General features: G+C 64.0%; 44 protein-coding genes (2 of these 44 only partly in view). 25 read left to right on the top strand and 19 right to left on the bottom strand.

Annotation, left to right across the window (positions count from 1 at the left end; genetic code table 11):
- From C7411_RS23180 to pdxR, 3 genes are all read right to left on the bottom strand, one after another.
- Nucleotides 1-1389, bottom strand: the 5' portion of a protein-coding gene (locus C7411_RS23180) for an AAA family ATPase (protein WP_110386383.1). 528 nt of this gene lie to the left of the window's left edge; 1389 of the gene's 1917 nt are visible here — the first part of the coding sequence; the start codon lies at nt 1387-1389; the stop codon falls past the left edge of the window.
- Between the two features lie 360 nt (nt 1390-1749).
- Nucleotides 1750-3048: a TAXI family TRAP transporter solute-binding subunit gene (locus C7411_RS23175; protein WP_110386382.1), complete on the bottom strand. Its 1299-nt coding sequence runs from the start codon at nt 3046-3048 to the stop codon at nt 1750-1752.
- A gap of 97 nt (nt 3049-3145) precedes the next feature.
- Entirely contained in the window at nt 3146-4678 is a 1533-nt protein-coding gene (gene pdxR, locus C7411_RS23170; RefSeq protein WP_110386381.1) for a MocR-like pyridoxine biosynthesis transcription factor PdxR, read from the bottom strand.
- Between the two features lie 190 nt (nt 4679-4868).
- On the opposite strand from pdxR, the gene C7411_RS23165 reads away from it, so the two are divergent.
- Nucleotides 4869-5612 carry an SDR family oxidoreductase gene (locus tag C7411_RS23165; RefSeq protein WP_110386380.1) on the top strand — a complete coding sequence of 248 codons (744 nt, stop codon included), beginning with the start codon at nt 4869-4871 and terminating at the stop codon, nt 5610-5612.
- Nucleotides 5613-5962: 350 nt separating this feature from the next.
- Nucleotides 5963-7537: a methyl-accepting chemotaxis protein gene (locus C7411_RS23160; protein WP_110386379.1), complete on the top strand. Its 1575-nt coding sequence runs from the start codon at nt 5963-5965 to the stop codon at nt 7535-7537.
- A 12-nt stretch (nt 7538-7549) separates the two neighbouring features.
- Here the strand turns inward: C7411_RS23160 and C7411_RS37110 are convergent, their stop codons facing one another.
- A complete protein-coding gene (locus C7411_RS37110; RefSeq protein WP_133253695.1) occupies nt 7550-7996 on the bottom strand; it encodes a hypothetical protein in 447 nt (148 codons plus the stop codon).
- An 84-nt stretch (nt 7997-8080) separates the two neighbouring features.
- Complete coding sequence (locus C7411_RS23150; protein WP_165822871.1) at nt 8081-9655, bottom strand: ATP-binding protein; 1575 nt, start codon at nt 9653-9655, stop codon at nt 8081-8083.
- A 414-nt stretch (nt 9656-10069) separates the two neighbouring features.
- Here C7411_RS23150 and C7411_RS23145 point away from each other — a divergent pair, with 414 nt between their 5' ends.
- From C7411_RS23145 to C7411_RS23120, 6 genes are all read left to right on the top strand, one after another.
- On the top strand, nt 10070-10750 hold the full coding sequence (locus C7411_RS23145; protein ID WP_110386376.1) for a response regulator transcription factor: 681 nt from the start codon (nt 10070-10072) through the stop codon (nt 10748-10750).
- Between the two features lie 42 nt (nt 10751-10792).
- A complete protein-coding gene (locus C7411_RS23140; protein ID WP_110386375.1) occupies nt 10793-15796 on the top strand; it encodes an AAA family ATPase in 5004 nt (1667 codons plus the stop codon).
- A 19-nt stretch (nt 15797-15815) separates the two neighbouring features.
- Nucleotides 15816-18443 (top strand): PAS domain S-box protein, encoded by a 2628-nt coding sequence (locus tag C7411_RS23135; RefSeq protein ID WP_165822870.1) that lies wholly within the window; start codon nt 15816-15818, stop codon nt 18441-18443.
- Entirely contained in the window at nt 18440-19585 is a 1146-nt protein-coding gene (locus C7411_RS23130) for a hybrid sensor histidine kinase/response regulator (protein ID WP_110386373.1), read from the top strand. The genes C7411_RS23135 and C7411_RS23130 overlap by 4 nt, the downstream gene beginning before the upstream one ends.
- Before the next feature lie 227 nt (nt 19586-19812).
- The gene (locus C7411_RS23125; protein WP_110386372.1) at nt 19813-20730 is read left to right on the top strand and encodes a LysR family transcriptional regulator; all 918 of its coding nucleotides are present in this window, start codon (nt 19813-19815) and stop codon (nt 20728-20730) included.
- A gap of 148 nt (nt 20731-20878) precedes the next feature.
- The gene (locus tag C7411_RS23120; protein WP_110386371.1) at nt 20879-21580 is read left to right on the top strand and encodes a helix-turn-helix domain-containing protein; all 702 of its coding nucleotides are present in this window, start codon (nt 20879-20881) and stop codon (nt 21578-21580) included.
- On the opposite strand, the gene C7411_RS23115 is transcribed toward C7411_RS23120, so the two are convergent.
- Entirely contained in the window at nt 21566-22840 is a 1275-nt protein-coding gene (locus C7411_RS23115) for an ATP-binding protein (protein WP_165822869.1), read from the bottom strand. The two genes, C7411_RS23120 and C7411_RS23115, sit on opposite strands and share 15 nt — an antisense overlap.
- Here C7411_RS23115 and C7411_RS23110 point away from each other — a divergent pair.
- Nucleotides 22839-23972 carry a helix-turn-helix transcriptional regulator gene (locus C7411_RS23110; protein WP_165822868.1) on the top strand — a complete coding sequence of 378 codons (1134 nt, stop codon included), beginning with the start codon at nt 22839-22841 and terminating at the stop codon, nt 23970-23972. The two genes, C7411_RS23115 and C7411_RS23110, sit on opposite strands and share 2 nt — an antisense overlap.
- 12 nt (nt 23973-23984) lie before the next feature.
- On the opposite strand, the gene C7411_RS23105 is transcribed toward C7411_RS23110, so the two are convergent.
- The 5 genes from C7411_RS23105 to C7411_RS23085 all read right to left on the bottom strand — a co-directional run bounded on the left by C7411_RS23105 (nt 23985) and on the right by C7411_RS23085 (nt 31666).
- Nucleotides 23985-27044 carry an ATP-binding protein gene (locus C7411_RS23105; RefSeq protein WP_110386369.1) on the bottom strand — a complete coding sequence of 1020 codons (3060 nt, stop codon included), beginning with the start codon at nt 27042-27044 and terminating at the stop codon, nt 23985-23987.
- A gap of 485 nt (nt 27045-27529) precedes the next feature.
- Nucleotides 27530-28432 (bottom strand): LysR family transcriptional regulator, encoded by a 903-nt coding sequence (locus tag C7411_RS23100; RefSeq protein ID WP_110386368.1) that lies wholly within the window; start codon nt 28430-28432, stop codon nt 27530-27532.
- A gap of 44 nt (nt 28433-28476) precedes the next feature.
- On the bottom strand, nt 28477-29049 hold the full coding sequence (locus tag C7411_RS23095; protein WP_165822867.1) for a DUF3331 domain-containing protein: 573 nt from the start codon (nt 29047-29049) through the stop codon (nt 28477-28479).
- Nucleotides 29050-29309: 260 nt separating this feature from the next.
- On the bottom strand, nt 29310-30434 hold the full coding sequence (locus tag C7411_RS23090) for an alkene reductase (RefSeq protein ID WP_110386366.1): 1125 nt from the start codon (nt 30432-30434) through the stop codon (nt 29310-29312).
- Nucleotides 30435-30760: 326 nt separating this feature from the next.
- Nucleotides 30761-31666 (bottom strand): helix-turn-helix domain-containing protein, encoded by a 906-nt coding sequence (locus tag C7411_RS23085; RefSeq protein ID WP_110386365.1) that lies wholly within the window; start codon nt 31664-31666, stop codon nt 30761-30763.
- 337 nt (nt 31667-32003) lie between these two features.
- Here C7411_RS23085 and C7411_RS23080 point away from each other — a divergent pair, with 337 nt between their 5' ends.
- The 3 genes from C7411_RS23080 to C7411_RS23070 are packed head-to-tail and all read left to right on the top strand — an operon-like array spanning nt 32004 to nt 34134.
- Nucleotides 32004-32987, top strand: coding sequence for an alpha/beta fold hydrolase (locus C7411_RS23080; protein WP_110386364.1), 984 nt, complete (start codon nt 32004-32006; stop codon nt 32985-32987).
- A 56-nt stretch (nt 32988-33043) separates the two neighbouring features.
- Nucleotides 33044-33733 (top strand): HD domain-containing protein, encoded by a 690-nt coding sequence (locus tag C7411_RS23075; protein ID WP_110386363.1) that lies wholly within the window; start codon nt 33044-33046, stop codon nt 33731-33733.
- A gap of 5 nt (nt 33734-33738) precedes the next feature.
- On the top strand, nt 33739-34134 hold the full coding sequence (locus C7411_RS23070) for a BON domain-containing protein (RefSeq protein ID WP_110386362.1): 396 nt from the start codon (nt 33739-33741) through the stop codon (nt 34132-34134).
- A 78-nt stretch (nt 34135-34212) separates the two neighbouring features.
- Here the strand turns inward: C7411_RS23070 and C7411_RS23065 are convergent, their stop codons facing one another.
- The 4 genes from C7411_RS23065 to C7411_RS23050 all read right to left on the bottom strand — a co-directional run bounded on the left by C7411_RS23065 (nt 34213) and on the right by C7411_RS23050 (nt 39697).
- A complete protein-coding gene (locus C7411_RS23065; protein WP_110386361.1) occupies nt 34213-36492 on the bottom strand; it encodes a xanthine dehydrogenase family protein molybdopterin-binding subunit in 2280 nt (759 codons plus the stop codon).
- Entirely contained in the window at nt 36489-37001 is a 513-nt protein-coding gene (locus C7411_RS23060) for a (2Fe-2S)-binding protein (protein ID WP_110386360.1), read from the bottom strand. Before C7411_RS23060 ends, C7411_RS23065 begins: the two co-directional genes overlap by 4 nt.
- The gene (locus tag C7411_RS23055; RefSeq protein WP_110386359.1) at nt 36998-38281 is read right to left on the bottom strand and encodes a c-type cytochrome; all 1284 of its coding nucleotides are present in this window, start codon (nt 38279-38281) and stop codon (nt 36998-37000) included. Before C7411_RS23055 ends, C7411_RS23060 begins: the two co-directional genes overlap by 4 nt.
- A 192-nt stretch (nt 38282-38473) precedes the next feature.
- Complete coding sequence (locus C7411_RS23050) at nt 38474-39697, bottom strand: MFS transporter (protein WP_110386358.1); 1224 nt, start codon at nt 39695-39697, stop codon at nt 38474-38476.
- 415 nt (nt 39698-40112) lie between these two features.
- On the opposite strand from C7411_RS23050, the gene C7411_RS23045 reads away from it, so the two are divergent.
- Together C7411_RS23045 and C7411_RS23040 are read left to right on the top strand one after the other, a co-directional pair.
- A complete protein-coding gene (locus tag C7411_RS23045; RefSeq protein ID WP_110386400.1) occupies nt 40113-41030 on the top strand; it encodes a LysR family transcriptional regulator in 918 nt (305 codons plus the stop codon).
- Between the two features lie 167 nt (nt 41031-41197).
- Nucleotides 41198-42928: an FAD-dependent oxidoreductase gene (locus tag C7411_RS23040; RefSeq protein WP_110386399.1), complete on the top strand. Its 1731-nt coding sequence runs from the start codon at nt 41198-41200 to the stop codon at nt 42926-42928.
- Nucleotides 42929-42978: 50 nt separating this feature from the next.
- On the opposite strand, the gene C7411_RS23035 is transcribed toward C7411_RS23040, so the two are convergent.
- Together C7411_RS23035 and C7411_RS23030 are read right to left on the bottom strand one after the other, a co-directional pair.
- Nucleotides 42979-44559, bottom strand: coding sequence for a cation:proton antiporter (locus C7411_RS23035; RefSeq protein ID WP_110386357.1), 1581 nt, complete (start codon nt 44557-44559; stop codon nt 42979-42981).
- A gap of 49 nt (nt 44560-44608) precedes the next feature.
- Entirely contained in the window at nt 44609-44884 is a 276-nt protein-coding gene (locus C7411_RS23030; protein ID WP_110386356.1) for a XapX domain-containing protein, read from the bottom strand.
- A gap of 282 nt (nt 44885-45166) precedes the next feature.
- On the opposite strand from C7411_RS23030, the gene C7411_RS23025 reads away from it, so the two are divergent.
- A complete protein-coding gene (locus tag C7411_RS23025) occupies nt 45167-45853 on the top strand; it encodes a hydrolase (protein WP_110386355.1) in 687 nt (228 codons plus the stop codon).
- 85 nt (nt 45854-45938) lie between these two features.
- Here the strand turns inward: C7411_RS23025 and C7411_RS23020 are convergent, their stop codons facing one another.
- Complete coding sequence (locus C7411_RS23020) at nt 45939-46862, bottom strand: LysR family transcriptional regulator (RefSeq protein ID WP_110386354.1); 924 nt, start codon at nt 46860-46862, stop codon at nt 45939-45941.
- A gap of 145 nt (nt 46863-47007) precedes the next feature.
- On the opposite strand from C7411_RS23020, the gene C7411_RS23015 reads away from it, so the two are divergent.
- Genes C7411_RS23015 through C7411_RS22990 form a run of 6 tightly spaced genes read left to right on the top strand, consistent with a single transcriptional unit; the run spans nt 47008 to nt 52687 of the window.
- On the top strand, nt 47008-47175 hold the full coding sequence (locus C7411_RS23015) for a DUF1427 family protein (protein ID WP_110386353.1): 168 nt from the start codon (nt 47008-47010) through the stop codon (nt 47173-47175).
- Between the two features lie 28 nt (nt 47176-47203).
- Nucleotides 47204-49093: an amidohydrolase gene (locus C7411_RS23010; protein WP_110386352.1), complete on the top strand. Its 1890-nt coding sequence runs from the start codon at nt 47204-47206 to the stop codon at nt 49091-49093.
- A gap of 1 nt (nt 49094) precedes the next feature.
- Nucleotides 49095-49541 (top strand): DoxX family protein, encoded by a 447-nt coding sequence (locus tag C7411_RS23005; protein ID WP_110386351.1) that lies wholly within the window; start codon nt 49095-49097, stop codon nt 49539-49541.
- Nucleotides 49542-49577: 36 nt separating this feature from the next.
- Nucleotides 49578-50492 carry a glyoxalase gene (locus C7411_RS23000; protein ID WP_110386350.1) on the top strand — a complete coding sequence of 305 codons (915 nt, stop codon included), beginning with the start codon at nt 49578-49580 and terminating at the stop codon, nt 50490-50492.
- The gene (locus tag C7411_RS22995) at nt 50489-51184 is read left to right on the top strand and encodes a YoaK family protein (protein WP_110386349.1); all 696 of its coding nucleotides are present in this window, start codon (nt 50489-50491) and stop codon (nt 51182-51184) included. Before C7411_RS23000 ends, C7411_RS22995 begins: the two co-directional genes overlap by 4 nt.
- Before the next feature lie 57 nt (nt 51185-51241).
- Entirely contained in the window at nt 51242-52687 is a 1446-nt protein-coding gene (locus tag C7411_RS22990; protein WP_110386348.1) for an alginate export family protein, read from the top strand.
- A gap of 105 nt (nt 52688-52792) precedes the next feature.
- Here the strand turns inward: C7411_RS22990 and C7411_RS22985 are convergent, their stop codons facing one another.
- Nucleotides 52793-54184, bottom strand: a complete 1392-nt coding sequence (locus C7411_RS22985; RefSeq protein ID WP_110386347.1) for an aminotransferase-like domain-containing protein — start codon at nt 54182-54184, stop codon at nt 52793-52795.
- 369 nt (nt 54185-54553) lie between these two features.
- Here C7411_RS22985 and C7411_RS22980 point away from each other — a divergent pair, with 369 nt between their 5' ends.
- The 4 genes in view from C7411_RS22980 to C7411_RS22965 are tightly spaced (at most 18 nt apart) and all read left to right on the top strand, a layout consistent with a single transcriptional unit that may run on beyond the window.
- Nucleotides 54554-55036 carry an MSMEG_0572/Sll0783 family nitrogen starvation response protein gene (locus tag C7411_RS22980; protein ID WP_042263177.1) on the top strand — a complete coding sequence of 161 codons (483 nt, stop codon included), beginning with the start codon at nt 54554-54556 and terminating at the stop codon, nt 55034-55036.
- 18 nt (nt 55037-55054) lie between these two features.
- On the top strand, nt 55055-56080 hold the full coding sequence (locus tag C7411_RS22975; RefSeq protein ID WP_110386346.1) for a Nit6803 family nitrilase: 1026 nt from the start codon (nt 55055-55057) through the stop codon (nt 56078-56080).
- On the top strand, nt 56031-57152 hold the full coding sequence (locus tag C7411_RS22970; RefSeq protein WP_110386345.1) for an MSMEG_0568 family radical SAM protein: 1122 nt from the start codon (nt 56031-56033) through the stop codon (nt 57150-57152). The genes C7411_RS22975 and C7411_RS22970 overlap by 50 nt, the downstream gene beginning before the upstream one ends.
- Nucleotides 57149-57671: the 5' portion of an MSMEG_0567/Sll0786 family nitrogen starvation N-acetyltransferase gene (locus C7411_RS22965; protein WP_243413297.1), read on the top strand. Its footprint extends 23 nt past the window's final position; the window shows 523 of its 546 coding nt (coding positions 1-523); the start codon lies at nt 57149-57151; the stop codon falls past the right edge of the window. The genes C7411_RS22970 and C7411_RS22965 overlap by 4 nt, the downstream gene beginning before the upstream one ends.

Raw genomic sequence — 57671 nt, 5'->3', positions numbered from 1 at the left:
GGCGACGAGACCATGCCCCGCTTCATGGATCGCAATGCGCGTGCGTTCGTCGTCCGAAAGCGCGCGCTCCGCGCCGTTGACGTCGCCGATGCGCGCAATCTTGATCGCCTCGAGAAAATGCACTGCGGCCACTTCCTGCTTACCGGCCTTGCGCGCGACGAGACCCGCCTGATTCACGATCATCGAAAGCGTGGCCGGCGAAAGGCCCGTGGTCAGCCGCGCGAGCTGGTTGAAATCGAGGCCGTCGGCTTTCGTTTTCAGATTGCCGGCGTAAAAGCGCAGAATTTCCGCGCGATCCTCCAGGTCGGGCAAACGCACCTGCACCGTGCGGTCGAAACGGCCTGGGCGGCGCAGCGCTTCGTCGAGATTGTCCGGGTGATTGGTCGCGGCGACGATGATCACACCTTCATTCGATTCGAACCCATCCATCTCCGCGAGCAACTGGTTGATGATGCGGTTGCTTTCCGCCTCGACCGGGCCGCCGCCCGTATCGGTGCGCTTGCCGAGACCGTCTGCTTCGTCGATGAAGATGACCGTGGGCGCGTTCTTGCGCGCGAGTTCGAACAGGCGCTTGACCTTCTGAATGCCCACGCCGTAATACTTCGCGCTGAAATAGCTGCCCGTGATGGCGATGAAATTCGCGCCGCATTCGCCTGCGAGCGCCTGCGCGAGGCGCGTCTTGCCGACGCCTGGGCCGCCCGTCATCAGCACGCCGCATGGCGCGCGCACGCCCATGGCGGTGAACTGCGCCGGCTCGATGAGCCACGCACGCACGTCGGCGAGCGCGGCTTTCGCTTCGCCTGCGCCGATCACGTCGTCGAAGCGCAAAGCTGGCGATTCGCCGAGCAATTGCGCGCCGCCGCCCATTTCCCGGCGCATGAACCACAGCAAGCCTCCTAGCATCAGCACGGGGAGCACCAGACTGAGCGCGTCGCGCACGCGGTCGAGGGCTTCTGTCCAACGCTCGGCGCCGACGCGCACATCGGCGTGAGGCAACCAGACGAGTTGCCAGGGAGGCGTCGCGCCCGGCTTCAGGTCGCCGAGCAGCAGGGCGTTCGCGAACGCGCCATTGTGATCGGCCACATAATACCTTTCGCCCTTGATCGTCGAGACGAGAATCGCTTCGCGGCTCACGCCGATTGCGGCGACATCGCGATCGCGAATATCGCGCAGCAATTCCGAGGCATCTTTCTCGCGCTTCGTCCATGGCGATGCGTCATGCCGCATTTCGCTGGCCACACCCGTCAGCGCAGCCGGCTGGGACTGCGCAAGATTCGCTGCATGTCGCCAGTAGAAGAAGCCAGCCGTCGCCGCGAGCGCGACCGCGCCTACCCACAACGCCGCATATCGGCCAAAGCGTGACCACCGCGAATTCCTTGCCGGTTTCATGAATCCATTCCTGCCTGGCGCCGCCATAACGGTGCCAGATAATCGATCGTGGGACTGGAGGCGCTCGAACGTCTCGCCTTGCGTAGTCCATGGATAGTCAGGAATACGAAAACGACCCTTTTAATCGCGCTGCTCCTTTGGAATTATGCCTGCGTTGGGCGGCGAGCGAAAAAAGGGATTGGCGGATAGCCGCCGCTGGTGCCAATCGCCTCGTTCCTGCTCGTCGGCCATTCGATTTTCCGCGCCTTCAATAAGGGTGCGCTGGGCATGCTCAGGGTCGATGGTCCAGCCGTGCCAGCGATCTATTCGTCTTCTGCAACTGCGAGATAGTGGGGTGTCGGCTGCGAAGCCGACGCGCCGCTATTCCTTCGTTCGCTGCGCAACATGGGCTATCCGGTCCCGCACGACGCCGATCGCCTGCTTGAGCGCGTAGACATCCTGAAAATAGCGATACGGAATACGTATCCGGCTCGCATTCGCGTCGATGTTTTCGATTTCTTCGCTCCATTGCGCGATCTGCGAACGGGTCGGCTCGCTGTTGCTCCACACTTCGTCTTCGAGTGCCTTGATTTCGCGGTACCAAACCACGAGCCGCTTTTTCATCCGCGCTTCGAGCAGGCGCGGCAACGCCTGAAGCAAGCCAATCAGGAGCGCCGCGAATGGCACGAGGATCAACAGCCGTCGTTCGATCACACTCGCAAGCCAGAACGGCAGAGAGCGGTACAGGAACGGCTGACCGGATTTGAAGTAGCGGACGCTTTCGTCGGAGACCGGAAATTCTTCCGTCTTCAGGTTAGGGAACGTACCGAGCGGGGTGAAGTAATCCTCGCCGCCGTGAACGGCGTGAGCCGCGTCGAGCAGCAGATAAACGAGCGCCGGATGCAGCGTGTCTTTCGAAACCAGCAGTGCCGTTGCCGCGAGCAGCGTAACGTCGGTGCGCGGCAGATCATCCACGACACTCGTCGACGCGCGCGGCAAGACGATCTTTGAAAGCGACGGGAACTTCTGAACCAGCGCGTCTGCCTGCGCGAAACTCATCAGTTTGAGATTGCTGTTCAGCAGCGTCTTCTGCATCTCGGCGTCGGGCCTGCCGATGAAGAACGCCGCGTCGATCCGGCCGCTTTCGAGCCCTTGATAAGCTGCCGGTGCATCCATTTGCAGCAGGGTGGAGTTCTGGCTCGTGATGCCGCTGTAGCCGAGCAACACCTGCGCAACGTTAAGCAGGCCGCTGCCGGGCACGCCCGTCGAAATCTTCTTGCCACGTAGTTGCGACAGCCGGTCGACCGTCGTGTCGCCGCGATAGAACACCCAGATCGGCTCATACGACACGGCGGCAATCGTCTGCAGACCGTCGGTCTCCTTCGGGCTGGTGGTACCCGACTGGATGAACCCGGCTTCGTAGGCGCTGTTCGGGTCTCTCAACCGCTCATAATTTTCCACCGAGCCGGAAGAACTGCGGATATCGAGTTTGATGCCCGCGCGCTTCAGGATGGGCGCATAGCGATCCGCAAAGCCGCGATAGATGCCGTTGTCCGCGCCGCTGGTCATGACGATGGTGCGCTGGAACGCGGGTGCGGCGACGATCGCCACCACCCAGCCAAACGCAGCCAACAGAACGATTACGCCGGCGATCAGGAAGCGCCGCTTCGCCCTGGTCATGGGGGCTTTCTGGCTGCGATGCAGTGCCGGATTGTGTCGGGGCATCGTTATTTGCGCCTCCAGGATTTAGCGCAGCAAGGTCTTTATTGTAGCGGCGTCATCTGCGCCGCTCCTCGAGACACCCACGCAACGTTCGCGCAAGCCGGGTGGCCTCACCCGCATCCGCAACGTTCGCGAACCCCATCACAAGGCCGCGCGGCGTGTGCTGCGTGCCGCCATTCGCGTACCAGCTCGAAAGCGGCAGCACGGCGAGCCCTGCTTTGCGGGCGCGCCCGGCAACGGCGACGTCGTCGACCGGACCATCAGGGCCTTCGCCGAACCGCACCGCGAACTGGATTCCCGCCGGCGGCAATTCGACAATCAGCCGTTCGCCGAAGGCCTGTTCGAGTGCATGCACGATCAGCACGCGCCGCTGGGCATATAACGCACGCATGCGCTTCAGATGCCGCGCAAAATGCCCCCGCTCGATGAAATCCGCCAACGCCGCTTGCAACAGCGTCGGCGATCCGGCATTCATGCTGTACGCCACCCGGGCGACGCGCTCGACGGCCCGCTCGGGCACCACCGTATACGCGAGCCGCAAACCGGGAAACATCACCTTGCTGAACGTGCCGCAGTAGATCACACGATCGTGCCGGTCGAGGCTCTTCAGCGCCGGCAAAGGACGGCCGAGATAACGGAACTCGCTGTCGTAATCGTCTTCGACGATCCAGCTCGACGCTTGCTCTGCCCAGTCCAGCAGCGCCATGCGTCTCGCGAGAGACAGCGTGCGTCCGAGGGGGCTCTGATGCGACGGCGTGACCAGCGCGAAGCGCGCCTGCGCATCGAGGCGTTTGCCGCGTTCGACATCGATACCCTCATCATCCGCCGGTACCGCCACGAGCTGGACGCCGGTCTCGGCCAGAAAACCGCGCGCGAGCAGATAGCCCGGATCTTCGAACCATACGCGATCGTTCGGGCGGGCGAGACTGCGCAACACGAGTTCGAGCGTCGCTCGATAGCCGCCGGTCACGAACACCTGCTCCGGCACACAGGTCACCCCGCGCGACAACCCTAGATAGGTGGCGATGTGTTCGCGCAGGGGCCGGTAGCCTGCCGGATCGGGGTACGCGAACATCGCGCGCTCGCCGCTGCGCGCGCGGTGCGAAACGAGACGATTCCACACCTTGATGGGAAACGCGTCGAGTGCCGGCAGCCCGGGCTGCAGCGGCCGCGGCTCGCCGCTCATGGCGGCGGCAATGGCAAGCTGACGCGGCGCCACATGCGCGCCAGGCAAGTCGCCCGGTGCTTCCGGCGTGGCCTTTTCCCTGGCGTTTTGCCTGCTGTTCGAATCCCTCGCGATCTGCGATGGGCGCGTGACCGACGCCGGCAGCGAGGGAGACACGTAGGTGCCTGCCGCGCCGCGCATCTGCAGGTAGCCCTCGTCGACCAGGATCGTATAGGCCAGTTCAACCGTGCCGCGCGCCGTATTCAGCTGTGTGGCGAGGCTGCGCAGGGCGGGCACGCGATCGCCGGGCCGCAGATGGCCAGCAGCGATCGCCGTTCTGATGCGCTCGCAGATCTGCAGGTAGATCGGCGAGTGCTGCTGGCGATCGATATCGATGGTGAATGTGGCGGGCGGCGCGGGCATGACTGTTTTGCTGGCAAGGTGTGCGGAAGTCACTTGGCCTGGTCGAAACGACAATTCTTGGCACTTCTCGGTAGTTCATGATCTTCCCACAATAGCCTCACGCGATGCGACGGCGGCGAAATCGTTCAGTCGATGCGACGCCCGCCAGGCGCTTTTGCGCGTTCACTGCCTCTCATCTGGAGAATCTGTCATGAAGATTGTCGTAATCGGCGGTTCCGGCCTGATCGGGTCGCGTCTCGTGAAGCTGCTTGGCGACGCGGGTCATGAGGCGCTTGCCGCGTCGCCGCGTAACGGCGTGAACGCCGTGACAGGGGAGGGCCTGAGCAATGCGCTAGCGGGCGCCGACGTGGTCGTGGATGTGGCGAACGCGCCCTCGTGGGAGCCCCAGGCGGTGCTCGACTTCTTCCGCAACTCGGCGCGCAACCTCGGCAAAGCGGAAGTGGCCACTGGGGTACGCCATCACGTCGCCCTGTCCATCGTCGGCTGCGAGCGCACGCCGGAGAACGCGTATTTCGTTGCCAAGGTTGCGCAGGAAGAAGCGATCGAGGCGGCGGGCGTGCCATACACGATCGTGCGCGCGACCCAGTTCATGGAATTCATCGGCGCAATCGCCGATTACGGCACCGAAGGCGGTACGGTGCGCGTTGGCGACGGACTGTTTCAGCCGATAGCCGCAGACGACGTCGCGGCAATCCTCGCGCAGGTCGCACTCGCCGCGCCGCTGAACGGCACGGTCGACATCGCCGGCCCCGACCGCCTGCCGTTCGCGGAGATCGTCTCGCGTTATCTGAAATCGGTGGGCGATGCCCGCCCGGTGGTGACGGATCGCGATGCGCTCTACTATGGCGGTCGCGTCGAGGAACAATCGCTTGTCCCGCTCGGCGAAGCGCGGATCGGCCGCATCAGTCTCGACGAGTGGCTGGCGCAAGCATGAGCAAATTGGTGGTCGGAGGGCCGGTCGCCAAGCTTTCGCAGGCATCGCGCGCCGGTGTCCATTTGTCTTGCGCGACTACGCCAGGAGGGAATGGGTAGGTATTTATACCAATGCCGAAATAGGTATCGAGGACAGCGAATTTTTCATTAGAAGGTTATCGGGCTTCTTCATAGACTGTGATCCCTCCGCTCCGGACATACGAGGTTGACGGGCCGCGGGCGACGTCTGGATCGTGCGAAGGACCGGAAAGACGCCCAGGCTCGTTCCGGCGCGGCCGCCGGGAAGCGTTGGAGTCTTTCCATATTAATAAAAAGTCGTCACGGCCCGTGTGAGAGGTCGATGTGACACTCATGAGTCGGGGGAGAAATATGCTAAAGAGGTTCAGCATAAAAAGCGGGCTGACTTGCGTAATTTCGGTGTTTGTCGTCATCCTCGCTGTGACGAGTTCCGCGGGAATCCTGGCGCTGAAGCTGAACAACGACGCGCTGCGAGCCATGCATGAAGTCGATACCAGTTCGTTGGTCGCCCTGAAGACCAGCGATGCGTTGCTTCAGCGTGCACGCGTTTCGCTCGATAGTTACCTTTCGCTATATGGTCTGGGTGACCCGGAGCCCGTCTTGCTTTCGGGCGCACGACAGGATCTGAAGGATTCCGAACTCGAATTCTCGAAGTATCTTTCACTGCAGCCGGGGACGGATTCGGAAGCGGTGAAGCGGCTAACAGGGCGCCGCCGGTCTGTCCTCGACAAGGCAGTCCTGCCGGCGGCCGACGCGCTCGGCCAAATGGATTTCGGCCGCTTCAAGGAACTCCAGGGGAAGGCAACACAGGATGCGGTGGCCTCTTATCAGAGCGCGATGAAGGAACGGGAGATCGCGGTCGTCGACTCGCAGCGGGAACGTTTTGCGCAGGCGCAGTCGCGCTTTCATTGGATGGTGGCCATGCTTGCCGGAACGGCGATAGCCGCACTTGCCGTGGGCATCCTCGCGAGGCTGATCCTCGTCGGAATCGTCGTGCGCCCTGTCGCTGAAATCAAGACCCATCTCGCGCGCATTGCCTCAGGCAATCTTCAGGGCGATGTGCTCGCCGAATATCGGAACGAGATGGGAATGCTCATGGCGGACGTCAGGACAATGCAGGACGCGCTGGTGCGAACTGTCCGCAGCGTTCGCGGCGGAACGGAAACCATCAACGTCGGCGCACAGGAGATTGCCTCCGGAAGCGCAGATCTTTCGCGGCGAACCGAGCAACAGGCAGCGTCGCTTGAACTTGCAGCCGCGAACATGGCGCAGTTGACGCGGGCCGTCAAGAAAAACGCGGAGACGGCCGATACCGTGAGTCGACAGGCATTGGTCGCTTCACAAACAGCATCGGCGGGCGGCGAGGTCGTTCACGAAGTCGTCCGGACGATGCAAGGCATATCGGTGCATTCCAGCAAGGTTGCCGAAATCGTGGGCCTGATTGAAAGCATCGCCTTCCAGACCAACATTCTGGCGCTGAATGCCGCCGTCGAGGCGGCACGGGCTGGAGAACTCGGGCGCGGTTTTGCGGTCGTCGCAAGCGAAGTCCGAAGTCTTGCTCAGCGAAGTGCCCAGGCGGCAAAGGAGATCAAGCATTTGATCGACGCTACCGTCGGGAAGATCGACGAAGGTTCGCTGCTCGCGCAAAGGGCGGGCGCGATCATGACTGAGGTCGTGTCGTCAGTTGCAGCGGTAAGCGGCTTGATGGCCGAGTTGCACCGGGCTACGCAGGAACAGAGCCACGACATTGAACAGGTGAGTGGAGCTGTCCTGCAAATGGACACAACAACTCAGCAAAATGCAGCACTCGTTGAGCAGGCTGCAGCCGCAGCCCAGTCGCTCAAGGAGCAGGCAGCGCTGCTCGACGATGTCGTTTCGGAATTCAAGATTGCATCGGTTACGTCGTAATTCTTCGGTCAGTCAGACGGTATCGTTCACCAGACCCGTGGTGTTGCCGCTCGCGAGCATTAACTGTGCGAGTTCCGCGGTCGCCGTTTGCAGCGCCGATTCGATGGCTGCGACCTGGCCGCTCGGGCTCGTGGCGGTGCTGGCCGCAACGCCGCTCGCGTCCTGACTGGCCAGAACCCGTTCGTGGGCAATGGCTTCCTGTGTTTTAGCAAGTTGCGCACGCAACGAGTTGATGAGCGCTTTCAACTGTTGGATAGCGACACTATTCGTACTGGCGCCCGACAAAACACCCGCGGCTGAACGGGTACTCGCGCTCGCGCTTGCGCCGCCTGACGATGCCGCGGAACCAGCGCTGGTGGAATCTGTGGTCGTGGACGACGAACCTGTGTCGGTAGAACTGGCGACGGTTCCGGTTTGCGGAACTTGGGGGGTTATATTGGCATTGACCTGCATGTTCATTTCCCGCTCTCGAATGGTTCTGCTCGCAAATATCGGCGTGCAGCCCGCTTTCTTTAGCCTTTCACATGATGAATGCGGAGGGAACTAGCTCCCCGGGGCCCGAGATAACGAAGGATGATCTTCATGCCACCGTCGCGCGTCGATTTTTTTAAGCGCCCGGGACGGGTTCGATGCGCCGGATTCGATTGAAATCGCGGGAAGGTGCCCGCTGGCAAAGAGCGCGTGCCGCTCGAAAATCGTGCAGATCTCGCCTGCGGCAAGCAGTTTTTCAAGCCCGTAGGCGCGAGCCGGCGCTAATAGATGGTATTTCACATTCGCACCTTCGAATTGAATCTCAATGAGTGATTTGTCAACCAGTTCGCCGATACAGTCCATCACGGTTTCATTGGATAGCGTGGCGTCGCGGGCGATCTGCGACGCGGCCTGCACCGTGAAGGCGCGGTTGAAGACGCTCAGGCGCCTGAACACCGTTTGCTCGGCGGCATCGAGCATGTCGAAGCACCAGTCGAATGCGGCGCGCAGAGACTGATGTCGGGGCTGGGCGGTGCGATAGCCGCCGGCAAGATAGAGCAGGGGTTCGTCCAGCCCTTCGCGGATGCCTTCCAGTCCAAGTATGGAAGCGCGTCTGGCCGCCAGTTCGAGCGCGAGCGGTATGCCTTCGAGGCGGCGGCAAATTTCCTCGACCATCCGGAGCCGTTCATCGCTCATCTCGGCGTTCACGCCATTCGAAAGCAGCCGCCGCAAGAAGAGACCGATCGCGGGGGAGCGGAGCACGGCATCGCGGCCGTCGCCTGCGCTCGGGAGCGCGAGCGGGCCGACACGATAGACCACTTCGAGCGACACGCGCAGGCGGAACCGGCTGGTGGCGAGAATCGTAACCCGGGGATTGGCACGGCTGGTCAGGTCGACGATTTCGGCCACGTGCTCCACAACATGTTCGGCATTGTCGATGACGAGCAGGCCGGGCAAGCCGGCCAGCACATTCGCCACGGTGCGCAAATCGGGGCCGTTTCCGTCGAATGGCGCGTCGCAGACGTCCGCGAACGCCTGGACGACCGCCGCGCGCGTGACGTGCGCGGCCAGTTCGACGAAGCGCACGTCGACCTCCTGCTCCGTGGCGAGCCGGTGCGCGATCTCGCGGGCAATCCTGGTCTTTCCGATGCCCCCCGCGCCGACGAGCGTCACGATGCGCGCCGAGGACATCATCGAGCGAATTTCGGCGATTGCGGCGTCCCGCCCGAGCAATGGTTCGCCCGCGCGCAGTTCGTTGGGCTCACGCGCCGGTCCGGCTTCATGACGAGGCAACGGCATGATTCGCGCGTCGGGGGCCGCCGCCAGTTGGTAGCCGCGCCCCGGCACCGTCAGGATCAGCTTGCGGTCCGTGCCCAGCGCCTTGCGGATCGCCGAAAGCTGCACATGGATATTGTTCTCTTCGACGATCGTATCGGGCCAGACCGCCTCCATGAGTTCGTCCTTGGAGACAATGCGTCCTGCTGCCAGAGCGATGGTGGCGAGCACATCGAACGCACGGGACCCGAGGTCCACCGCCTTGCCGCCGCGGCGCAGCGCCCGCAAACCGAGATCCAGCTCGCATTCGCCGACCTGAATGACCGGCGCGTGTGGAGCGAACGATGGAGAGACTGCTGTCGCGTGATTCATGTCTTTTCTGCTCGGCATGGCTATGGCAAGGGACTGGGCGTGCGGCAACCCGCCTGGCTTATGGCACTCCGATATCGTGAGCGGATTGATTGCGCGCGGACCGTATCGAGATGGATGATAGGCGACACGTCTTTTCCTCACTGTTATCCACAAATTAACTTTTGTTAATCTGGCGTTGCCGCAATAGCGGCGCAAAGCAATGTGCTCACTGGGGGAGCGGTGTCGCGGAGCGCCGGCGCCAGGTGCTGGACAGAACATTAACTAAATTTAATGACACGCCGAAAATCGAAATATCGGCGCTGGACCGATAATTGGAGGTAAGGTGGCAGAAGCAGGGAAGAGCGGGCTTTGCACGAGTAGCGGCGTGGCGCCGCGGCCGTGTACGGTGGCTACCCGGAACCGCGAGTGGCTGGAATGAAGATCTTGTTAGTGGAAGACAATCTGCAGGTAGCCGGTTTTCTGAGGAAGGGGCTCGAGGAGGCGGGGCACGTGGTCGACTTCGCCGACAACGGCCGGGACGGCACGTTTCTCGCCATGGGTGGCGCATACGACGCGATCATTCTGGATCGCATGTTGCCGGGCGGCGTGGACGGGCTCGGCATCGTCGCGGCGCTGCGGGCAACGGGCAGCAAGGTGCCGGTGCTGATCCTGAGCGCGCTCGATGCTGTGGACGAGCGCATTCGCGGGCTGAAGGCGGGTGGCGACGATTACGTGGTCAAGCCCTTCGCGTTCGGAGAGGTGCTGGCGAGGCTCGAGGTGCTCATACGCCGCTCGCAGAGCGACGTGCTCGAAACGACGCTCAGGGTGGGCGACCTTTGCGTCGATCTGCTTTCGCGAAGAGTCACGCGGGCGGGCAAGGCGATCAGTCTGAAGCCCCGCGAATTCAAGCTGCTCGAATACATGATGCGGCACGCCAATCAGGTCGTGACGCGCACCATGCTGCTGGAGAATATCTGGGAATATCACTTCGATCCGCAGACCAACGTGATTGATGTGCACGTCAGCAAGCTTCGGCAAAAGATCGATGCGGGATTCGAGAGTTCGCTTCTGCGCACCGTGCGAAATTCCGGGTACATGCTTTCGGCCGACACATGAAATCGAGCTCCCTGTGAAGCCGCGAACCCATGCGGCAGCGTCATGAATCGAGAAGACCAGGTCGTTCAAACGTTGTGTGATGACGGTGCGCTCGTTCTGTCACGCGTCAAAACGCGGGGCGCGGCGCGAACGCGGCTCGCCTTGCGGCCGTCGAGCAGCCAGCCTTCGGCGGAAGTCCTGTCGTTGCTGGAGAACGCCTATGGACTGCGCACGCGGCTCGACGGTCCGCGCTTCACCCAGCCGCACGCGCTGTTACGGGAGAGCCGGCGCACTACACTCTTTCTCGAGGATCCGGGCGGCAGCGTTCTCGCTTCCATGCAGCCGCACCTCATGTCGCCCGGCCAGGTTCTTGCGATAGCGTCGAACGCGGCGGCCGCGCTCGACGCATTGCATGCGCGCGGGCTCATCCATCACGACATCCGGCCCGCCCATCTGCTAGTCAACGCAAAAACCGGCGGGGTTGCGCTCACCGGGTTCGGGTTGTCTTCCGATGCCGACGCCGAAGGCAAGGATGTCCCGCAGCCGCTCCTGTTCGCGGACGCGCTCCCGTACGTTGCGCCGGAGCGCACCGGACTCGTCAACCGGCGGCCCGATACGCGTTCCGACCTCTATTCGCTGGGGGTCGTCATCTACTGGATGTTCACCGGCCGATTCCCTTTTCTGGCCCAATCGGGCGCTGAGTGGCTGCATTGCCATACGGCGAGAAAGCCTGTCTCGCTCAAGGAATACGCGCCGCAGGTGTCCGATTCCGCCGCCGCCATCGTCGAGCGACTGCTCGCAAAAGCCGCTGAAGACCGATACCAGACCGCGAGAGGCCTGGAGCACGACTTGCGGCTCTGCGCCGTGCAGTGCCGGCGCGGAGCGCACGCCGAGCCGTTCGCATTGGGCGCTGCCGACTCGGACGACCGCTTGTTTATTCCCGGGCGCCTGTATGGGCGGGAAGCGGACGCGGGGGCGCTGGTTGCGGCCTTCGACCGTGTCGCTCGGGACGGTTCGCCGGAATGCGTTCTGGTGTCCGGCTACTCGGGAATCGGGAAGTCGTCGTTGGTCGACGAATTCCATCAGGTGATGTCGGGTTCGGGCAGCCTGTTCGCTTCAGGAAAATTCGACCAGTACAAGCGGGATATTCCGTACGCAACGATTGCGCAGTGCATGGCGGCGCTCGTGCAGCAGATTCTCGACGAGGACGAAGCGGAGATCGGCACATGGCGGCAGCGCATACAGGACGCGCTGGGTTCTCACGGCCAACTGATAGTCGATCTGATTCCCGCGCTCGAACAGTTGGTCGGCCCGCAGCCGCAGGTTACCGAACTCCCGCCGCTGGATGCCCAGACACGGTTCGTCGCGACGCTCACGCGATTCATTCGGGCCTTCGCCTTTCCCGGGCGGCCACTGGTGCTCTTTCTGGACGATCTCCAGTGGCTGGACGCCGGCACGATCTCGGTACTCGAGGCGTTGGGCAAAGGCCTGGACGTCGGCGATCTGCTGCTCATCGGCGCGTTTCGCGACAACGAAGTCGGGCCCACGCACCCGCTGACCCAGGTAGTCGATGCGATGCGCGCGGGGCAGGTTCGCGTTCATGACCTGTTGCTGGCTCCGCTCGGCGTGGACGACGTGGGCCGTCTCGTGCGCGATGCGATGCACGGCAATAAGCAAGGCACGGAGACGGTCGCGCGGGTGATGTTCGACAAGACAGGCGGGAATCCTTTTTTTGCAGTGCAGTTCCTGCAGGCGCTGGCGGACGAAGGCTTTCTCACGTTTGACAAGGCGCGTCGCGAGTGGGCGTGCAACGCGGATCGGATTGCGCACAGAAGTTTTCCCGACAGCGTCGTGGATCTGATGGTCGACAAGCTTGGCCGTCTGCCAGATGCGACTCGCAGCGTGCTGGTGGATTTCGCGTGCCTTGGCGCGAGTGTTTCGTCTGCGGTTCTCGCGCGCGTAAGCGGTCAGTCGAGCGAAGCGATCGATGCGGCGCTCGCGGAAGCTGTCGCTCAGGGCGTCGTGTATCGGCAGGCCGATGGCTACGCGTTCGTTCACGACCGGATTCAGGAGGCCGCGTACGCATTGATGGCCGAGGCGGATCGCGCATCTGCGCATCTGCGCATCGGAACCATGCTGGACAGCGAGGATGACGATCAGGATGTCGAGCTAAATATCTTCGAGATCGTCAACCAGTACAACCGCGCGATTCATGTGGTCGAGGACTTCGGGGTGCGCGCACGCGTGGCCGGTCTGAACTTGCGCGCCGGCCGGCGCGCGAGGGGCTCTGCGGCCTATGGCTCTGCGCTCGCGTATCTGACGCTCGGAAGCGAGATTCTCGGCAGTGACGCGTGGCGGACGCACTACCACGAGAAATTCTCGTTCGAACTGCTGCGCGCCGAATGTGAATTCCTCACGGGCAGCGCCGCGCTGGCCGAGGAACGCCTGCGCGAGCTGGCAGCCGCAGCCAGGAACGTGCCGCACAAGGCCGCCGTCGCGTTTCTTCGCGTGACGCTCCACACGGCGCTCGATCAGATGCAGGCCGCTGTCGAAATCTGTCTCGGCTATCTGCGCGAGGTTGGCATCGACTGGGTTGCGCATCCCGACCGCGCGGCCGCCGTTGCGGAGTACGCGGCGCTGCGCGAGCGGATTGGACAACGAACGATCGCCTCCCTCATCGACCTGCCGCTGCTCCAGGACGAAACGCTGGAGGCCACGCTCAATGTGCTGACCGCGGTGCTTCCGCCGGCCTTCTTCACGGACGAGAACCTGGTGTGTCTGGTGTTGTCGCGCATGGCGAACCTGAGCATCCGGCATGGTAATACCGACGCGTCCTCGCTGGGTTTCGCCTACCTGGGCATGGTGGCCGGCCCGATTTTTGGCGACTACCGCGCGGGTTTCGAGTTCGGCAGGCTTGGCCTGGCACTCGTGGACGAGCGGGGGCTGGGGCGGTTCCGGGCGCGCGTGTATATGTGTTTCGCCTATCACGTGATGCCATGGACGCAGCCCATGCGCGCGGGGCTGCCGCTATTGCGGCGGGCGTTCGAAGCGGCAACGCAGAGCGGCGACCTCACCTACATTGGTTTCAGCAGTTGCTGTCTGGTCACGAGCCTGCTTGCGGCGGGCCATCCGCTTGCAGACGTCGAGGACGAAGGAGTCGAGCGTTTGCGTATCGTTCGCGCCGCGGGGTTCGGGCTGATTGTCGACATCATGACCGCGCAGTTGTCGCTGATTCGCGGACTGCGGGGGCTGGCGCCCTGGCTCGGGTCTGCCAATGCGGACCATGCGGATGAGGCTTCTCTGGAGCGGCACCTGGAAGGCAATCCCGCACTCGCTATCGCGGCATGCTGGTACTGGATTCGGCAGTTGCAGGCGCGTTTTTTCGCTGGCGACATTGGCGGCGCACTAGAGGCGGAAAAGCGCGCGGCGCCGTTGTTGTGGACCACCTCGGGCCACTTCGAGCTCGCGGAATATCACTTCTTCGGTGCGCTGGCGCGCCTGCAGTGGCATGACAGTCTTGCACCTGCAGACCAGGCCGACAACCAGGCCGACAACCAGGCCGCGCTGGCGGACCACGTAGAGAAGCTGCGCGGCTGGGCCCGGCACTCGCCCGCGAACTTCGCCTCGCGCGCCGCGCTGGTCGAGGCCGAACTCGCGCGCGTGCAAAAGCGCGAGTTTGAAGCAATGCGCCACTACGAGCACGCAATCGGCCAGGCACGCGAGCAGCGTCTGTTGCATGTCGAGGGCCTCGCCAATGAGATCGCCGGCCGGTTCTATGCGGACAACGGGTTTGCGGCTATCAGCGTCGTGTACCTGCGCAACGCGCGGCTCGCCTATCTGAACTGGGGGGCGATGGCGAAAGTCAGGGCGCTCGACGCGCGCCACCCGGGCCTCGTGCCGGAAGAGACTTCGAGCGTGTCGGGCGGGCCGGTGGCGAATCAACTGGCGATGGAGACGGTCGTCAAGGCGTCGCAGGCGATCTCCAGCGAGCGAGTGCTGGAGCGGCTCATGCACACGCTGATGACCATCGTGCTCGAGCACGCTGGCGCCCGGCGCGCGCTATTGATCCTGCCGCACGCGGAGCAGCTCTGGATCGAGGCGGACGCCAGCGCGCTGCGCGAAGGCAACACGGTCCACGTAGGCCGGCGCGCGGCTTCGTCCGATGCCGTGCCGCTCTCGATGCTCCACCACAGTCTTCGCACGCACGAGCCGGTGCTGGTGGATGATGCTTCGATGGAGAATCCCTTCGACGCCGACGAATACTTCAACGGTGGCACCGCACGCTCTGTGTTGTCGTTGCCGCTCGTCAAGCAGGACCGGGTGATCGGCGCCCTGTATCTCGAGAACGAACTTGCACCGGGCGTTTTCACGCTCTCGCGGCTGGCGGTGCTCAGGCTGCTCGCATCGCAGGCCGCGATATCGATCGAGAACGCGAGCCTGGAAGAGGTCGAGGCGCTTCTCGAGGAAAAAGACGCCTTGCTGCATGAGGTGCACCACCGGGTCAAAAACAACCTGCAGTTGATCAGCAGCCTTCTCAACCTCCAGGCGGCACGCGCCGAAGACAGGTCGACGGCGGAACGCTTCCTGGACAGCAGAAATCGGGTGCGCTCGATGGCGATGGTTCACGAGAATCTGTATCGCGCGGGGAATTTCGCGCGCATCGACATGGCGTCTCACATCCGCAATCTATGCGCGCACCTTTCCCGCGTTTATGAATTGAGCCAACTGAACGTGTCCCTCGACGTGCTGGTGGACGACGTGCAACTCGACATGAACCGGGCGGTGGCTTGCGGCATGATCGTAAACGAACTCGTCTCGAACGCGCTCAAACATGCGTTTCCGCAGGGGCGGCGCGGGAATCTGCGTGTCCAGCTGATGTCCGACGACGAGCGTCGGTGCAGGCTGAGTGTATCCGACGACGGCATTGGATTGCCGGCCGATTTTTCCGTCGAGGAGGCAGATTCTCTCGGCCTGCAACTCGTTTCCGACCTGGCCCACCAGCTGCATGCCTCGGTCCGACGGGACAACGGCGCGGGGACGAGCTTTGTCATTCACTTCACACTCTAAGGACTCGACGGGCTTCATCATGGCATCCGCGCGCATACTCATCGTGGAAGACGATCGTGTGGTGGCACGCGATATCGCTCAGCAGTTGGTGCGCTGCGGGCATGCAATCGCGGGCAGTGTCGCGAGCGGCGAGGAGGCGATCGCCGTGGCGGCGCAGGCGCCGCTGGACCTCGTGCTCATGGATGTGCGTCTGGAAGGCGATCTGGATGGCATCGATACGGCGAGGCGGCTACGCGAGGCGCATGGCCTGCCTGTCGTATTTCTCACCGCCTATGCGGACGAGGAGACGGTCCAGCGCGCGACCGTCACCGAACCGTTCGGCTATGTGCTGAAGCCCTTCGAAGACCAGCAACTGCGCACCGTCGTGGAGATGGCGCTGTACAAGCATGGTGCGGAGCGCCGGCTGCGCGACAGCGAGCATCGCTATGCAGTCACGCTTGCCAGTATTGGCGACGGCGTGATCGCAACCGACTGCGAATCGCGCATCACGCTGATCAATCCCGTGGCCGAGGCGTTGACCGGATGGTCGCGCGAGGAGGCCGCCGGTCGGCCGCTCGCAGAGGTGCTCGTGCTGATCGACGAGGACACGAACGTGCCGCTGGGCGACATGGGCACCGCGGTTCTGGGCAGGCAGGCCCCGGTCGACTTGCCGCTCAAGACCAGGCTGGTCGGCAGGCATGGACGCGAAGTTCCGGTCGAAGCCCGAGGCACGCCGATTATCGATGATGTGGAGCAGGTCGTCGGCGCGGTGCTCGCCATTCGCGACGTGACGCAAACGCGGCGCGCGGCGCAGGCGGAGATACTGCGCGCAACCAACGAGCGACTGGACGCTGCCATGCAGGGGTCGAACGTCGGCGTATGGGATCTCGAACTCGATGGCGAAGACGAGCGCCATTGGGTGCTGCGCTGCTGGAACGCACACGAGTGGCTTGGCTATGGCGAGCATGCCGGCGCTCCCAGCTTCGACCGATTTTTGGAACTCGTCCATCCCGACGACCTCAACCGCTTTGGCGAGGCGTTCAGGAACCAGGCCAAAAGCGGCGGAGCGTTGGCGATCGAGCACCGCCTGTTGCACCGCGACGGCTCGTACCGATGGGTTCTCACGCGCGGCGCGCCGCGCAGGCATGCCGGTAGCGCGGTTGTCTGCCTGACCGGCACGTCGATCGACATTACCGCACTCAAGCGCGCTGAACAGGCGGTGCGCGCCAGTGAGGAACGCTTTCGGGGCACGTTCGAAAACGCCGCGGTCGGCATCGCGCACTGCGCTTCGGACGGACGCTTCCTGCGCGTCAATCAACGCTACTGCGAGATCGTCGGCTACACCCGTGACGAGTTGCTCGATATGACGTTCAAGGACGTCACGGACGCATCGTATCTGCCTGCCAGCGTCTCCCGCTTCGAACTGCTATTCGAAAAGAAAATCTCTCACTACGCCGAAGACAAGCTTCTCATTCGGGGCGACGGGTCGCGCGTTTGGGTCAATGATTGTGTCGCGTTGCAATGGGAACCCGGCGAGCAGATCCATCATACGATCGCGGTCCTGCAGGACATTTCCGAACGTAAAGCGCTCGAAGCAACGGTGCGCGTGGCGCGAGACGAGGCGGAGGCCGCAAATAAAGCCAAAGATGAATTCCTCGCCAATATCAGCCACGAGTTGCGCACTCCGCTGAACGGCATCCTCGGCTATGCACAGGTCCTGCGCCACGACGACACGCTCGCGCCCCGCCACAGGTCGCACGTCGCGGTCATCGAGCAAAGCGGAACGCATCTGTTGACGCTGATAAACGACCTGCTCGAGTTTGCGCGTATCGGCGCGGGCCAGACCGAACTGCAACTGGCCGATGTGCTGCTCGCGCCGTTCCTGGAAATGCTTGCGGACATGGTCGGTGTGCGGGCGAGGGAAAAAGGCCTGACGCAGACCCGCGTGATCGCGCGCTGTCTGCCGGCCGTGATTCGGGTCGACGAAAAGCGCCTGCGCCAGGTGTTGCTTAACCTGCTTTCGAATGCCGTGAAATTCACGGACGAAGGCGAGGTCACATTCGCGGTAAGACAGATCAGCCCCGGCCTCCTGCGGTTCGAGGTGTCGGACACGGGCGTGGGGATCACGCGCGACCAGCTGGAGCGCGTGTTCAGGCCGTTCGAGCAGGCGGGCGATACCGAGCGGCGCAGCGCGGGTGTGGGTCTTGGCCTGTCCATCAGTCAACAGCTTGTGTGGCTCATGGGCAGCGAGATTCATGTGGAGAGCGAACCCGGTCGAGGGAGCCGCTTCTGGTTCGATCTCGCGGTGCAGGTTCCGGGCGATTCGGTATGTGCAGCGTACGGCGCGGATGGCGCGGCGATTCAGGACATCGACTCAGCGGCATACGAGCCGGCGGCTGGCGCTTCCATGCCTGTGCTGTCCGTTCCGGGGGGCCTCGGCACGGGTGCGCCGCTGGCCGTCCCCTTGCACGAGGACATGGAAATTTTGCATCGTCTGGCGTTGCGAGGGCAGATGCGCGATGTCATGCGTCACGCCAATGCGCTACTGGAATGCGACGGACGTTACCGGGCATTCGTGCTTCAGGTACGTCGGCTCGCGGAGAATTTCGAATCGAGAGAGTTGCTCGCGTTCATCGAGCGGCATTGGAATAGAAGAGAGCCGGCATGACAGAGAAACTCGACAGCATTGCGCCGCTTGTTCTGGTTGTCGACGATACGGCGTCGAATCTGGGCCTGGTGGTCGACTTTCTCGAAGGCAATGACCTGCGTGTGTCGATTGCCCGCGACGGTGAAGAAGCGCTCAGTCGCGCGGATCTCGTGCGGCCGGACCTGATATTGCTCGACGTGATGATGCCCGGGCTGGATGGTTTCGAGGTGTGCCGCAGGCTCAAGGAGAACCCGCGCACCCATGCGATCCCCGTCATTTTCATGACCTCGCTTTCGCAGACGGAAGACAAGACGGCCGGCTTTCACGTCGGGGCAGTCGACTACGTGACCAAGCCGCTGCAAATGGAGGAACTGCTCGCGCGGGTCAAGACGCATCTTAAGCTGGGACGCCTGCAGAAAGCCTTGAAAGAGCAGAACGCACGGCTTCAGGAAGAGGTGCGCTGCCGCGAGGCCGCGCAGGAGGCGTTGATCGAAATGATCAACAGCGTGCGCAATACATCGAATGCCATCGCTCACGATCTGCGAACCCCGCTGACTGAACTCCGCTTCAGAATGGAGGCAATGATCCTCGACCTCAAGAAGAAGGTCGACGGCGATACGCTCGAACGGCTGGAAGGCGCGTTGGGCGACATCGACCGCGTCATCGGTATTTTCAACGCGCTGCTGCGGCTCGCGGAAATCGATGCGGGCGTACGCAAGTCGGGATTCGTGCAAAGCGATGTCGCTCACATCGTTGGCGAAGCGGTGGAGTTCTATCAGCCGCTGGCGGAGCTGCGCGGCCTCGCGCTCACCCCGAGCGGCCCGGACAGCTTGCCTGCGCGGGTCGATCCCCTGTTGCTCGCCCAGGCGATCGGCAATCTCATCGACAATGCGCTGAAGTTTGCGAGCACGCACGTGGATGTTCGCCTGAGCCATGCCGGCAGTTCGATTGAAGTCGCGGTGGCCGACGATGGTCCCGGTGTTCCGGATGCCGAGAAAGCCAGGGTAACCGAACGGTTCTATCGCGGCGACGCGAGCCGCGGGACGCCCGGAGTTGGTCTCGGACTCGCGCTCGTCAAAGGGGTGGCGACCTTGCACGGTGGCACGCTGCGGCTCGAGGACAACACGCCGGGCCTGATCGTAAAGCTGGCCTTGGCATGCTGATTCTGGCGGTCGGCACGACGTTGCGGCAATCCGTAATGACGTACCGGAATTCATCGCTCCATTCAGGACTTTTAACGGAGTTTGTGGCAACCTGTTTGCTCCAGAATGGAGCGCGCGTCGCGTACATCGTTGAGGCGATGAGGCGAGCGATCCATGCCACCGCCCACATGCCTGTCCATGCGTATTCCAATGCAGCAGGCGAGGCCTGAAAATGCAGCCAGTCGATCATGGATACACTACTTTCCATGCGCGTTTTCGCGCGTATCGTCGAATCGGGCAGCTTGACGCGCGCGTCCGAATTGACGGGCCTGACGACACCGCGCGTCTCGGCGCTATTGCGTCAGCTCGAGCAGCACCTGCGATGCAAGCTGCTCAATCGCACCACCCGCCGCGTCTCGCTCACTGAGGACGGCAGTGCCTACTATCAACGCTGTGTCGCCGTTCTCGGCGAGATCGACGACATGGAGGCTTCGCTCTCGCGAGCGAGGAGCGCGCCCAAGGGGCGGCTCAAAGTGAATCTGCCTGCCGCGATGGCGAAGCACGTCGTCATTCCGGCGCTTCCGGATTTCGTATCGAAGTATCCGGATATCTCGGTCGAACTCGGTGTGACGGACCGGCAGGTGGATATCGTGGGCGAGGGCGTGGATTGCGTGGTCCGCGTAGGCGAGCTTGCGGATTCTGGCATGGTCGCGAGACGAATCGGAAGCATGGCGACCTGTACCTGCGCCGCGCCCGGCTATCTGGAGACGCATGGCGTGCCCGAGACTATCGACGACCTCGCCCAGCACCTCGCCGTCCACTACATCCTTCAGGACACGGGGCGGCCGCGAGGCTGGGAGTACATGGTCGACGGCAAGCCGTGTATCGTGCAGATGCGAGGCACAATTGGCGTGAACGACGCCGACGCGCACGTGGCGTGTGCGCTGGCCGGCCTCGGGCTCGTCAAGACGTCAGTCTATCTGGTGCAGTCCGCGCTTTCCTCGGGAGAACTGCGCGAGGTGCTGCAAGCATTCAATGTCGCGCCTCGCCCGGTTTCGGTGATCCATCCGCCGAACCGCAATCTACCGCTGAAGCTCAAGCTTTTCATCGAGTGGCTCAGCGCGCTGTATGCGGGCATTCCTGCTTTGCAGGGCAAGCGCGCCTGAGTGACTTGATTGCGCGGCCAGGTCCGCCGTAGTGCAGTGCGCGGTTGCCGCATCGTCGCTGCTTTCGCGCGCCATTCACGCTTGCGCCTGATGACGTTGCTGCCTATAGTGCGAAATCGCAATCAACAGGAATCCGTCCGGAAAAATCGTGCCGTCATCCCGCCTTCGTCGATCGCAAGAGAACTTAAAGGGCAACGCGAATCTATCGCGTGAGGCGCGGCTCGTTCTGGAACTGCTCGAGCGCGTCGGCGGCGAGCGCGGCGAATGGCTGCCCGAAAAGACCTTGCTACGTGACTTCGATACGCTGATCGATCACCTCATGCAAGGCAGTCCGCAATGCGTGAGCCTCGGCGCGCTGATGCGCAATGCGCTCGCGGCGACACATGCGGGCACACGAGGAGTCCTGCACGGCCTGTTGATGGCAAGCGCCGCATGCACTGACGGAGCAGATCGTCTCGCATTGCTGCTCGATCGCCGCGGCCCGGGGCTCAGTACAGCGCAGCGGCTGAGTACGCTTGGCTGGATCGCCGGTTCGCCCGCGCAAAGCCTCACGCCTTCCGGGCTTGCTCAGGCGCTGGGCGTGTCGCGTCAGAACCTTGCGCGGGCGATAAGCGGCGAAACGGGCGAGACGCCCAAACGATGGCTGCTTCGCATTCGAATCAAACGCGCGAGAAACATGCTGACCCACCCCGGCCTGACATTGAGCGATATTGCCCGGACGTGCGGTTTCAGCAGCCATGCGCATTTTTCCCGCGCCTTCCGGGATATCACGGGCATGACTCCGCAACGCTGGCGCAAGTGGCGAGGTGTGCCGGGTGCTGCGCGTCGGCGGGACTCATCCAGATCGTGAATCCGCTGGACCGTGTGCGAGCGAAGCGAGATAGCGGGCGTTGCGCTGCGCGAGAGCGGTTGCATCGTCGTCGCATCGCAAGCGTTCGAGCGCGTAGGTGCGCAGCGTTTGGCCAAGGCGATAGGTCACGAGCGGGCTCTCGCATTCAACCGTAATCATCGATTTCGCGGCGAGTTCGCATATGCCTTCCATCGCGCATGTGTCTTTCAGCGTCTTGTCGCAGACAACTGCGCGCACGGCATCGAGCGTGAACGCGCTGTTGAATACAGCGAGGCGGCGAAACAACCTGCGCGTCGGCGTGCTGAGCAAGTGGTAACTCCAGTCGAGGCTCGCCCGCAGTGTCCGATGGCGCGGCAACGCCGTGCGATAGCCCGATGTGAGCAGATCCATGCGGTCGTCGAGCCGATGGTTCAACTCCACCACGCCGAAGAGCGGCGCGCGCGCGGCGGCCAGCTCGATTTCGAGCGGATTGCCGTCCAGACGCCGGCAGATCTCGGCGACGTGGTGGATCAGGTTGTTCTCGATCCGGATCGCCTTGTCGACGGACTGCGCCCGTTCGAGAAAGAGCTGGACGGCGGCCGTGTCGAGCGCCTCGGCAAAAGACGCAGCAGACGACGGCACCGCGAGCGGAGCGAGCCGCATCACATGCTCGTGTGTGCCGTAAAGCCGCTCCCGGCTCGTCACGAGCACACGCAGCCCCGGGTTGTCGGGGACGATGCGCGCGGTGAGAGAGCCGACCTCGTCGATCAGGTGCTCCGCCGTGTCGAGCACGAGCAGGCTGCGCCGTTGGGCTAGCGCGCGACGTATGCGCTCGAGCGGCGCTGTGCCGTCGTCGGTTCCCGCACCGCATCGGTCTGCGATCGCGGCAAGAAGCTCCTGCTGGCCCTTCAACATCGAAAGTTCGACGAAGCAGGTATCGAACGCCGCCACGGTGCCAAGCCGCTGGGCGATAGTCAGCGCCAACGCCGTTTTGCCGATGCCCGCCGGTCCCGTGATTGTGAGCGTCTGTGCGGCATCGAGAGTGGCGAGCGCGGCGTCTATCTCGGCTTGTCGGCCGATCAGCGACGTCGCGCACGAAGGGCAAAGCGCCGTGGCGGGCCACACGCCGCGCTTCAATGCTTCCTTAGTGACGATCTCGCCGCCGGCTCGAACCAGCGTGGCGAGAACGTCGAACGCGCGCGCTCCGGGCGGCTGCGGCGCGCCGCAGCCGCGCAGCTCGCGCATCTCGGGATCGATTTCGTATTCCGCAATTCTGACCATGCCAATGGAGCGCCACACGCATTTTCGTGCGGGCCATTCTAGGCAGGCGTATGCGACACGGTCTTGCATCTTTTTGTCGTGTTTTACACGAACGGATTGCCGTGCCAAGGACCCGGCGCGAGGCGCCTTCCCTTCGGTATTAAATTTATTTAATACGGCTTCCCGGAGAAACAGGCTATCTTGGCGAACCGTAGGCGATTTGTGTTTGACCCACGTTCGCCGGACACCGGACGAGAATGCCATGAATGCGGAATACGCTGGCAATGCAGCGGCCTATTTTCATCTTCCTGAAGCGCGCATTCTGCGGAGTACGTCGCTACACAACGCGGACATCACGATCACACGGCTAACGGCCACGAAGAACACGGTCAACCTCACTGATCCGATCCCGCCCGCGAACGCATTCGTCTTGTCGCTGCAACTCCAGCCGTTGCCCAGACACGAATTGTGGCTCGACGGCAAACGCGAACCCGTGACGCCCTATGGACGCGGCGCGATCTCCGTCGTTGACCTCGCGGCGCGCCCAACGGCGTTTCTTCCTACCGCGTTCGACTGTATCCAGTTCTACCTGCCGCAGGCGACACTCGAGCAGTTGGCGGCGGCCGAAGACCGCGCACCCATTCGCGAACTGGCCGTGCCTCATGGGGCGCACGACCCGTTCGTCGAATCGATCGGCAAGCTGTTGCTGCCGGCGCTGTCCGAGGCGCGTGCGCCACGGCTCTTCGTGGATGGCCTCGTCATCGCGCTGCACCATCATCTGGCGGCTCGCTACACGGGCGTTCGCGTGCGCGAACCTCATGGTCCGGGGCGCCTCGCACCCTGGCAGGTGGCGAGAGTGAAAGCGATGATCGATGCTCACCTCGACAAAAGCCTGTCCATGCCACAACTCGCCGCGGCGTGCGAACTTTCACCGTGGTACTTCTGCCGGGCTTTTCGAATGACGACCGGCATCGCGCCTCATCAATGGCTCATACGTCGCCGCATGGAAAAGGCACAGGAGATGCTGGCAAAGACGGATAGGCCGATCGCGGAAATCGCGTTGCGATGCGGCTTTTCGGATCAAAGCCATTTCACGCGCACGTTTTCGCGCATGACCGGCGTGTCGCCAGGGGCATGGCGACAGCCACAGTAATGAGAGGCACGGCTAGCGGGCTCCCTGCGACACCTTTTGACGAATCGAATCCGTCACGCTGTGTTCTGGTTGCGGGCGCCCCGTCCCGGCTTCGGGCGACGGCTTCGCGCCAGTATTCCAGAGGGATCGCGCGGGCTTGCCGGCAAGGGTTTCGCCGTTGTCGTCTTCTGCGGCAATCGCGGGAGCCGCGCTTGCTCGGACACTCGGCGCGGTCGCCCCGCTCAGCTTGCCGCGGAGTCGGGCAAGGCGCCGGATATCGGGCGCAGGCGAGTCCATATCAAGGAGGTTGTCGAACTGCGCTAACAGCGCCACGGCCCGGGCGGCGTCGTCTCTTTCGAAATGATGCGTGGCGAGGTCGAGCGCGGCGCGCAATTTCCAGATTACTGCGCCGTGTTCGCTCGCGAGGGTCATGGCGGCATTCAGGAATTGCCGTGCCTGTGTTTCGCACTCGGCGCGCGCCTCACGCGCTGCGCCGTCAAGCGCGTGCGCTTGCCGAAGCGCCACGCAGCCCCTGGCCCGCAGCAGTTCGGGCAGGAAGTAATGCTCGCCGTGGGTCTCGCTGCGCTTGATCGCGTCGTCGAGCCTCGCTGCAGCCTCTGCGAAACGGAGGGCGCCTGCAAGCGCCTCGGCACTGGACACGATGAACGGCGCGATGACGCGCCGGAACCCGCGTGCAACGAGGCGCTGAAGCGCGGGCTCGAGCCGTGCGAGCGCCGATGCTTCGTCGCCCGACTGCATATCTAGCTGGACGGAGAGGCATTCCGCGAAATCTTCCCAGGCGGCAAAGCGATGAGTCGCCACTTGCGATCGCAACAGGGCGAGATAGCGCGCCGCGGCTTGCACGTCGCCACATTGAAGCGCGACCGGCACCGCCACGGTGGCAAGCACGTGGCTTAGCGAAGGCTCCAGCTTGTCCCGGCGTACCGGATTCAGCGACATTTGCACCCGTTGCATTGCCTGCTCCGGCTTGCCCTGAAACCAGGCAATGCGTGCGAGCGTGCCATTGCAGAAGATGAGCGGGTCCACGCCCAGCGTGCCGCAGGACGCCTCCGCCGGGTCCAGTTCGCTGAGCGCGGCAACGGCAGATTCGAGGCGCTCGCAAGCCTGCTCGTGCTCGCCGAAGCAGTGGAGCGAAACGGCGAGCATGGCACCGGCCAGCAGCGTGCCGCGCGACTCGCCAAGCTCCGCGGTTCGCTGGAGGCGTGTGGCGTAGCGGATCGAGGCCTGAACGTCCGCGATTGTCAGCGTGGAGTTCCAGAGGCCCCACAGGGCGCGCGTCACGAACGCATGGTCGCGCGCCACCTGTGCGAGCTGCAAGACGCGTTGCCACATCGATATCGCCACCTCGACGTCGTCGCCCACGGAGATGAGCGTGGAGGCGTAGGCGGCGCACAGCCTCATTTCGCAGACAACATCGACCGAGCCGCCGGGCAACGTGTCGAGCACCTCCAGCGCATGCCGTGCCCGTTCGCAGCATTCGTGCACGAGCGATGCTTCGAGCAGCGTGCCGACCAGCGCCCCCGCGAGCGCGACGCCCTGGGCAGGGTCGCCGTTCTCGGAGAACGCCCAATCGTAGGCGATGCGCGCGTCATCGAGAGAAAGTCGCGTGTTGAGATCTGTGCCTTGCCGGCTGCCTTCCGCGTGGGCGAGGCCGCTTTCTTCGATGCGCTTTTTCATGTAGCGCATGTGCCGCGACGCGATGGCGTGCAGTTCACCTTCGTCGCGCTGTTTTTCCAGCGCATAGGCGCGCGTGCTCTTGGTCAGCCGGTATGTTGCGATTGGACCGTCGAACTCCACGTTCAGGAGCGACTTCGTCGCGAGTTCGCCGAGACTCGAGACGACCACTGCGATCGACATGCCGGGCTCGGTGGCGACTGCGCAGACCGCATCGAACGTGAAGGGTCCGGTAAAGCAGCCGATGCGGCGAAAGAGAATGCGCGACGGCGTGTCGAGCAACGCATAGCTCCACTCGAACGTCGCGCGCAAGGTCTGGTGGCGCGGCAATGCCGAACGCAAGCCGCCCGTGAGCAGGTCGAGCTGGTGATCGAGCCGCGAGGCCACGCCTTCCACGCCGAGCGTGGCCACCCGCGCCGCGGCGAGTTCGATGGCAAGCGGCAGGCCGTCGAGGCGCCGGCAGATGTCGGCGGCCAGGGCAATGCTCCGCTTGTCGGTGGCGCAGTCCGTTGCGAGCGCGCGCGCGCGGCATAGAAACAGCTCGACCGCCGGCCAGGCGAGCAGCGCCTCGGCTGCCAGCCCGGCCTCGGGCACGGCGAGCGGCTCCAGGCGCAGCACGGATTCGGCACGGATGTGCAGCGCTTCCCGGCTCGTTACGAGCACGCGCACCAATGAGTTGCGCACGACCAGAGCCTCCACGAGCCGCGCAGCGACGTCGATCACATGTTCGGCGTTGTCGAGCACGAGAAGACACCCGGAATGGGCGAGAGCATCGTACAGCGCGTCAGTCCGGCGCTGCGCGTCCTCGACGGGAAACTTGAACGCTTCGGCGAGGATATCGAGCACAGCCTCGCTCGAGGATGCTCGGGCAAGCTCCACGAAGCATACCGCTCGACCGCTGCGGCCATGCATTGCGTTCGCAGCGTGGAGTGCGAGCGCAGTCTTGCCGATGCCGCCCGCGCCGACGACGGTCGTGACCGGTCCGCGATCGAGCTGATCGAGCAGTTGCTCGATCTCGGCCTCGCGCCCGATCAGCGGCGAGACGAGCGGGGGCGGTGCGGGGAGTTCATGCGCGGGCCCGGCGGGGGGGCGCGACTCGGCCACCTGGACGCCTCCCGCAACCAGCAGATAGCCCCGGCCGGCCACGGTCTTGATCAGATCGCGATCGGCACCGAGCAGCTTGCGCAACGCCGCGATATGCACCTGAAGGCGATTCTCTTCCACGATCTGGCCCGGCCAGACCGCATCCATAATGTCGTCTTTAGACAGAATGGCACCATTGGCACGATAGAGCGCTTCGAGAATATCGAAAGCGCGCGCGCCGATTCGCTGCGAAAGGCCATTCTGCTGAATGTTTCGCTGATCGAAACTGACCTGCAACGATCCTATTTGAATCATGGTCGTCTCCGGCCGACGGGATCGTGAATATCCCGGCGGCGCGCATCTGATCGAGCGTTGGCGATAAAACGGTGTGAGGCCATCATTCCCAAGGCGGTTTGGCGTTTCGGGCTTGCTGGAACGCGGTCGAGCACAGCCGGATGACGTTCAATACGGCAATTTGGCGCAATTCGAAGTGTAAACAAAGGAGAGAGGGGCGTCTTGAACAAAAATGCTCGGCGCCCGGCCAAAAAGATGTCTTCAAACGCCTGCGAGCGCGGCTAACGTCCATTGGGTCGCTATTCGTGCCGCCATGGCGTTCATCGAGCGGCATGTATGAATGTCACGTCGAAACCCGAACTTTGTCAGGTTACGCGAACTAAATTGCTGGTTACGCCGCCGGGATTTTTTTGCACGAACGATCGGGCCAAAGCATTGCGAAAAACAATGTGAGGTGCATTTGTATGTCAAATGCAGATTCGTGATTTCACCGCCGGCGGCCCCGGTCACTGCAAGTTAGCGGCCCCGGTGACAAGCTCGATGAAGGCCTTGATACGCCTCGATCCACGCTGGTTCGGCAAATAAAGTGCGGTTACCGCGGATCGGGCGTTGTTCGGATTGACCTCGTAGCCTTCGAACAGCCGGGTCAGGCGTTCGCTTTGCACGTCGGCGGCCACGAGCCAGCTTGGCAGCAACGCGACTCCGGCGCCGCTCAGCGCCGCTTCGCGAAGGATGTCCGAGTTGTTGGATTTCAGTTTCCCCGTGACCACAACTTCGGACTGCAAGCCATCCTTGCAGAATGCCCAGACCTGCCGGTCGGCACCATAGGAAAAGCGCAGGGTTTGATGCGCCGTCAGTTCCCCGGGTTGCGCTGGCGTGCCGAACTCGTGCAGATAAGCATGGCTGGCCACGACGTACCGGCTGAAGTTGCCGATGTGCCGGCTGATCACGGCAGCGTCTGGCGGCGGCGTGCCCAGGCGGATTGCGAGGTCTACGCGCTCGGAAACCAGGTCGGCCATCGTGTCGGTCAGCGTGATGTCGAGATCGATTTTGGGATAGCGCGAAAGGAACGCGCCGATGTGCGGGCTGATGCACTGGCGGGCAAACTCCACTGGCACCGATACCCGCAGCGGACCGGAGGCGTCATCGCCGCGATCCGTGACGGCAGCGTCGGCTTCGGCGATGTCTTCGAGAATGCGCTGCGCGCGCAGGTAGTACGTCTTGCCCGCATCGGATAGCGTGACCTGGCGCGTCGTTCTGTTGAGCAGCGCGGTGCCGAGCGATTCTTCGAGCGCATCGACCGCGCGCGTGACAGACGAGGTTGCGAGTTCGAGCTTGCGCGCTGCGCTCGAAAATCCGCCGCTCTGTGCCACGACGACGAAAGCGCGTAGCGCCTGAAGTTTGTCCATCGCTTTGCCTCCGGTCCAACGAACCGTTGCGCGCCTTTCTTATTCTAGCTTTCGACCAGAGGATCCTGCGCGCGCGAATCGGTCATTGCTGTTGCGTACGTCAGGCTGGGGAGCGAAGCCGTGAGCGGCATCCAGCCCTGCGCGGGAAATGGCGTCTGGTGTCCGTGTCTGCTGCCCGGCGACATATGCATATCGAGTCCTTCGGAGGCCTCCAGTACGCAAGCGAGAATCGAGTGGTTTGCATTGGCCGGCCACGTGCCGCGCCGATAAGGACGGTAGACGGCGTCGCCACGGTTCACGGTCCTGCCCGTCACGGTGCAGACCGTTTTGCGGCGCGAGTGAGTGCGCTTCCAGATCTGATCTGCGTAATGGCCGCAGGTGGCGTCATGCCAGCAGAGCGAGACGACCGTGCTGGAAAGACGCTCGAGTACGCGGATGCGGCCTGAAAATGGCGTATGGGATGCCGATCGCGACGTCCGCTGCGGTGAACATGCGCGATTTGCCTTGCGCTTCACGCCTTCCTGTTCTGCCGCCGCGACGTCGGCGCTCGAACGCGAAGCGCGCTCGAGCGAGAGGATGGTCTGTTTCCATGGTTCGTCGTTTGCATAGGGTTCCATTGGGCAGCTCCATTTCGTATGCATGCGATCGGGTCCTGGCTCGCGCGCGTGGACACGTTGCCGTTGCGGGCGTCGCGCGGGAGAACATCGCGTCGAGGCCGCGCGGGGAGACTCCATTGTGAATCGGGGCAGCTAAAAGGTCCTGAGCCGGCGGATGAAAACTCCTGAAATCCCGAAGGTGCGGCATGCAGGGCACGAAGGTCGGCGGGATTTGGTTTGCGCAGGCGGGCGGGCGCCTGGAGGCCCCTGCCTGCGTGCAGTCAGTCCGATGCGGCAGCGAAGGCCGGATAGTCAATATAGCCCCTCGCGTCGCCGCCGAAGAACGTGCTCGGGTCGGCCTCGTTGAGGGGCAGTGCGGCGCGCAGACGAGCGGGCAGGTCCGGGTTGGCAATGAACGGACGGCCGAACGCGATGAGATCCGCGCGGCCGCTTTCGATCGCCTGTATCGCGGTTTCCAGTGTGTAGCCGCCCGCCAGCATCAATACGCCGTTGAATCGCCGCCGCATGAGCTTGATGATGGCGTCCCAGCGGGGATCGTACTTTTCGTCTTTCACCGTGCCGACGATGGCGGGCTCGACGAGGTGCAGATACGCCAGATTCCGCCCGTCGAGGTGCTCGGCGATATGCCCGAAGGTGGCCTCGGGCGTGTCGTCGCCCATGCCCATGAAGCGGCCCATCGGCGTGAGCCGCACGCCGACGTTCACTGCTCCCACTTCTGCGCTGACCGCATCCACGACTTCGAAGAGCAGGCGTGCGCGGTTCTCGATGCTGCCACCATAGGCATCGGTGCGGCGATTGCTCTCGCTATTGATGAACTGATCAATAAGGTAGCCGTTGCCGGCATGAATCTCGACCCCGTCCATACCGGCTTGCATGGCATGGCGCGCGGCGACGCGGAAGTCCTGCACGATCTGTGCGATCCCTTCGAGCGTCAATGCCTGGGGAACCGGAACATCGGCCCAGGCGCCGTTGCCCTTGCTGTCGACGATGAACGTCTTTCCCGGCACGGGCATCGCCGTTGGAGCGACAGGCAGGCCTGCGCCGGGCTGGAAGACCGGGTGCGAAACGCGCCCCACGTGCCAGAGCTGCAGGAAGATCTTGCCGCCTTCGGCGTGGACGGCTTCGCTCACGGCGCGCCATCCATCGATTTGCCCGGGGCTATGGATGCCGGGCGTCCAGGCATAGCCCTGCCCCTGTTGCGATATTTGCGTGGCCTCGGTGACGATCAGCGCCGCGCCCGAGCGTTGCCGGTAATACTCGACGTTCATGGGCGTCGGCACATTGCCCGGCTGGCCTGCGCGGGAACGTGTGAGCGGCGCCATGGCGATGCGATGGGCGAGTGTATGGCGGCCGAGGCGAATCGGTTGAAAGAGAGCGTCAGACATGAGAATCTCCGTGCAGGTGAATGGGAGCGGGATGTCTGCAACGTTATCGGCGATGGGGACCGCGGAGAATCCGTCTCACGCGCTAAGCAGTTTTGCGCCGGACGCAAGCGGCCTTTGTCGAGCGGTACGGGCGCCGCGAATGCGGTCGCCCTTGCACTGCGGCTGCGCGAGCCCGAACGGCCGATAGACGAAGCGCGCTGAAGCAGTGGGGAGCGGTCAAGTGGCGCAACGGCGTGCGCCTGGGCGAGATCGGCATCGATCTCGGCAGGCGGATCATGGGTGAGTTCAGCCGGAACCCGGCGCCATGATGCGTGCCTGAAGCGGCATCACGCCCGGCGGCGCCATGCGCCCGGGGACATGCCGACGATCCTGAGGAAGACGCGGCTCAAGTGGCTCTGATCCGCAAAGCCGCAGGATGCCGCGATCTCCGAAAGCGTCATGTCCGTGGCGTCCATGAGCGCTCGCGCCTGCTCCGTGCGCTTTTCCAGGACCCATTGATACGGCGTTTGCCCTGTTTCCTTCGCGAATGCGCGAATGAAATAGCCGCGTGACAGGTTGCATTCGCGCGCAACGTCGGCAATCGAGAGGCCGTTGCGGGAACAGTCGAGCAGCATCTCTTTTGCACGGGCTGCACAGGCGCGCGACAGCGCTCCCTTGACGCGTTCGTCGGCGGCCCGCAGGTTGCCGTATTGCCGCGCCAGATGCGTGCCGATCGCAACGCCGATCTGCTCGATGAGCAGGGTGTTGACCGGGCCGGATGTTTCGAGGCTGGCGGCAAGCGCACGCGCGAGATGGCCGAGCACGGCATCTTCCTGGTCGCGCGCGCAGGTCAGCCCCTGCACAGTAGGCACGTTGTGCTCGTCGGTCAGGTGATTCAGGAAAGCGTGAGACAACTCGACCAGCAGAAAGTCGAAATTACCGTATAGATCCGCCCGGTAATGCTCGGAGAAGTCGCGGATATAGATCGAGTTGTCACGAAAGCGGCGATCGATTGTCTGCGCCCCGCGGAAGATCTTGCGCCGGTGGCCGTTTCGCAGCGAGACGCCCACGAGAAAGCCACGCTCGCATCCAGGCATCGCGATGCGTTCCAGTTCCGGCTTGTCCATGCACTTGCGAAAGAACGTGATGTCGCCGGTCTCGACTTGCACGTCCCGGCGCAGATTGGTGGAAACGCACCCGAGCGAGTCCTTCGAACCGGTTGACGTATTCGGTATGAACGGTGAGGAAATCATCGGTGTGATCCGTACGCATTGGTCATGAACTGTAATGTCCGGTAATACTTCGCAATTATGGCGCAGAAAGGACGCATGCGCTGGCCGAGTGGGCGGTAACCCGGGGGACGCGACCCTGGGACATCGAATCGTCTTGTTGTTTAGCGTCGAACCGCATCTTGCCCCCGTCTGAATGCGGCATTAAGCATATTTAAGCGCTGGAAAAGGACCTTTTAACTCTGCGTCACTAAACTTTGTTCCCGACGCGGGGCATGGCCTGTTTGCATCGCGGACAACAGCGCACGAAAACCCATCACGCGCCACCCCGCGTACGGGTAGGCAACCACGGAGAATAACGATGAACTTGCAGGAAAACGCGAACGCGCCGTCGCCAACGCGACGCAGAATGCTTTCGGCCAGCGCAGGCGTCGCCGGTGCGATCGCAATGTCGGCTCTGCCCGCGGTGGCGTCGGCTGCCGGCGGCACGGCCGCGCACAGCGCCAGCGAGCATCAGCGCAACGGCAGCTACGTGAAGACCAGGGATGGCACCGAGATCTACTTCAAGGACTGGGGCACCGGCACTCCGGTGGTCTTCTCGCACGGCTGGCCGCTATCGGCGGACGCGTGGGATCCGCAAATGCTCTTCCTGGTGAATCAGGGCTACCGCGTGATCGCGCACGACCGTCGGGGGCACGGGCGCTCGGGCCAGCCGTCCGCCGGAAACGATATGGATACCTATGCAGACGATCTGGCGGCTGTGCTCGATGCGCTCGATGTGCGCAACGCGATGCTCGTCGGCCACTCGACGGGCGGCGGCGAAGTGGCGCACTACATCGGCAGGCACGGTTCGAAGCGGGTGGCAAAGGCGGTGCTGATCGGCGCCGTGCCGCCGCAGATGGTCAAGTCGGCGACTCATCCCGGCGGCCTGCCAATGTCCGTGTTCGACGGCATTCGCGACGGTGTGGCGGCCAACCGCTCGCAGTTCTATCTCGACCTCGCAACGCCGTTCTATGGCTTTAACCGCCCGAACGCGAAGGTCTCGCAGGGTCTCGTGCAGGACTTCTGGCGGCAGGGCATGCAGGGCTCGATCAAGGGCCAGTACGAGTGCATCAAGCAGTTCTCCGAGGTCGACTACACGGAAGACCTGAAGAAGATGGACATGCCGACACTCATTCTGCACGGCGACGATGACCAGATCGTGCCGATCGACGATTCGGCGCGCCTGTCGGCGAAGCTTGTCAAGCACGCCACGCTCAAGGTCTATCCCGGCGCGCCGCATGGCATGTGCAGCACGCATGTTGCCGAGGTGAACGCGGATCTGCTGGCGTTCCTGAAGGGATAAGGCCGGCTGCTGGTTTTCGCTCGCGCGTCGTGACAGGCGTGAGCACGGAGCGCGTCATGAAGCCTGGACTTGCGGCAACACCGGACGAAGTGGCGGGCGTGCTTATTCCGCGCACCGCGCTCGCGGCTCTCGCCGTCGAGAACGCGTGCGCGGCGCTCGATCCCGTTCTGATCGGACACGCGCATCGTGTGTTCGTGTTCGCTGCTCTCGCCGCCCGTCGCGAGCGTCAAGCATGTGACACGGAAACACTCTACGTGAGCGCGATGTACGCGAACATGGGCCTCGGCCCAGCCTATGCGCACTCGAACCTGCGTTACGAGGTGGACAGCGCCGATGCGGCGCGCGCGCTGCTTGCGGATGTCTCTCCCCACGTGGCCGAGGACGTTTGGCGGGCGATCGCCCTGCACACCACGCCGGGCATTCCGGAGCATGTTTCGCCGCTTGCGCGCCTGCTGGCGCAAGCGGCGTGGACCGATCTTGTCGGCGAGCACTACGACGCGTATACGTGCGCCGAGCGCGGGGCCATTCTCGCGGCCTATCCGCGCGAAGCCACGTTTTCCGAAGACGTGATCCGGGCGATCGGCAGAGGCGTCGCCCATCGCCCGCACACGACGAGCGGCACGTGGAGCGCGGACATTCTTGCCCGCATCGATCCTGACTACTGCCGGCTGAATTTTTGCGGGCTCATTCTGGGCTCGCGCTGGACTCGGCCGGACAGGAACTTGCTTTCCCACTCAAGAAGATAAAAACCATGAAGCACCGTTTCATTCCGATGCTGGCCGCACTCGCATTGACGAGCGTTCACGCCTTGGCCGCCGATGCGGCAACGTCTTATTCGCCGCCTGTCGTGACGCACGCACCGAACGCCGCGCCGGGCGCGGCACAGGAGAAAGCGGCGCGCAAAGCGGCTCACAACGCCGCGAAAGCCGCCGACCGCAAACTGGCGGCAAACGTACGCAAGGCGGTGACGAAGAAGGGCGACGTGCGGATGGCAAACGTCGTCGTGCTCGCAAAATCGGGTGTGGTAACGCTCACCGGAACGGTCCCCGAGGCCACCCAGATCGCGGCCGCGCAGCAGCACGCGCAAGACGTGGAGGGCGTGAGCCAGGTCGTCAACCGGCTGACGGTGCGCACGCCTGGCAACTAAGCGGCCATAAGCCGGCGTTACGCCGGCTTATGGCGTTGCGCTGGCGTGGCCAGCGGCAACCGGCCCGCCATGCGGCTCCTATACTTCGATGAGTTTTTTCAGGGCGTCGCCCGCCAGCGGCATTTCGCGCACCCGCTTGCCGGTCGCGTCGAAGAGCGCATTGGCGAGTGCGCCCGCGGCAGGCCCCATCGAGGCCTCCGCCGTACCGAGGAACGGCGCGCCGGGCCGGTCGATCAGGTGCACGTCGATGCGCTTTGGCGCCGAATCGAAGCGCAGGATTGGGTACGTTCCCCAGTCGAAGCTGCGAATGCGGCTCGTGTCGTAGCGCAGTTCCTCGTGCAGGGTCCAGCTGGCCGATTGCACGATGCCGCCTTCGATCTGGTTGCGCGCGCCGTCGGGATTCACGACCTGGCCGCAATCCACGGCGGCCTGGGCCTCTTCCAGCCTCACGAGACCCGTCTCGGGCTCGACGGAGATTTCCACGGCGATTGCCACATACGCCATCAGATTCTTGTACTTCGCGAACGCGAAACCCACGCCGCGATTGCGCGCGCGCGGCGGCCGCGGCCAGCCGAACCGCTTCGCCGCAAGCAGGATCACATCGCGCGCGCGCGGATCGTCCATGTGGCGTAAACGGAATTCGACGGGATCGATACCGGCCATGTGCGCGAGATCGTCCATCGTGCTCTCGATGGAGAACACGTTGGTATGTGCGCCAAGCGAGCGCATCGCCGAAGTCTGCAGCGGCATGGTCGGCGAGAAGTTGTTCATCACCTCGATGTTGGGCAGCGTGTAGAGCGGGATGCCGTTGCGGTCGCCGCCGCCCTCGGGTTGCAGCATCGGCGTCGAAGGCGCGGAAACAAAGGGTTTTTCCAGCATGCGCGCGGGCAGCAGCCGCCCGGCGTTGACGATGCGCTCGTTGTGCGAGCTGCTCCAGAGCGCATATTGCCAGTCCACGATGCGCCCGCCCGCGTCGATCGACGCCTTCACCTCCGTCACCATGGCAGGTGTGAAGTGGTCCCATGTGTGTTCCTGTTCGCGCATCCACTGCACGCGCACCGGATGCCCCGGCATGGCCGCGGCGATCAACGCGGCATGCGCGGCGGCATCGTCGGCGCCGTTGTGGCCATAGCAGCCGGAGCCTTCGGTGTGGACGCAGCGCACGCTTTCCTTTGGCATGGAGAGCATGTCGGCCAGCGCGTCGCGCAGCGGATAGACGCCTTGCGAGTGGGTCCAGACGGTGAGCTGGCCGCCTTCGAGTTGCGCGACGGCGCACGAAGGCCCGATCGAGCCGTGCAACAAATACCGTTTGATGAAGCGCGCTTCCAGCGTTTTCACGGCGGGCGCCGAGGGAACATGATGGTCCGCGATCTTGATCTGCTGCGTGCAGAGCGGCTTGAGGTCGCGATGCACGGTTGCCGGATCGGGCAGGGCACGCCCCGGCGACCATTGGCAGCTGGCCGCAAGGGCGCGTTGCGCCGTTACCGCTTGCCATTCGCCTTGCGCCACCACGGCCAGCATGCTGCCATTGCGCACGATCCTCACGACGCCGGGCATCTTCATGATGGCGGTTTCGTCGAATGAGAGGAGTTTCGCGTCGTACACGGGCGGCATGACGACGCGTGCGTGCAGCATGCCCGGCAGCTGCATGTCCTGGACATAGCTCGCGCCGCCCGTGACCTTCGACGGTATATCGAGCCGCGGGAACGGTGTGCCGATCACGCGGAACGTCTTCGGGTCCTTGAGCGGCGAATTGGGCGTTGCGTTGCGATGCAGGTCCACGAGGCCGACGGCTTCGCCGTAGTTCATCGTGCGGCCGTCCTGCGTGCGAATGACGGCATCGTTTGCGCTGAGCGTGCCGGGATCGACGCCGAAGTGCTTCGCGGCGGCGCCGACGAGCAGCCCGCGCACCTGCGCCGCGGCATTGAGCAGCGCACTGCCGCTGTCGGCCATGGTGTGGCTGCCTGCCGTGAGGCCCTCGTCGGGCGAGGCGCCCGTGTCGGCGGTGAGGAACCTGATGAGCGAGGGCGCCATGTCCAGCTCTTCGGCGGCGACCTGAAGCAGCGCCGTGCGCACGCCCGTGCCGAGTTCGACCTTGCCCGTAAAGACTGTGACCTTGCCTGCGGGCGTGATCTTGATCCACGCATCGAGCAACGGATTGGTTTTCAGGCTACCGGCAAGTGCCTGGGTCTCCTTCGCAACGTGCACGGCCGCGCCTTCGTCGGCGATGACTTCCTGGGCGAGTACGTCCGCGCCCTTGACCATGCTGAACGCGACGAAGAGCGCGCCGGAAATCATGAAGTGCCGGCGGCGTTCGTCGATGGGCGCGTCGAGGGAATCGTCGTCGTGGTGGCTCATGATGCGGTCTTCGCGGCAGTGATGGGATGCGTGGCCGGGGTGCTCGCCTGCGGTGCGGGCAGCCCCGCGACGTCGCGGATGGCGGCGAGAATGCGCATGTGCGTGCCGCAGCGGCACAGGTTCGGCTCCATGTGCGCGCGCACCTGCTGCTCAGTGGGGTGCGGGTTGCGATCCAGCAGCGCCTGCGCGCGCATGATCATGCCCGCGATGCAGTAGCCGCACTGCGCCGCCTGATGCTTGATGAACGACTGCTGCAACGCGCCCGGATGCGTAGCGCTGCCGAGGCTTTCGAGCGTGCGGACCGGCCGTGTGCCGATCGCGCTTACGGGCACGAGGCAGGAGAAGGTCGCCTCGCCGTCCACGATGACGGTGCACGCCCCGCATTGACCGAGTCCGCAGCCGAACTTCGCGCCGTGCAGCTTGAGATCGTTGCGCAGCACATACAGCAGCGGTGTGGAGGGATCGATGTCCAGCGCGTGCTGGACGCCGTTTACGTTCAGTGAAATCATCGCGCACTGTCCTCCTTTCTGAGCTGGGCGACGAGGGGTTCGGCGTCGGGCCACGCGGGTCGTGTCGAGTAGGCGTCGCGCACATAGGCGACGAGGTCGGCGATTTGCCGGTCGTCGTAGACGCTCGTGAACGCGGGCATGTAGTTCATCGCGTCTGCGCCGTTCCAGTCGATGCCGTTCAGGATCATCTGCACGGCGTTGCGCGGCGTGCCCGAGTTGACCGCCGTGCTGAACGCGAGCGTCGGACGCTCGCCGATCGTCTGCATGGGTGAGCCCGGACCGTGGCATTGCGCGCACGAGGCGCTGAAGAGTACGGCGCCGCGCTGTTCGGCGGGCGTGGCTTCGCGTGCCGCGACGTGCACGGCAGGCGTGGCTTCGCTCGGCGCGCGCTTCTGGAGCGAAAGAATGTAGGTGGCGATCGCCTCGACGTCTTCCACCGGCACGGTCGCGAGATCGCGAGTGACCGGCAGCATTGGGCCTGCGGCGGCGCCGTGCTCGGAGGCGCGTCCGGTGCGCAGGTAGGCGACGAGCTGCGTCTTCGTCCACGGCTTCGCTGCGCTGCCGGGCGCATTGAGCGGGGGCGCTTCCCAGCCGTCCACCACACCGCCGTCGAAGGCGCGGCCAGCCTTCTCGCCGCCGATCGCGTTCAGCGGCGAATGGCACGAGGCACAGTGGCCGAGACCATCGACGAGCAGCTTGCCGCGGTTCCACTGCGCGTCCTGCGAAGCGTCCGCTTCGCGCAGACCTGTGCGTAGGAACAGCAGGTTCCAGAACGCCACCGGCGGCCTGAAATTTAGCGGAAAGATCAGCTCGTTGGCCGGCGCGCTTGCTTGAACCGGTTCGCGGCTCATCAGGTATGCATAGGCGGCGGCAACGTCGCGGTCGGACATACGGGTGAAATGCACGTACGGAAACGCGGGATAGAGCAGATGCCCGTCCCGCGAGATCCCGTGCCGCACGGCGCGCGCAAAGGCGGCCTCGGACCACGCGCCGATGCCCGTTTGCGGGTCCGGCGTGATGTTGGTCGCGTAGATCGTGCCGAACGGCGTGGCGAGCGGCAAGCCGCCCGCGAACGGACGGCCGCCTTTCACCGTGTGGCACACGATACAGTCGCCGAGCGCGACCACGCGCGCGCCCTCGCGCTTGAGCTGCGCGTCGAAGCTGTCCGGCGACGGCGGCGCAATGGGCGCGATGGGCGGCCTGTACATGATGGCCGCGGCGGCCGCGAGGCCCGCGGCGATGATCGCCGCCGCACCGATCCAGAGTCCTCTGCGGTTCATGAAGGCTCCCGCTGCGCGATGGCATGCGCGGCCCGGGTCGTCGCGCTCGCTACCGCGCGCCGCATGGGCGAGCAGCCTGATATCCCGGGGTGGCTCAGCAAGTAGGACATGGTCAGGATTCCTGAAACGGATGAGACGGCCGGGCGTCGGTCAGCAACTTGCCGCGCACCGGGCGGGTGTGCGGCAGACCGGTCAAAGCGTGCTGACGTTCGCGCGCGCATGCGGGCCGCCCACGAGCAGAAAATGGACGAAAGAGACGAGTGGGAAAGCCAGCGCGACGCCTGCGACGAGCGTCCAGCCGCCGCGTTCATACAGCGTGCTCGCCAGCGCCGAGCCGATCGCGCCCCCGACGAAGATGCTCGTCATGTAGAGCGCGTTGAGGCGGCCGCGGCTTGCCGCGTGAAGCGCGTAGATTTCCCGCTGCCCGAGGACCATGTTCATCTGTACGGCGAAGTCCAGCACGATGCCCGTGACGACGAGACCGTACACGCCGGACGCCGGATGAATCAGCGCGGGCGTGCAGGCTAGCGCGGCAGCGATCAAGGCGATGGACGTGGCCCGCACGGAGTGGCCCGCATCGGCGAGGCGGCCGGCGACCGGCGCGGACGTCGCCCCGATGGCGCCGACCAGCGCGAAGACCGCGATCGCGGACTGCGAGAGGCCGTAGTGGCGCGTGAGTTCGATGGGCACGGCGGTCCAGAACAGGCTGAACGAGGCGAACATCAGCCCTTGATAGAGGGCGCGGTGGCGCAGCACCGGCATGGTGCGCACGAGGTGCAGCAGCGAACCGATGAGCGCGAAATAGGACGCCTGATGCTCGGGCTGGCGGCGCGGGATGGTCAGCGCGAGGATGGCCGTGACGAGCGCCATGAGCACAGCGGCGGCGGCGAACACGAAGCGCCAGCCGAAATGGTCGGCGACGACGCTCGAGAGCGGGCGCGCGAGCAGGATGCCGAGCAGCAGGCCGCTCATGATCGTTCCGACAATGCGGCCGCGCGCGTGATCGGGCGCAAGGTGCGCTGCGAGCGGAATGAGGATCTGCACAGCGACCGAGCTGAAGCCGACCAGCAGCGAGAGGGCGAGGAACCAGCCTGAAGAGTGCGCGAGCGAGGCCGCACCGAGGCTCGCGATCGACACGAGCGCCGTTGTGATCATGAGCTTGCGGTTCTCGAGCAAATCGCCGAGCGGCACGATGAAGAACAGGCCGAGTGCGTAGCCGATCTGCGTGAGCGACACGATCAGGCTCGCCGAACCGGCCGACATATGCAGAGACGGGCCGATCAGTTCGGTGATCGGCTGCGCGTAGTACAGGTTGGCGACGATCGCACCGCAACTGAATGCGAACAACGCAATGAGTCCCTGGGTGAGCTTGATTGCCTGCGTCTTGTGGCCAAGCGTGCTCGAGGGCGTGGGCATGATGGTTCCTTGAACGATGAAGTCACTGTAGCGGGGCGATTCGATGCTCAAGCGCAGCGAGTCCCCGACGTCGCGACACCGGAATGGCGGAGGCGATGTCGGATGCGTCAAGATTAGGCATTTGGCGACGGCATCGGAATACACCCGCGGCGCAACCGCGCATTGCGTCGTGCGCAATGCAATGGCCCAGGCCCTGGCGCGCTGTAGCCGCTCCCGTGGCGGCCCCGCGAGTCCTCGTGACGGTGCAAGAATGTCACGACGCGCCTGAAAAGTCTTGAATCTGGCTGTTAATTGTTGCGCGTGCCCCAGCGAACTGGTGCTGAGAGTCGCGCGAAATGATCGGACGATAAAGAGTGAGGCGATGCTGGCGTCTTTCACGGGCTGCGTCCGCAATCGCGCTGGCATAATCGCCGTCATGGACAAGCTACTCGCACTGAACACTCTGCTCGAAGTCGCCGATGCGGGCGGCTTCGCCAAGGCCGCCCAACGTCTTGGCGTGGCGACGTCGTCGGTCACCCGGCTGATGGACGCCCTCGAAGCCGCGCTCGGCACGGCGCTGCTTACGCGAACGCCCCGCCGCGTGAGTCTGACCGAAGCGGGCACGGCGTACGTGGAGCAGATCTCCAGGATCCTCGACGACCTTGCCGAAGCCGACGAGAGCGTGCTCGACAGCGGCTCCGTGCCGGCTGGCGCGCTGCGCATCACCGTGCCATCCGTTTACAATCGCGTCGTGCTTGCGCCGCATCTCACGGAGTATCTGCGCGAGTATCCACGCGTCGCCCTCGACGTCGTGGTCGCCGATCATTTCGTAGACCTTGCCGTCGAGCGCATCGACATCGCGGTGAGAATCGGGCTGCCTTCGGCAGATCCCAATCTCATCGTGAGGACGCTGGCCAGGAATCCGCGTATGGTCGTCGCGAGCCACGAGTATCTCGAACGCGCTGGCATGCCCCGGCATCCCGGCGAAATCGCGCAGCACGAATGCCTGCGCATCGCGTATGGCGGAAGTTATCGAGCGCTTCAGGCCTGGACGTTCGCGCGCGGCGGCGAGGAGGAAAAGGCGAATGTGCGCGGGCGGCTCATTTCCAACAACCTCGACATGCTGCTGGAAGCGGCGCTCGCCGGCCAGGGGCTGGCGCTCCTGCCCGCGTGGCTCGTCAGCGCGCATGTCCGCGCCGGCCGGCTGATGCACTGCTTCGCCGACTGGAGCGTGACGCCGCACAACGGCGACGCCGTTGCTTATGCCGCGTATCTGCCCAACCGGCGTCATTCGACCAAGGTGCGCGCCTTGCTGCAATTTCTCGAGGCGCGGGTGGGGCAGGAAGCCGGTTAAGGCACGGCTTCGCGGGAGCCGCGTCGCGCGTTCCAAAATCAAACGTGAGTTCAGAACGTTTCAGCCCTGGTTAATGCGCACCGCGGCGAAAGGTGACACGATGAGCGAACACCATGCCGGCGCCTGCATACCTCCCTTCAAGGCGGCATTTGATCGACGCAGACGATATGACCGCGAACACCGCCGTGAGCACGAACTCTCCCGAATCCGACCACCCGTTCTCTTCGCTGGAGCATCGGCAGCACCAGATGTTTCCCTGCCTTTCCCCAGCGCAGATCCGCAGCGCGAGCCGCTTTGCCGGCCGCAAGGCGTTCAAGGCCGGGGCGTTGATCTTCGAAACCGGACGCGTGGCCGAAGGGCTGCATATCCTGCTGAGCGGCCGCGCGCGCATCTGTTCGCGCGACGCGCAGGGGGGCGCCACGCTAGTGACCGAGCATCATGACGGGCATTTCATGGGTGAGTTGGTGCAGCTCACCGGCAAGCCGTCTCTCGTCGATGCGATTGCGCTAACCGATTGCGACACGCTCGTGCTAAAGCCGGAGGAACTGCGCGCTCTCATTATCGCGGACGCCCAGCTCGGCGAGCACATCATGCGTGCGTTGATCCTGCGGCGCCTCGGGCTCATCGAACAGGGACTCGGTCCAATTATCGTCGGCTATGGCGACGACGCGCGGCTCGTGCGCCTGCAGGGCTTCCTGCGGCGTAACGCGTATCCCGCAGCCGTGGTCGACGCGCGTAATGATTCGGAGGCCGTACGGTTGCTTGCCGGGCTCACCTCGAAGCCCGACGACTTCCCGCTCGTGTTTTGTCCGGACGGAACGGTCCTGCGCGCGCCGGACGAAGTGGAACTCGCCACCCGGCTTGGCCTCGTCCCGACGTTCTGCGCTTCACAATGCTATGACGTCGCGATTGTCGGAGCCGGACCGGCCGGCCTCGCGGCGGCAGTCTACGCCGCATCGGAAGGACTCTCGGTGGTGGTGTTCGATCGGCGTGCGCCGGGCGGCCAGGCCGGCGCGAGCGCGCGCATCGAGAACTACCTCGGTTTCCCGACGGGTATCACGGGGCAGGCGCTCGCAGCGCGCGCCTTCCAGCAGGCGCTGAAGTTCGGCGTGCACGTCGCCATTCCGATTGGCGTGGAGCGCGTCGAGCGCACGTCCGGCAGGTTCGCGCTCGCGCTTTCCGACCGCCAATGCGTCTGGGCGCGAACGGTCGTGGCGGCGAGCGGCGCGGCGTACCGCAAGCCCGATGTGCCGGGCTTCGAGCGCTTCGACTATAAAGGGGTTTACTACTGGGCATCGCCCATCGAAGCACGTCTCGTGAGAGGGCTGGACATCGTGCTGATCGGTGGCGGCAATTCGGCGGGGCAGGCTATCGTGTTTCTCGCCAACTTCGCGCGAAGCGTGCGCGTCCTGATTCGCCGGGACAGTCTCGATGCCACCATGTCGCGTTACCTGATCGATCGAATCGGTGCCTTGAGCAACGTCTCGATTTGCGCGGGCTGTACGCTGGCGTCGCTGGAAGCGAGCCACCGAAGTCTCGAGCGCATTCGGATCCGGCATCGGGATGCGGGCGGCGAGACCATCGAGACCCGGCATCTTTTTCTCTTCATCGGCGCCGATCCGAAGACCGACTGGCTGAGATCGACTGGCGTACACCTCGACGCGCACGGCTTCGTCATGACAGGCGCACCGAATGTGAGCAGCGAGTCGGACAACGATTTGGGCTACGACGCGGGCTGCCTCCCGCTGGAGACGAACGTGCCGGGTCTTTTCGCTATTGGCGACGTGCGCTCTGGCGCGGCGAAGCGCGTCGCCTCGGCGGTAGGCGATGGCGCCGCGGCGGTGGGGCAGATCCATGCCTGGCTAAGGCGGAGCGTGGATCAAGTCAGTACGTCTTGAGGAACGGATAAGGTCGAGCCGGACTGAAGTCCCGAGGTCGGCGCTGCGCTTCAAGGTTCGAGCAGACGTTGCAGCCGCAACTCTTCGAGATCGAGTTCGGATTCGATGCGATGCAGAACCGCATCGTCCACCTTGCCGGCGCGGTGCAGGTCGAGCAGCGTCGCGCGCGACACGCCGACGAGTTCGAGCTCGACGCGCAGGAAGCGCGCGCGGTGCTCGACTCGATCGGTGCCGGACGCGTGCGCATTCTGGTTGGCGTTCACGCGAACCTGGTATTCGGCGAGCAGGCGCTCCAGTGTGGCGCGCTCGATACCCGACGGGCGCTTGCCGATTTCATCGAGCGCGGCAAGAGATGCACCGAACGTTTGTGCGCGCGCCTCGTGCTCGGACATGGTATGGCGCGCGGCGGGGCGCAGCTTCAGCAGCCGGATGAGCGGTGCAAGACTGCCGCCCTGCACGACGAGCGTTGTGATGATGAGCAGGAAGGTGCTGAACACGATCAGGTCGCGGCCCGGGAAATTGCCAGGCAGCGCAATCGCGGCGGCGAGGCTCACGACGCCGCGCATGCCGGCCCAACTGAGCACCACGGCCTCGGCGAAGGACCACGGTTGGCCGCCCGTCCGGCTTGCGCGCAACCTGCCTGGCAGCCAGATGGCGGCGAATACCCAGACGGGGCGCGCGGCGATGGCCGCCGCGGTCGCGGGCAACGCGACATGCAGCCCGGCCGCCAGCACCGCGCCTTCGTGATTCACGCCCGCGAGAATGCCGTGCAACGCGAGGCCGATCAGGACAAAGACAAGCGCGTCGAGCACGAACACGATCGCTTCCCATGTCGACTTGGCCTTGATGCGCATGTCGGCGTCGAATACCCGGTGCTGGCGCACACCGAGCACGAGCCCGCAGGTCACCACCGAGAGCACGCCCGATCCGTGCACGGCCTCGGCAATGCCGTAGCTCGCCCACGCCATCATGAAGGTCACGACGATGCCGAGCATCGGATCGCGCAGACGCGGTAGCACCCAGCACATGGCCTGGCCGCAGGCGAGCCCTACGGCGACGCCGATCAACGTGAGCCCGAAGAACATCCCCGTTGCGCTCGCGGCGGTGATGGAGGCCGCCAGCGCGGCAGAAACGGCCATCTGATAGAGCAGCAGACCAGAGGCGTCGTTCACGAGACTTTCGCCTTCGAGCACGGCCATGAGTCTTCCGGGCAGTGGATTGCGCTGGAGAATCGCTTTTGCGGCGACCGCGTCGGGAGGCGAGACGATTGCGCCAAGCGTGAAGCAGGCGGCCCAGGACAGGTCCGGGTTGAAGGCGCGTACGGCCACCGCAACGGCAACTGTGGTGAACGTGACCGCCCCGAGCACGAGCGAGGCGATGGTGGAGAACTCCCGGCGGAATTCCTTCCATGCCGTGTAGAACGAACTCGACATGAGCAGTGGCGGCAGCACGGCCGCGAGCAGCAGGTCGGGGTCCATGTCGGGCACGCGCTTGCCAGCGACGGCGACCACGCAGCCGCCCAGCAGCAGCACGACGGCCGGCGGGATCGAGGCGCGCCCGGCGAGCCAGGTTAGCGCGCCCGCGCCACAGATCAGCAACAGCAGGTAGTGAAACAGCTCGACGTTGCTCATCCGCGTGCCGGGACGAGAAGCAGTGCGGGAATAGGTATATGGCGATGCGTCACGATGATTGCCGGTCCCTCGCCGCAGCGTCGGATACTTGAGCGCCCGGCAGCGAGCCGAACATATGCTGGCCGCACTTTGCTTCGCGCCACGCCGCGCGCGGCTTGTCGCCCGAGAGCATGCGGCGCGCGAGCGGAAGGATCTGTTCGCCAGCCAGCATGCCTAGCAGCCCCACCAGTGCGATGGTGGGCGGTGCCGGCGACTGCACGCCAATCGCGTAATAGACGATGCCGATAAGGATACCTGCGAGCAGCGAAAGAATATACGGTTTCATGATACGGATCTCGTCGATGGCCGCTGTATGGAAAGACGTTGCACGGCAGGTTCTTCGCAAGCGTATCGGATTTTTATAATCGGGAAAAGACGTATTCAGATTATTTAAGGGTAAATTTTCTGGAATTAGATTAATTCCATTTTTTAGTTGTTGAATATCCTCTTTAGCGTGTCAAATGGGCGCAGCTGGCTGACGATAACGCCAGCGCAATACACCCTGGCCACTCCCGGTTATCGCCGCGAGGTAGCGTCTCTTCTCCCCGGTTGAAAGGAAATACCAATCATGAGCAATCCGAAGCTTGAAGTCCTCACTCCGCAGAACAGCCAGCTGATCATCATCGATCAACAACCGCAAATGGCCTTCGGTGTGCAGTCGATCGATCGTCAGGCGCTGAAGAACAACGTCGTCGCGCTTGCCAAGGCGGCCAAGGTGTTCGATGTTCCGACCACGATCACCTCAGTCGAAACGGAAAGCTTCTCGGGCTATACGTACCCTGAACTGCTCGACGTGTTCCCGAAACACAAATTGCTGGAGCGCACGTCCATGAACTCGTGGGACGACCAGAAGGTCCGCGATGCACTCAAGGCAAATGGCCGAAAGAAGGTGGTCGTGGCGGGTCTCTGGACGGAAGTCTGCAATACGACGTTCGCGTTGTGCGCCATGCTCGAAGGGGACTACGAAATCTACATGGTGGCTGATGCTTCGGGCGGTACGTCGAAGGATGCACACGACTTCGCGATGCAGCGCATGGTTCAGGCCGGCGTCGTGCCCGTCACGTGGCAGCAGGTCATGCTCGAGTGGCAGCGCGACTGGGCCCGCCGCGAAACGTACGACGCGGTCATGGCGATTGCGAAGGAGCATTCGGGCGCGTATGGCATGGGCATCGACTATGCCTACACCATGGTTCACAAAGCCCAGCAGCGCACGGCTGCGCCGCACGAACTGCTTGCGGCAGTGCCGGCAAAGTAATTGCGTTCCTCGCGGCATCTCGATGCCGATGCGGCGCGTTTCATGTAAAGGCGCCGCATCGGCGGGCGCAGGCGGATTCGTGCCGTCAGCGCTCGGACATTGCCCATGGTGCATGAGCCAGATGTTCCACGAGGAAGTCGAGCAATGCCGTGACGCGTGTGGTGCGCATCAAGCCGGGTGGCATGACGAGGTTCACGTTGATGTCGGCGATCGCCCACTCGCCCATGACATGCTCGAGTTCGCCGCGTTGCAGCGCGTCCCACACCAGAAACTCCGGTTGAAGGGCGATGCCCTGGCCGGCGAGCAGCGCAGGCACGATGACGTCGGCGTTGTTGGTGCGGATACGCCCGCGCACAGGCACGGCATGTTCGTCGCCGGACGCCGTGTGGCGAAAGCGCCAGCACTCGGGCGTCGGCAGGTTCGTATAGGTCAGGATGGCGTGCCGTTCGAGATCGCGCGGATGAGCGGGACGTCCATGCTGTTCGAGATAGGCGGGCGCCGCGACGAGCGGACGTCGCACGGTGCAGAGGCGACGCGCGCGCAGCGAGGAATCGCTGAGTTCGGCAATCCGGATTGCGACGTCGAAGCCGCCCGCCACGATGTCGACCAGATGGTCGGTGAGCATGAGTTCGACATCGACGCCGGGGTAGCGCGAGAGGAACTCGGGCAGCAGCGGCGCGAGATAGCGCAGGCCAAACGACATCGGCGCGTTCACGCGCACGACGCCGTGCGGCTCGACCGCGAGTGCCGACGCTTCGCTTTCGAAGTCCTCGGCCTCGGCGAGCACTTGCATTGCGCGCTCACGCAGTTGTTCGCCGGTCGGCGTGAGCGAGAGCTTGCGTGTCGTGCGGTACAGCAGCATGGTGCCGAGCTTTTTCTCGAGGCGGGCGATGGCCTTGGAGACTGTGGGCTGCGAAATGCCGAGCAGATCGGCGGCCTTGGCAAACGAGCCGGTCTCCGCAACACGCAAGAAAATGGCCCAGGCTTCGAGATCAGGGAGATTTTGCATGTTGGAGCATGTCGCAATCGGAACGTCGAGTGGGCCTGCCGCGTCGATGGGGGCGCAACGCCGCTGCGCGGACGCGAAACGGGTCCCGGCGGCACGGGGCGGGATGCAATGCCTCTCATTTTAATCCTTCGAAGAGTCTGAGCGTATGGAAACGTATCTCGTGTCGCTTGGCGCGGGCGCGCTCGCCGGCGTGATCTACAGCGCTATCAAGGTCCGCTCGCCGGCGCCGCCGCTCGTCGCCCTCATTGGTTTGCTGGGCATGGTAATTGGCGCGCAGGCCATCCCAATCCTCAAGCCGTTGTTCGGCTTTTAATCGAAGTACGTGAAGCGAGGAAACGCACATGTGTGCAACCGCCACCCATCCTGATCTCATTCTGCATAACGGACGGTTCACTACGCTCGACCGTTCGAACCCGACTGCCACTGCCGTGGCGATTGCCGAAGGCCGCTTCGTGGCAGTGGGCAGCGATGCCGAACTCATGCCGCTCGCGGGCAGCGCGACCCGAGTCGTCGATCTTGGCGGCCGGCCGGCACTTCCTGGCTTGATCGACAATCACCTGCATTTGATTCGTGGCGGCCTCAACTACAACATGGAATTGCGCTGGGACGGCGTTCGCTCGCTCGCCATTGCCATGGAAATGCTCAAGCAGCAGGTCGCGATCACGCCCGCGCCGCAATGGGTGCGTGTGGTTGGCGGCTTCACCGAACATCAGTTCGAAGAGAAGCGTCTGCCGACCATCGAAGAGCTCAACGCCGTGGCGCCCGATACGCCCGTATTCATCCTTCATTTGTACGACCGCGCGCTGCTCAACGCAGCGGCCCTGCGCGTAGTGGGCTATACGAAGGAAACGCCCGAGCCGCCTGGCGGCACGATCCTGCGCGACAGCGCGGGCAACCCCACCGGTCTGCTGCTCGCGAATCCCAATGCCTCGATCCTCTATGCGACGCTCGCGAAAGGTCCGAAGCTGCCGCCCGAATATCAGTACAATTCGACGCGCCACTTCATGCGTGAACTGAACCGACTTGGCGTGACGGGTGCAATCGACGCGGGCGGCGGATCGCAGAACTATCCCGACGATTACGGAGTCATCCGCAAACTCCACGAGGCGGGCGAGATGACGGTGCGCATCGCGTACAACCTCTTCACGCAAAAGCCGAATGCCGAAAAGGAAGACTTCGTGAACTGGACACGCACGGTCAAGTATCACGATGGTTCGGATTACTTCCGGCATAACGGCGCGGGCGAAATGCTCGTGTTCTCGGCGGCCGACTTCGAGGACTTCCGTGTTGCGCGCCCCGAGTTGCCGCCGGGGATGGAGGGCGAACTCGAAGGCGTGGTGCGCGTGCTGGCGCAGAACCGCTGGCCGTGGCGGTTGCATGCCACCTACGACGAAACCATCAGCCGCGCGCTCGACGTGTTCGAGAAGGTCAATCAGGACATTCCGCTCGCAGGCATCAACTGGTTCTTCGACCACGCGGAAACCGTTTCCGGGCGCTCGATGGACCGCATCGCCGCGCTGGGCGGCGGCATCGCGGTGCAGCATCGCATGGCCTACCAGGGCGAGTATTTCGTCGAGCGTTACGGCGCGCAGGCGGCGGAAGCCACCCCGCCCGTCGCGAAGATGCTTGCCAAGGGCATCAAGGTTTCGGCCGGTACCGACGCCACGCGCGTGGCCTCGTACAACCCGTGGGTGTCCCTTGCGTGGCTCGTGACCGGCAAGACGGTCGGCGGCCTGCGGATGTATCCGCAGCGCAATCTGCTCGATCGCGAAACTGCGTTGCGCATGTGGACAGAGTACGTCACCTGGTTCTCGAACGAAGAAGGCCGCAAAGGCCGCATCGCGGTTGGGCAACTCGCCGACCTGATGGTGCCGGACCGCGACTTCTTTGCGTGCGCCGAAGACGATATCGCCGCGACGACGGCATTGCTCACGGTCGTGGGCGGCAGGATCGTCTGGGGCGCGGGCCCGTTCTCGCAATACGACGCGCCGATTCCACCTGCCATGCCGGACTGGTCGCCGGTGCGCCAGTACGGCGGCTATGGCGGCTGGGGTGCAACGCAGCGTGAAGGCTCGCCGTTGCAGCGCGCCGCAGCGGCGGCGATGTGTGCTTGCGCGAACGCTTGCGACGTGCATGGCCACGGCCACGCGAGCGCATGGGGCAGCACGCTGCCGACCTCGGATGCCAAGGGCTTCTGGGGCGCGCTAGGCTGCTCCTGCTGGGCGATCTGACATGGCGGTGCTGAGCGGCCGTCGCAACCCCGCATGGGTGCGTGCGCTGCTTTCGCAGTGGTGGGCCGCTCCGCTCATGCGCCTCGCACTGGTGTCCGCGTATCTGATCGGCGGCGTCAACAAGGCGCTGCATTTCGACAGCGCCATCGCGGAGCAGGCGCATTTCGGCCTGCATCCGCCCGCGCTGTGGGCGGCGCTTGCGATCGTGGTCGAGGTTGGTGGATCGCTGTGCATCGTCCTGCGCCGCTTCGTCTGGATTGGCGCGGGCGGCCTCGGTATGCTCACAGCCGTGGCGATGCTGGTCGCCAACGACTTCTGGAACCAGACCGGCACTGCACGCTTCATCGAACTCAACAGCTTTTTCGAGCATATGGGACTGATCGCGGCGCTCGTGCTCGCGACGATGCTCTGCGATGCGCAACCCGCATCCTGCAACAGCCGGGCATGATTGACCGGCAAAATGAAACATCAAGGAAATCCCGTTATGAAAGCCATTCGCTCTGTACTCGTTGTCCTGATGATCGCGGGCGGTCTTGTCGCCGCGCCCGTGTCGTTCGCGAAACCGCCGGTGCTCCCGGCGCAGGCGCCATGGGTTGCGGTCGGCCCGCAGTACGACACGACCCATGTGTACGTTGCTCCGGAAGATTTCGACCGCTTCACTGACAGCTTCGTGGCGACATTCGGCGGCAGCAAGTCGAAGCAGGGCGTGTTCCAGGTCACGCCGACACCGAGCCAGACGATGTCGCAACTCGTTTTCACGCCGGTGGGCACGATCTCCGTGTTCGGCTTCAAGACGCCCACGCCCTGGCCCTTCGGCGCCGAGCGCACGGGCTACCTTGTGACCGACATGGACGCGGCGATGAAATCGGCGCGCGCACTCGGAGCGGACGTGATCGTCGATACGTTCCCCGATCCGATCGGCCGCGACGCGGTCGTCACGTGGCCGGGCGGCGTCAACATGCAACTCTACTGGCATACCCAGGCGCCGCATTACGATCCGCTCCAGACCGTGCCAGAGAATCGCGTGTACGTGTCGCCGCAAAGCCTGCACAAGCTGGTTCATGCCTATGTCAACTTCTCGCACGGCAAGGTGGTGTCCGACGAAGCCAACGCACCGGGCGTCGAAATCGGACGGCCGAACGACACCTATCGCCGCATCCGCATTGAATCGGGCTTCGGGAAGATGACCGTGCTCGTGACCGACGGCCATCTGCCTTATCCGTTCGGGCGGGAAATGACGGGCTACGAAGTGGCGAATCTTGCCGAGACGCTGGAGAAGGCAAAGGCCGCGGGCGTCAGCGTGCTCGTTGCGCCGTACACCTCAGAAGGACGCGCCTCCGCGATCGTCCAGTTCCCGGGCGGCTATATCGCCGAGATTCACGCTAACGCCGCGAAATGAAACACGAGGACACGATACTCGCCGCCATCGCCGGATTCGTCGATACGCTGAGCTTCGTGGCGCTGTTCGGGTTGTTCACCGCGCACGTCACAGGCAACTTCGTGCTGATCGGCGCCGGCATTGCAGGCTATGGCAAGGGCGTCGTGCTCAAGCTGATCGTGTTTCCCGCATTCATCGGCGGGGTTGTTCTCAGCAGCCTGCTGGTGCGGTCGCTCCCCGAGGCGTATGCACGTCAGGGCGCGCGCCTGCTACATCTGGTGCAAGCCGTGCTCATGGTCGGCTTTTGCCTCGCGGGTGTCTGGGCGACGCCGGTCAGCGGGCCCGACAGCCTGCCGGTCATCGTGGCCGGTGTGGTCGGTGCGTTTGCGATGGGCGTGCAGAACGCGCATCCGCGCCTGATCCAGCGTGCCGGTGTGCCGAATACCGTGATGACGGGCAACGTCACCCAAGCCATCCTCGACGTAGTCGACATGCTGTCCGCGAGTACGGCCGGGAGCGCACGCGACGCCGCACGTGCGCGCTTGGGGAAGATGATGCCGGCCATCGTCGCATTTGCGATCGGCGCGGTGGCTGGCGCGCTGGCATTGCGCTACGCAGGCTTTTGGGCGCTGCTCGCGCCGGCGTGCGCGCTTGCGGGACTCGCGTTGACCACCGGCGCATACGAGCGTGCGGCGACGCCGGGGCACACGTGAAGCAAGGTGAGCCGGTCGGACACTTCCAATCACAAGCCGGCAACGGCAAGGAAACTCATGGTATCGAGCACGATGCGAGGGCGGCGGTTCGAAAAGGCCGCCAGCGCGACGGCCGTCGCAGGGCTGTTGCTGACGGCCGCCGATGCGGCGTTCGCGCAAACAGATAGCATCCAGGCCGTCGCCACGTGCGACGTCAAACGTCCTGTCGTCATGTTCAATCGCTGGCAGGAAGACTGGTCCGTGCTCGCCAATCCGTGCGTTGCGCGCAAGCCGCTCGACGGCCTAAAGTACATCCCGCTCGGCGGCGACCCCTCGTCATATCTTTCGCTCGGCGCGAATCTGCGCGAGCGGATCGAAAGCAATAACGCGCCGTTGTTCGGCATCGGTTCCGCGCAGTCGGACACGTACCTGCTCCAGCGCGTGGAAGTGCACGCCGACGCGCATCTCGCACAGCACTGGCAGTTCTTCGTGCAACTCGAGGACGCCCGTCCATTCGGCAAGAACGCGGTTACGCCCGTGGACAAGAATCCGCTCGATGTCGAGCAGGCATTCGTGACCTATACGGGCGCGCTCGGCGGCGGCACGGTCAAGGTTCGCATTGGCCGCCAGGAAATGGCGTTCGACTTGCAGCGTTTCATTTCCGTGCGTGATGGCCCGAACGTGCGCCAGGCCTTCGACGCAGTCTGGGCCGACTACGAATATCGGAAGTGGCGCTTCATTGCGTACGCGACGCAGCCCGTGCAGTACCGCGACGCGACCGTGTTCGACGACGTGTCGAATCGCGATCTCACCTTCAGCGGCGTGCGTTTCGAGCGCCAGTCGGTGGGGCCCGGCGATCTGTCCGGCTACTGGTCCCGCTATAACCGCAGCAACGCGCGATATCTCGATGCGAGCGGCGCCGAGCGCCGTGACGTATGGGACTTGCGTTACACCGGCACGCAGGGGCGCTTCGACTGGGACGCCGAAGGCATGTTGCAGACGGGTACGGTCGGCAACAGCACGATCGGCGCGTGGGCGGTAGGCACGATCGCGGGCTACCAGCTCGACATGCCCTGGTCGCCGCGCATCGGGCTGCAAGTCGATGCGGCTTCGGGCGACCGGCATCCACACGATGGCCGGATCGGCACCTTCAACCCGCTGTTTCCCAACGGCTACTACTTCACGCTGGCCGGCTATACGGGCTATTCGAACCTGATTCACGTGAAGCCTTCCATCACGCTCAAGCCGACCGCGAATCTCGCGCTGCTTGGTGCGCTGGGTTTCCAGTGGCGCGAGACGACCGGCGACGCCGTGTATCAACAGGGCAGTCAGGTCGTACCCGGCACGGCAGGCAAGGGAAGTCTGTGGACCGGTATGTATGTGCAGTTGCGCGCGGACTGGACGATTGCGGCAAACCTCATTGGTTCGATCGAAGCCGTGCACTTCCAGGTGGGGAACACGATACGCCAGGCGGGCGGTCACAATGCCGACTACGCCGGTATCGAACTCAAGTACGGCTGGTAGGACCTGGCTCGCCCGCCGCCTCCACGTTTCTTGACGACCGGCGGGCGCCGTCAGATTCGTGCCGCTGGCGCGCAAAGCTTTGCCGAAAAACGGGCAAGCCGCCTTTCAGAGCATTGGCGAATGCAGATGGTCGGGATGATCGAGCATGTCCGCCACGAGGTGCAGCGACTCCTCCATCGCGGTTGCATCGCCGGGCCCGCCAAGGCAGATGCGCACGGCGTTGGGCGGATTGCCATCGGTGCTGAACGCCGCGCCCGAGACCACGCCAATCTGCTTCGTGCGCAAATGTGAGGCGAGTTCCGAAGCACTCCAGCCCGTTTCCGAAGGCACCGTGAGCCAAAGATGAAAACAGTCGCTGGACGCTTCGATTTCGCGCGACGCAAAAACCTGTGCTGCGATGTGCTGGCGTACCGCGCACTCGTTGCGAATGGCCTCGAGCATCTGCTGAGCAACACCGCTTTCGATCCAGCGCGCCGCGAGATGCGACATATACGGGCTCGCCATCACCGTGGTCGCGCGCAGCGCGCCGGAAAGCCGCTCCGCATGACGCGCGCCCGGCGCGACGACGAAGGCCACGCGCAAGCCTGCGCCGAAGCACTTGGACATGCCCGTCACGTAATAGGTGAGTTCGGGCGCGAGCGTGGCGAGCGCGACGGGCGGCGTTTCGCAGAGCATGCCGTAGGCGTCGTCTTCGATGATGGGCACGTTGTAGCGAAGCGCGATATCGGCAATATGCTCGCGGCGGGTTTGCGAGAGCGTGCGCGTGGTCGGATTCTGTAGCGTGGGATTGCAGTAGAGCACGCCGGGCTTGCGCGTCTTGCAGAGCGCTTCGAATGCCGTGGCGTTGAGGCCTTCGTCGTCGCGGGGCAACGGTGCGAGCGGCATGCCCAGCTGATTCGCGATCACTTTCAAACCGGGATACGCGAGGCAATCGGTGCAGATGGCTTCGCCGGGCTTGACGAGCCGCAGCAGCAATGCGACGAGCGCATTATGGATACCGGGGCAGACCAGCAGCGCGTCCGCGCGAAGCGAAGGCAGCGTGTGGCGCAGCCACTGGCTCGCCATGCTGCGCTCGAACTGCGAGCCCCCAAAATCCTGATAACGAAGCATGGACCACGGGTCGGCCGTGCCGATGACCTGCGCTGCCGATTCCGCGAGCAGCGCCGTCAATTCCGGCGGCTCGGGCGGCATGTTCATGGTCATTTCCAGCGCGGTGCCTGCGCGAAGCGGGACCGCAGGCGGCCGTCCTCGCACGTATGAACCGCTGCCCGCGCGCGAATCGATCAAGCCCCGTTTGCGCGCTTCGGCATAGCCGCGCGCGAGCGTGGTGTAATTGATCCTGAGTGCGTCGGAGAGATCGCGCAACGCCGGCAGCCGGTCGCGCGGTCGCAGGCGGCCGCTCGCCACGTCTTCTTCGATGAGATCGGGAATGGTCTGATAAACGGGCTTGTCACTTTCGGCAAGCCGTTTGAGCCAGTGAGCGGTCAGGTTCGACATAGGGCATTACGCAAAAGCGCCTGCGAAGATGGGCTGATTCATTCTAGTGAGAATGAGCAGCGAAAAATAAAACAATTGATTGCAGGTGATCGCATCGAATGATCCGAAATGATGCATGCATGCACCTCAGTCGCATGCGTGTTGCCCAACGCCGGGGCGAACGCGGCGCCGCGCGGATTGCGACCCACATCATCCACGCGCGCCTCGTCAGCGCTTCGTGAGAAATCATCACCCGGATCATTCGCGGCACGCGGCATTGATTGGCGATTGATTGCATGACGCATGCCACTTGATGGCATACCCGTTGCGAAAAGAGAGACGCCGGCCACCGGTCGGCCACAGTCCTCAATCATTGAACGGAGTCATGCAATGCCCGCCATCACCACGCCCGCCCACAAGACCGGTGACTTCCTCGTCGATTACGAAGAGAAGGTCTTCGAGGACGTCAAGGCAGAACGCGGCGAGAAAGCACTCGTCACGTTCCATACCGTCGCGTTCGAAGGTTCCATTGGCTTCGTCAACATGCTCCAGGCCACGCGCCTGCAGCGCAAAGGTTTTGAAACGTCGATCCTGCTTTACGGCCCGGGTGTGATGCTGGGCGTGCAGCGCGGTTTCCCGACGCTCGGGGCCGAAGCCTTTCCGGGCCATCTGAACTTCAACAACCAGTTGATGAAGTTCATGGCCGAAGGCGGCAAGGTCTACGCATGCCGCTTCGCGCTGCAAGCACTCTATGGCCAAAGCGAAGCCGCGCTGATCGAAGGCGTGCGGGCCATCAATCCGCTCGACGTGCTCGACCTGAAGCTGCTGCATCGCAAGTCGAACGCGCTCGTGATCGACACCTGGACGGTTTGAGTTCGCACGGGTATCGCCATGTCGACTCCATCCACGAAGCGCATCGTTCGCGCCGCCGCCGTGCAGATCGCGCCGGATCTCGAATCGTGCACGGGCACGCTCGCGCGTGTCTGCGACGCGATCGTCAGCGCCGCGCGCGAGGGCGTGCAACTGGCCGTGTTTCCCGAAACGTTTCTGCCGTACTACCCGTACTTTTCGTTCGTGCTGCCGCCGGTGCAGTCGGGCACGGAGCATCTGCGGCTGTACGAGCAGGCGGTGACGATACCCGGTCCCGTGACGGAAACCATCGGCGCGCTCGCGCGCGAGCACGGCATGGTGATCGTGCTCGGCGTGAACGAGCGCGATCACGGCAGCCTCTACAACACGCAGTTGATCTTCGATACAGACGGCCAGATCAAGGTGAAGCGGCGCAAGCTCACGCCCACGTTCCATGAGCGAATGATCTGGGGGCAGGGCGACGCAGCCGGCCTGAAGGTCGCGCACACTGCCGTGGGCCGCGTGGGCGCGCTCGCCTGCTGGGAGCACTATAACCCGCTGGCGCGCTACGCGCTGATGACGCAGCACGAGGAGATCCATTGCAGTCAGTTTCCGGGTTCCCTCGTCGGGCCGATCTTCGCCGAGCAGATCGAGGTGACGATCCGCCATCACGCGCTCGAATCGGGGTGTTTTGTTGTGAACGCAACGGGATGGCTGACCGATGCGCAGATCGCCTCCGTCACAGGCGATCCGAAGCTGCAGAAGGCGCTGCGCGGCGGCTGCAATGCGGCGATCGTCTCACCCGAAGGCCAGCATCTCGCCGCGCCGCTGCGCGAAGGCGAGGGCATGGTGATTGCCGATCTCGACATGGCGCTCATCACCAAGCGCAAACGGATGATGGATTCGGTTGGCCACTATGCGCGGCCCGAACTACTCAGTCTCGCGATCAACGAACGGCCCGCCACGCCTGTTTTCTCCTTCGACGACACGCCCGTCACCGCTTCATGGAGCTCCCACGATGAATGCCAGCGTCAATTTCCCGGAATCGAGCCTGCAACTCTTGACTGAACTGCAGTCGAGCGGCCTGCGCCTTGCCGCGCCCGACCACGAGGGGCTGTCGAGGCGTGGCGGCGCAGGGCCGTCCGACCACAAGGCCGTGGTGATCGACGGCGTCACGCTGATGGTGCCCGTGCATACGCACAGCGCGCACCAGTCCGCGTTCGTCGCGAATGCACCCGACGCAAACGGCGTGAGCGTGCTCAAGCGCGGCAGCATCCCCGTCGCGCAGATCGCGTTCGCAAGGCAACCGCGCTTTTACAAGCTGCAAACGCTCGACGGCGTGCCGTATTCGCACATCGCCACATTGCATGGCACCGACGTGCTTGCCACCACGGTGCTGCAAACCTGTATTCGCTACGAGAGCCGCAAGAAGGCCTGCAAGTTCTGTGCGATCGGGCAGTCGCTCGCGGCGGGGCGCACGGTCGCGCACAAGACGCCGGAACAGCTTGCTGAAGTGGCGCGCGCGGCGGTGCTGCTCGACAACGTGAAGCACATGGTGCTCACGACCGGCACGCCGTCCACGCCCGATCGCGGCGCGGCCATCCTGTGCGACAGCGCGCGTGCGATCCGGCGCGCGGTCGATTTGCCGCTTCAGGCGCAATGCGAGCCGCCTGACGACGATGCGTGGTTTGCGCGCATGCGCGAGGCGGGCATCGATTCGCTCGGCATGCATCTGGAAGTGCTGGGGGAGGCCGAGCGCGCGCGCATCATGCCCGGCAAGGCGACGGTGCCAGTGAGCCGGTACATGGCGGCGTTCGAAGCGGCGGTCGAGGTGTTCGGGCGCGGCCAGGTGAGCACCTATATTCTCGCAGGACTCGGCGATTCGCCCGAGCGTGTGCTCGACATGGCTCAGCAACTGCTGCGCATCGGTGTTTATCCGTTCGTCGTGCCGTTCGTGCCCATCTCCGGCACGCCGTTGGAGGATCATGCGCCACCCACGCCGGAATTCATGCGCTCGATACTCGCGCCGCTTGGCACGATGGTGCGCGAGGCCGGCCTGCGCGCAGCCGATATCAAGGCGGGCTGCGGAAAATGCGGTGCGTGTTCTTCGCTCTCTTCGTTCGAAAAGGTGGCGGCATGAACGTCATTCATCCGGTTGCCGGGGACGAGGTCATGGTGGTGCGCTGGGCGCGTTATGCGTGGGAGCGCGAAGCCGCGTTTGCCATTCGCCGCGCCGTGTTCTGCGAGGAGCAGGGCATTTTCGCACACGACGATCGTGACGAGATCGACGCCCACGCGCAACTGCTCGTTGCCGTTCTCGATCCGCACAGCGAGTCGCCGCAAGTGGTCGGCACCGTACGGATTCATCGCGATCATGCGACGGAAGCGACATGGTACGGCTCACGCCTCGCGGTGAGCGCGCCATACCGGCGTCATGGCCGCATTGGCGCGACCCTGATCCGTCTTGCCGTGAGCAGCGCTCGCGCGTTCGGCTGCGAGACGTTTCTCGCGCACGTCCAGGCGCAGAATGCGCCGCTCTTTCGGCGCCTGCACTGGCACACGGTCGAGGAGGCGATGTTCTTCGGGCGCGCGCATCACGCCATGCAGGCCGACCTTGCGCACTATCCTCCCTGCGCCACGCCTTTCGACGGCTTCGTCA

The sequence above is a fragment of the Paraburkholderia silvatlantica genome (assembly GCF_003096715.1).
Classification (GTDB): domain Bacteria; phylum Pseudomonadota; class Gammaproteobacteria; order Burkholderiales; family Burkholderiaceae; genus Paraburkholderia; species Paraburkholderia silvatlantica.
The sequence above is the reverse complement of the archived record's forward strand: the minus strand, read 5'-3'. Positions and strand labels throughout refer to the sequence as shown.

Excerpts from the sequence above, each read along its gene's own strand:
- C7411_RS23175 (WP_110386382.1), bottom strand. The coding sequence starts at position 3,048 with ATGACCAGGGCGAAGCGGCGCTTCCTGATCGCCGGCGTAATCGTTCTG.
- pdxR (WP_110386381.1), bottom strand. The coding sequence starts at position 4,678 with ATGCCCGCGCCGCCCGCCACATTCACCATCGATATCGATCGCCAGCAG.
- C7411_RS23165 (WP_110386380.1), top strand. The coding sequence starts at position 4,869 with ATGAAGATTGTCGTAATCGGCGGTTCCGGCCTGATCGGGTCGCGTCTC.
- C7411_RS23160 (WP_110386379.1), top strand. The coding sequence starts at position 5,963 with ATGAGTCGGGGGAGAAATATGCTAAAGAGGTTCAGCATAAAAAGCGGG.
- C7411_RS37110 (WP_133253695.1), bottom strand. The coding sequence starts at position 7,996 with ATGAACATGCAGGTCAATGCCAATATAACCCCCCAAGTTCCGCAAACC.
- C7411_RS23150 (WP_165822871.1), bottom strand. The coding sequence starts at position 9,655 with ATGAATCACGCGACAGCAGTCTCTCCATCGTTCGCTCCACACGCGCCG.
- C7411_RS23145 (WP_110386376.1), top strand. The coding sequence starts at position 10,070 with ATGAAGATCTTGTTAGTGGAAGACAATCTGCAGGTAGCCGGTTTTCTG.
- C7411_RS23140 (WP_110386375.1), top strand. The coding sequence starts at position 10,793 with ATGAATCGAGAAGACCAGGTCGTTCAAACGTTGTGTGATGACGGTGCG.
- C7411_RS23135 (WP_165822870.1), top strand. The coding sequence starts at position 15,816 with ATGGCATCCGCGCGCATACTCATCGTGGAAGACGATCGTGTGGTGGCA.
- C7411_RS23130 (WP_110386373.1), top strand. The coding sequence starts at position 18,440 with ATGACAGAGAAACTCGACAGCATTGCGCCGCTTGTTCTGGTTGTCGAC.
- C7411_RS23125 (WP_110386372.1), top strand. The coding sequence starts at position 19,813 with ATGGATACACTACTTTCCATGCGCGTTTTCGCGCGTATCGTCGAATCG.
- C7411_RS23110 (WP_165822868.1), top strand. The coding sequence starts at position 22,839 with ATGCCAATGGAGCGCCACACGCATTTTCGTGCGGGCCATTCTAGGCAG.
- C7411_RS23115 (WP_165822869.1), bottom strand. The coding sequence starts at position 22,840 with ATGGTCAGAATTGCGGAATACGAAATCGATCCCGAGATGCGCGAGCTG.
- C7411_RS23105 (WP_110386369.1), bottom strand. The coding sequence starts at position 27,044 with ATGATTCAAATAGGATCGTTGCAGGTCAGTTTCGATCAGCGAAACATT.
- C7411_RS23100 (WP_110386368.1), bottom strand. The coding sequence starts at position 28,432 with ATGGACAAACTTCAGGCGCTACGCGCTTTCGTCGTCGTGGCACAGAGC.
- C7411_RS23095 (WP_165822867.1), bottom strand. The coding sequence starts at position 29,049 with ATGGAACCCTATGCAAACGACGAACCATGGAAACAGACCATCCTCTCG.
- C7411_RS23090 (WP_110386366.1), bottom strand. The coding sequence starts at position 30,434 with ATGTCTGACGCTCTCTTTCAACCGATTCGCCTCGGCCGCCATACACTC.
- C7411_RS23085 (WP_110386365.1), bottom strand. The coding sequence starts at position 31,666 with ATGATTTCCTCACCGTTCATACCGAATACGTCAACCGGTTCGAAGGAC.
- C7411_RS23080 (WP_110386364.1), top strand. The coding sequence starts at position 32,004 with ATGAACTTGCAGGAAAACGCGAACGCGCCGTCGCCAACGCGACGCAGA.
- C7411_RS23075 (WP_110386363.1), top strand. The coding sequence starts at position 33,044 with ATGAAGCCTGGACTTGCGGCAACACCGGACGAAGTGGCGGGCGTGCTT.
- C7411_RS23070 (WP_110386362.1), top strand. The coding sequence starts at position 33,739 with ATGAAGCACCGTTTCATTCCGATGCTGGCCGCACTCGCATTGACGAGC.
- C7411_RS23065 (WP_110386361.1), bottom strand. The coding sequence starts at position 36,492 with ATGAGCCACCACGACGACGATTCCCTCGACGCGCCCATCGACGAACGC.
- C7411_RS23060 (WP_110386360.1), bottom strand. The coding sequence starts at position 37,001 with ATGATTTCACTGAACGTAAACGGCGTCCAGCACGCGCTGGACATCGAT.
- C7411_RS23055 (WP_110386359.1), bottom strand. The coding sequence starts at position 38,281 with ATGAACCGCAGAGGACTCTGGATCGGTGCGGCGGCGATCATCGCCGCG.
- C7411_RS23050 (WP_110386358.1), bottom strand. The coding sequence starts at position 39,697 with ATGCCCACGCCCTCGAGCACGCTTGGCCACAAGACGCAGGCAATCAAG.
- C7411_RS23045 (WP_110386400.1), top strand. The coding sequence starts at position 40,113 with ATGGACAAGCTACTCGCACTGAACACTCTGCTCGAAGTCGCCGATGCG.
- C7411_RS23040 (WP_110386399.1), top strand. The coding sequence starts at position 41,198 with ATGACCGCGAACACCGCCGTGAGCACGAACTCTCCCGAATCCGACCAC.
- C7411_RS23035 (WP_110386357.1), bottom strand. The coding sequence starts at position 44,559 with ATGAGCAACGTCGAGCTGTTTCACTACCTGCTGTTGCTGATCTGTGGC.
- C7411_RS23030 (WP_110386356.1), bottom strand. The coding sequence starts at position 44,884 with ATGAAACCGTATATTCTTTCGCTGCTCGCAGGTATCCTTATCGGCATC.
- C7411_RS23025 (WP_110386355.1), top strand. The coding sequence starts at position 45,167 with ATGAGCAATCCGAAGCTTGAAGTCCTCACTCCGCAGAACAGCCAGCTG.
- C7411_RS23020 (WP_110386354.1), bottom strand. The coding sequence starts at position 46,862 with ATGCAAAATCTCCCTGATCTCGAAGCCTGGGCCATTTTCTTGCGTGTT.
- C7411_RS23015 (WP_110386353.1), top strand. The coding sequence starts at position 47,008 with ATGGAAACGTATCTCGTGTCGCTTGGCGCGGGCGCGCTCGCCGGCGTG.
- C7411_RS23010 (WP_110386352.1), top strand. The coding sequence starts at position 47,204 with ATGTGTGCAACCGCCACCCATCCTGATCTCATTCTGCATAACGGACGG.
- C7411_RS23005 (WP_110386351.1), top strand. The coding sequence starts at position 49,095 with ATGGCGGTGCTGAGCGGCCGTCGCAACCCCGCATGGGTGCGTGCGCTG.
- C7411_RS23000 (WP_110386350.1), top strand. The coding sequence starts at position 49,578 with ATGAAAGCCATTCGCTCTGTACTCGTTGTCCTGATGATCGCGGGCGGT.
- C7411_RS22995 (WP_110386349.1), top strand. The coding sequence starts at position 50,489 with ATGAAACACGAGGACACGATACTCGCCGCCATCGCCGGATTCGTCGAT.
- C7411_RS22990 (WP_110386348.1), top strand. The coding sequence starts at position 51,242 with ATGGTATCGAGCACGATGCGAGGGCGGCGGTTCGAAAAGGCCGCCAGC.
- C7411_RS22985 (WP_110386347.1), bottom strand. The coding sequence starts at position 54,184 with ATGTCGAACCTGACCGCTCACTGGCTCAAACGGCTTGCCGAAAGTGAC.
- C7411_RS22980 (WP_042263177.1), top strand. The coding sequence starts at position 54,554 with ATGCCCGCCATCACCACGCCCGCCCACAAGACCGGTGACTTCCTCGTC.
- C7411_RS22975 (WP_110386346.1), top strand. The coding sequence starts at position 55,055 with ATGTCGACTCCATCCACGAAGCGCATCGTTCGCGCCGCCGCCGTGCAG.
- C7411_RS22970 (WP_110386345.1), top strand. The coding sequence starts at position 56,031 with ATGAATGCCAGCGTCAATTTCCCGGAATCGAGCCTGCAACTCTTGACT.